The following is a 57,671-nucleotide window of genomic DNA, read 5'->3' as shown; positions in this document are numbered from 1 at the left end:
CCGAGCGAGATTCCAGCCAGCCTTATATCAGACTGGCGTTGGCTACGTGGGCCGGAGCTGTAGCCAGTCTCATATCGGATAACGGCTTTCCCGGTATGCGCGGCTATCTGATCTGGATGATGATCGGAATAGGACTGTGGGCGAAAGATGTCATCGCGGAAAGAAGGTAAAGGCTGTGCAAAACTTACAAACATTATCCGCACCTGTCCGGACACTATGGTCCACGGTGGTTCGCTTTGCCAAAAGCAAGGATAGCAGCTCGGCAGCAGTCAAAACGATGATATTCAGCATGCTGATTCTCGTCGTGAACATGCTGACTGGCGTGCTGACGGCCCGATTCCTGGGTCCTACCGGACGCGGGGAACAGACCGCGATGGTGAACTGGTCCCAATTTCTCGCCTTCTGCATGAGCTTCGGTGTCCCGTCCGCGTTGATTTACAATGCGAAAAGGAACCCGGAGGAAACAGGCAAGCTGTACGGCCTCGCCTTGCTACTGGCGACGATGTTCGGGGGCTTGGCGACACTTATCGGCGTGTTCCTGATTCCTTATTGGCTGCGCTCCTTTTCTTCATCGGTCATCCTGTTCGCCCAATGCTCCATGATGATGTGTCCGCTTATCGCGATCTCACAGATCAATAATGCATTGCTTCAGGTCCGGTCGGAATACAAGCAGTACAATTTGTTTCGGTATCTGGTGCCGCTGAGCACGCTGCTGGGTCTGGCGATCCTGATCCTGACGGGTCAAATGAATCCGTACACCTCAGCCTTGGCCTATTTGCTGCCAGGTTTGCCGATTTATATCGGTGTCACGATTCGAATGGTTCGGCTGTACAAACCGAAGGTGAAGAACAGCTGGACGCAATTCAAAAATCTCTTTACCTACGGCATGGGCTCATACGGCAACGATCTCATGGGGCAGGTTTCTAGTTACATTGATCAGATCCTGATTGCGGGTCTGCTCAGACCGGCTGATCTCGGCTTATATGCGGTAGCGGTCAGCCTGGCCCGGATGGTGAATGTATTTTCAACCTCGATTATCGTCGTGCTCTTTCCCAAGGCCTCCGGGTTAAACAAGGAGGACGCGGTTGCAATAACATTCCGGGCATTTCGGGTGACTTCAACAGCAACGATTCTGGCTGCCATGATGCTGATGCTGATTGCTCCGTTCGTATTTACATTGCTATATGGTCAGGAGTTTAAACAAGCGCTTACGGTATTCCGGTTACTGGTGCTTGAGGTTGCCATCAGCGGAGGAACCATGGTGCTGGCACAGCAATTCATGGCGCTGGGTAAGCCCAAGCTGGTTACCATCCTACAGGGTGTCGGATTGGCGCTCGTCATACCATTGCTGTCTATACTCGTTCCGAGATACGGCTTGACGGGTGCAGGGATAGCAATGCTGTCTTCGGGGATTCTACGGTTCGGTTTCATTTTATGTAATGTTAAATTCGTTCTGAAAATGAAAATTCCGAGACTACTTATTTCCAAACAAGATATTCAATGGCTCCGATCAACGATGTCACACTACATCCGGAAAAAGCCAGTTAACGGTTAGATAAAGAAGGAGGCACCCCCTAATGAACCACATGTCTAGCGTTCCCGCGGACAACCGGATATCCGTAGTTATTATCGCTCAGGATGATGGCACTCGAGTCACAGCCGCCATTAAATCCTGCAAGCCCTTTGCGGACGATATCGTCGTCATTGACGGAGGGAGCAAGGACAATACGATTCAGGTAGCTGAATCATTGGGCTGTCGGGTGTTTTCCAACCCATGGCCCGGTTATGCGAAGCAGCGCATGTTTGGTGTTGAAAAAGCCGAATTTGATTGGATTTTCCTGATTGATACGGACGAGGTGGTAGATGCGGAGCTTCTTGGAGATTTGTTGAAGGTCAAGGAAACACTCCATGATCCGGCCAAAGCATACTCTGTGTTTCGAATTGGTGATTTTTTGGGCAAATGGATGAACAAAGGCGAGCATTTGGTTCGTCTGTACAATCGGCGTATTTACGGCATTACGAATAGTCTTGTTCATGAAATGCCGGATGTAGCCTCTTCCCAGATCATTAAACTGGAGGGTGTGTTATGGCACTACGGCTTCCGCAGTATCAGTGATCATATGACCCGTTTTAACAAGTATACGGACCTCGAAGCAGAGACGGCCTTTAACAAAGGCAGATCCTTTCGGATTTCCAGGCTGTTGTTGCGACCTCCAGCCCGCTTTGTGCAGAAGTATTTTGTCCAAGGCTTATACCGCAAGGGATTGGCAGGTTTTGCAGTAGCGGTCTTTTGGGTGATGTACGAATTTCTGGTCTGTTTCAAGCATTATGAGCTGACGAAGCGGCGAAAAAAAATAGAGATTGTGGAAGACGGACAGACCGAGCAGAAAGGAGAAACCAGCTATGTCGTACAATAACGGATTTCGCATTGCAGCAACAGGGCTTAGCTGGCCGTCCTTGCAGCCCGGCGGATTAAACACGTACTTCAAATCCATCTGTGAGCAACTGGCGGAGCAAAATACGCTGGATGCTTTAATCTGTAGCGATGAGAAGCCGCAAGTACCTGAAAATATCCGAATTCATTCGATTGGCAGCAAGCAGCAATCCATCTGGAAGCGTCGAGAGCTGATGCAAAAATATGCAGCAACGCTGTTCGACAAGCAGCCGATAGATGTGCTGTACTCCCATTTTGCCCCCTATGGTGTCGGCCCGGCGCTGGAGGCGAAAAAACGGGGAATTCCGGTAGTCACCACCTTCCACGGCCCATGGACGGAGGAAATGAAGATTGAAGGGCAAGGCCTCAAGCATCTGCTGAAAACAACGTTGGCCAAATCCATTGAAATGAAGGCTTATGGTCTGGCGGACAAATTTGTAGTGCTGAGCGAAACCTTTCGGGATATTCTGCATGAGCATTATAAGGTTCCACTCAGCAAAATCCATATCATTCCCGGTGCGGCGAATGTAGAGAGGTTCCATCCGGCAGAGGATCGGGGGAGGGTGCGGGAACGGCTGAATTTGCCACAGAATGCGACGATTGTGCTGACCGTCCGTCGTCTTGTTAACCGAATGGGACTGCTGCAGCTGCTGGAAGCATGGCGGCGGGTAACCGAGCGTCATCCTGATCATCTGCTGCTGATTGGGGGGAAGGGACCTCTGATGGAGGAATTGGCTTCCAAGGTGGCAGAATACAATCTTCATAATCATGTGAGATTGCTTGGATATGTATCGGATGAGGAACTCCCCCTGTATCATCAGGCATCGAATATGTTCGTTGTGCCGACACAGGCACTGGAGGGCTTCGGCCTGATTACGGTGGAAGCGATGGCCTCGGGGTTGCCGGTGATGGCGACTCCTGTAGGCGGCAACAGGGAAATTTTAAGTGGGTTCCGTCCGGAGCTGTTGTTCCGGGGAACGGACAGCGAAGCCATTGCGGAAGGACTGCTGCGTGTGCTGGATAACCGCGAAGCCCTTCCCAACGCACGGGAATGCAGGGACCATGTCCTGAGCAAATATACGTGGGGACATGTGGCGGAGCAGGTGGAAGATGTGTTCCGGCAGGTCCTTGACAGAAAGGCGGCTGCAAAATGCTGAGAATAGCTTATATTGACCACACGGCAAGATGGAGCGGTGGCGAAGTCGCGTTGTATAACATACTGACGAACATCGGGGAACATATCGACCCGCTCGTGATTTTGGCGGAGGAAGGCGATTTGGCCGATCGTCTTCGGCAGCGCAATATTGATGTGCGTATCGTTCCGCTGGATGATTCCATTCGCAATCGGGGACGGAATGCCGTCAATCTGGGTGCGCCTGCGGCAGCCTACCGACTGTTGGCTTATGGGAAAAAGCTTGCGCCTTTGCTGCGCGAGGAAAAGGTCGTGTGTGTTCACACGAACTCGCTCAAGTCGGCGTTCTACGGCGCAGTAGCCGCGAAGTCAGCGAAGGTGCCGTTGATCTGGCATATCCGTGACCATATCGGTCCGCCGTACCTGAAGCCGATTGTGGCCAAAGGCATTCGGCTGATGTCCCGCTTTTTGCCCAACGGCGTCATTGCCAATTCCAAGTCCACGCTGAGTGCGCTGGAGCTGCCCCCGGACAAAAAGACGCTCGTCGTCTACTCGGCATTTGCCAAAGCGATTACGGCCCGTGATGCGACTGCAAATTCACGTGACGATGACTCGTTTAACGTCGTGTTGGTCGGCAGACTGGCAGAGTGGAAGGGACAGCATATTTTATTGGAAGCGGCGCGCTCTTTTTTACCGGATAAGCGTGTGAAATTTTGGCTGGCTGGAGATGCGCTCTTCGGCGAAGAGGAATACAAACGCCGTCTGGAATCCACGATGCGCGAATACGGATTAGACAACGTCAATTTACTTGGACACGTCGATGACATTCAGGGCCTGATGCAGCGTTGTGATCTGCTGATTCACACCTCCATCACACCGGAGCCGTTCGGGCAGGTCATTATTGAAGGCATGGCCGCAGGGCTGCCGGTGATTGCTTCGAATGAGGGTGGACCTAGGGAAACCGTCGTACCGAACGAAACCGGGCTACTTATTGAACCGGGTGATCCGGCCAAGCTGGAAGAAGCCATCCGCTGGATGCTGGAGCATCCACAGGAACGTCAGCAAATGGGCGATAAAGGGATGGAACGGGTCAAGAAGCATTTTGTTATCGAGAACACGGTTAAGGATATAGTTCATTACTATAAGGGTTTGTTGGCAGGAGTCTGACCGACATTCGCGTTAAAGGATGATTCAGATGAAAATAGCGATAGCACACGATTACTTAATCCAAATGGGCGGAGCGGAAAGGGTGGTAGAGGTATTCCACGATATGTATCCGGAGGCTCCAATCTTCACAACGGTGTTCAGCGACGACCGCCTGTCGAACAACTTGAAGGATGCAGATATTAGAGCCACCTGGCTACAGAACATCCCGGGAGTGAAGGCCAATTTCAAAGGAGTGCTGCCGCTGTACCCCATCGCTATCCGTGATTTTGATTTTAGGGATTTCGACATTGTGTTAAGCTCCAGCAGCGCATTTATGAAAAGCATCCAGGTACCTAAACATACGTTTCACATTTGTTACTGTCACACACCGATGCGGTTTGCCTGGGATTACGATACATATATGGCCCGGCAGTCCAAATCCAACCTGCTCAAAAGCATGCTAAAGCTTTACATGAATCGGTTGAAAACATGGGATGCCAAAACTTCTCGCAACGTAAACCAATTTGTCGCCAACTCTTCGGTCGTCAAACGGAGAATCCTGCACTATTACCAACGGGAGTCGGATGTCATTTTCCCTCCTGTTAATACATCCCGTTTCCAACGTGCTACAAGCATCGGTGACTATTACCTGATCGTATCCCGATTAGTGTCCTACAAGCGCGTTGACCTGGCGATTGAGGCATTCAAGCGCAATGGTCTCAAGCTGCGCATTGTCGGTGAAGGACCGGATCGCAAAAGACTGGAAGGCATGGCCTCCCCGAACATTGAGTTTCTTGGCAGACTTGAAGACGAAGAGGTCAACAAGCTGATGGCAGAATGCCGTGCGCTCGTTTTTCCGGGGGAAGAGGACTTCGGTATCACGCCTTTGGAGGCGAATGCAGCTGGACGGCCTGTTATCGCTTATCAGGGCGGGGGAGCGTTGGATACCATTGTCCCTAATGTGAATGGTGTATTTTTCCGCAGACATCAGGTAGAGGATGTGCTGGAGGCGGTCGCCAAGGTCGAGCAGCATGCATGGGATGTGGACGGTATCATTAGCCATGCACGCAAATTTGATGAAGATACGTTCAAGGATCATTTCAAAAAGTATGTAGAGCAAGCCTATGTGAACTTTCTAAAAGGAGGATGAACGGAATGAAGCTGGCTGTAATCGGTACTGGATACGTTGGACTCGTCTCGGGCGTGTGTTTTGCACATAAAGGTAATGAGGTGATTTGTGTCGATCTGGAGCAGCACAAAATCGATATGCTGAACCGGGCGGAATCTCCTATTTATGAACCTGGCATTGAGGAATTGATCGCGTTAAATCTGGAAGCGGGTCGTTTGGAGTTTACTTCGGATTTGTCCGACGCGGTTCGCCGCTCGGATATCGTTATTTTGGCGGTAGGTACGCCGTCTCTGGCTAACGGTGAAGCTAATCTGTCCTACATTGAGCAGGCTGCTGCTGATGTCGGGAAGGCCATGAACGGGTATAAAATTATAATGACCAAGAGCACGGTGCCTGTCGGAACGAACGAAAAGATCAAGGACGTGCTGGCCCGTCATACGAGTTTGTCCTTCGATATTGTATCCGCTCCGGAATTTCTGAGAGAAGGCTCTGCTATCAATGATACACTCCATCCAGATCGCATCATTATCGGTTTGGACAACACGGGGCTGCGTGAAACGATGGTTTCGCTGCATCAGGTGTTCACGGATAAAATTTATGTAACGGATATCCGCAGTGCAGAGATGATCAAATACGCGTCCAACGCATTTCTGGCGACCAAAATCTCGTTTATCAACGAAATCGCCAATATTTGCGAAAAGGTAGGCGCGGATGTTACCTGTGTGGCTGACGGTATGGGGATGGACAAACGAATCGGGTCCTCTTTCCTTCAAGCTGGGATCGGGTACGGTGGTTCTTGCTTCCCGAAAGACACGAATGCGCTCATCCAAATTGCGGGTAATGTGGATTATGAATTTAAGCTGTTAAAATCGGTGGTCGAGGTTAACACTGACCAGCGTTTCATGATCGTATCCAAGCTGCGTGAATCGCTGGGTCAGCTGCACGGCGTGCCGATTGGCATTTGGGGCTTGGCCTTCAAGCCGAATACAGACGATATCCGCGAGGCTCCGGCACTGGAAATCGTTGAAACGCTGATTCAGGCAGGTGCTATTGTGAAGCTGTATGATCCGATTGCAATGGAAAAATTCAAGGAGCGCGTGGATCATCCGAATATTGTATGGTGCTCATCCCCGCAGCAAGCTGCCGAAGGAAGCGACGCGGTCTGCCTGCTGACCGATTGGGAAGAGTTTAAAAACGTCAATCTCGTACAATTGTCTTCCATTCTGCACAAGCCAGTCCTGATTGACGGTCGTAACGTATTTACGGAGGAGCAGATTCAAGGCTCCGGGTTGGAATACTATTCCGTGGGTCGTCCGCGGATGAGTGGGTGGAACAGAGACAAGGTGGAAGCTTAAAAAGTGACTGTGGTGGTGTTGGAGACGCTACGCGTTCCATTTGATCTTACGATCGCTGTTGCCGTGGGATTCTTGGATGATATAAAACATTCCAAGGTAAGAATCCCACTGCAAAGGCGAACGCTGGCGCTTCTCCAGATTCAAATGGACCGCTTCGCTGCTTTTACCGCATGGAGCCACAATTTTTAACCTCCACCTTATGGGGGGAGGTAGGAAGGGCAGATCCGCAGGAGCGGCTCAGTGAAGCCGCTCCTGCGGATCAAAGCGCCATGCGGCTGCGCCGCACCGCTCCTTCGGAGCAAGGGCGTGGCAGGGCAGACTGATACTTTAAGCCTGCAAGCACGGCAGGCAAGCGTCGAGTGCTCGCGCATCTTTACAGGCTGACCGGACATGAATCGTCCGGTCGTGCCTTTTGCAATACACGGTATGATCGGCATGATGCATATTTGAGTAGCGCAGGGATGGATTTGAATCTGGAGAAGCGAAGCGCTCGCCTTTGGAACGGAATTCAAACCTTTACACGATTTTATACAATCGAGTGAATCCCGGTCCAACAGCGATCGTAAGATCAAATCCATCCCGTAGCGGGCTACTCGACCTTGCCCATCCGATCACCTACCCAAATTAGAGAGGAAGTGGAGAGTTATGAAGCTCGTACTTTTGTCTGGTGGTTCCGGTAAGAGATTATGGCCTTTGTCCAACGATTCCCGTTCCAAACAATTTTTGAAGGTGCTGGAGAGTCCGGAGGGGAATTCGGAATCTATGGTGCAGCGGGTGTGGAGACAACTGGGGGATAACGGCTTGTCCGAATCCTCGTTTATTGCAACAGGGAGAGCGCAGGTTGAAATGATTCAGAGTCAGGTTGGGCAGGATACGCGCATCATTGTTGAGCCGGAACGAAGAGATACTTTTCCCGCGATTGCGTTAACAGCCACTTATCTATATTCCATCGTGGGTGTTTCGCCCGATGAAATCGTTGCTATATTGCCGGTAGATCCCTATGTAGAGGATGCTTTCTTTGCTACAGTCGCCCAGTTGGAACATACCCTTCAGGAGAGTGAAGGCAAGCTTGCGTTAATCGGGGTTGTCCCTTCCTATCCTTCTGAGAAATATGGTTACATTATACCGAAAAATGATGCCACACAAGGTAGCACAGGCTACCGCGAAGTGAGCCATTTTCAAGAGAAACCCGACCGGGAGCAGGCGGAGCGTCTGATTGAACGCAATGCTCTATGGAACTGCGGGGTTTTTGCATTCAAATTAGGATATTTGCTTGATATCTTGGCATCCAAAGGATTGCCGCTGAACTATGAAGAAATGCAAAAGAAATACGATTCCCTGGAAAAAATCAGCTTTGACTACGAGGTAGTCGAGAAGGAGAAGGATATCGTTGTTCTTCCATATGATGGATTCTGGAAGGATTTGGGTACCTGGAACACCTTAACAGAAGAAATGTCCCATCAGCAAGTGGGCAGAGGCGTAGTCACGGAGGATTGCGTCAATACGAGCCTCATCAACGAACTGGATATCCCGGTGGCAATCATTGGAACGAATGATCTGATCGTAGCTGTCAGCCCGGATGGCATCCTTGTGACCAATAAGGCGGAAAGTCCGCGCATCAAGGAGGTGCTCAAGGCTCATAATCAGCGTCCAATGTACGAAGAGCGCCGTTGGGGTCATTATCGGGTAGTGGATTATGTGAAGTATGACGAGGGCAACGAGGTATTGACCAAGCGAATCCGTGTGCTGCAAGGCAAAAATATCAGCTACCAACTTCATTTCAAACGGAGTGAAATTTGGACCATTATTAGCGGTGAAGCGGAAATTATTTTGAATGAAAAGCTGCATAAGGTGAAGGCTGGTGATGTGGTTCGCATTCCAGAAGGGACGAAGCATAGCATTTTAGCCGTGACCGATGTGGAATTGATCGAGGTACAGACAGGTTCTGAGTTGATCGAAGAGGATATTGTCCGTTTTTGCATGGATTGGGATGAAATTTCCCGTCACCAGTTCATTTCATAAATGAGCATCTTGCAACAATCCTGAAAGATAAAAAATGACTCATCTATGAAGTATTTTAGGCCGAACTGTCGAAAATACGCGAGAATCTGTAAATTCATGAACATGACCTATTAAATTTTGGTAAAAAAAAGTCGATACTTAGGGTAAGAAGGAATCCAAACTCCTTCCACGATAAACGCAGCCCTGTTGAAAGGCAGGTACGCAAAGCTAAAGGGCCTTCCGTGAGGATGGCAGCCTGGCTACCGAAAGGAAGAGCGAGAGTGAGCCCCTATTTTACCCCTGTGTATCGATGGATACGCAGTGTACTCCCCGTTGTTATGCTTTTTTCTTTGTTGCCCGCCGGTTTTGGTGAATCTCTGTCCGTGGCGAATGCTGCCACATTACAGCCTGTTAATTCGGACGCTTCTGCTGAGGCCCGTGAACTATACAACTATTTGATCAGCATCTCGGGAAAAAAGATGGTCACAGGTCAACATGATTATTTGGAAAGTCCGGATGAATTAAGCAACAAGGTCCAAAAAATCAGTAAGGCGTATGTTGGTGTACATGGCTACGAGATGGGAGCCATCTCCGGCCAGTCCGCCACTACGGAGGCAGCACAACGTAAAAATGTCGTCGATAGCGCCATACGTTGGAGTAGAGCTGGCGGCATGGTTACGATGACTTATCATGAACCGCTGCCGGGTAAACCCCTGACTTGGGCCAATGTGCAGGCCAAAGTAAGCCAGGCGGAGTTCAATAAATATGTGACGCCGGGTACTGCGCAGTATAATCTTCTCATTGCCGATCTGGATAAGGTCGCTGTATCGTTAAAGCAGCTTCGTGATGCAGGAGTTCCAGTATTATGGAGACCTTATCACGAAATGAACGGCGACTGGTTCTGGTGGGGAAACAAAAACAATTTCAATCAGCTATGGAATATCATGTATGACCGTTTTGTAAACACGCACCAACTGAACAATCTGTTGTGGGTATGGAGTCCGAATGCGCCTAATTCGTACACTGTCCCATATACCCCGAAATATCCGGGGGATGACAAAGTGGATATTTTGGCTGTAGACATTTACAACAATGATTTTAAGCAAAGCCATTACGAAGGATTGCTCGGACTGGCACGGAATAAGCCGATTGCCATTGGGGAACACGGTGAGGTGCCTAGTCCCGAGGTGATGAAGGCTCAGCCTAAATGGGTGTATTCCATGACCTGGGGCAAGATGTTGACCGAAAATAACACGACGGATCAGATTCAGGATTATATGAATGATTCGACAAGCTTGACGCGGGATGACGTGAAAAAAGGGTTGGCTGCGATGAAACAACCTGACACGGAGCTACCAACCGTACCGGACACGGGACAAAATGGCTCGACTCCGGCTCCGCCAGTGGTAATCGTTCCTCCGCCCCCAGCCCCGCCTTCCGTTCCGGATATGGTCTACGCGAACGGGCTGCGGGGTGAATATTTTAACAGCATGGATCTGGACGGCACGGCTGTTTTGGTTCGCACAGACAGTAAGCTGGATTATAACTGGCGTGCCGCCTCGCCTGATCCAGAGGTGGAGGCTGATCAGTTCTCGGTCCGCTGGACGGGCAAAATCAAGCCGCAATATAGTGAGACCTATACGTTTACCACGATATCCGATGATGGCATTCGTGTATGGGTAGATGGCAAGCTGATTATTGATAGCTGGTTCAAACAAAGCTGGACAGAACGCAAGGGCAGCATCTCCTTGCAAGCAGGCAAAATGGCAGATTTGAAGGTTGAATATTATGATGAAAAAGGCGACGCAATGGCACGTCTGATGTGGGAAAGTCAGCATGAAGCGAAAGCGGTAATTCCCGGCAACGCTTTGTTTCTTCCTTGATATATACTCTTTCCCCGCCAAAAATTTTGAGGAGAGAGGGTGGAGCACAATGATGAAAAAATGGTTGACCCAAAGGTATATAGTAGTATTGGCCGGGTTACTGGGGGTCGCAGCTATAGCGATGATCGCCTGGTTTATTCATACGCCTCCAAAGAGTGAAGAACTTCAGACGGATAAAGTAGCGGCGGCCAGTCCGATATGGAAGCTCGGTCAGCGGGATGACTCTTCAGCAGAATTTAAAGGTGTGGTCGGTAAGGACAATGTCAATATTTCGGTGGCCTCCACCGAGTCGTCTGCTAAAGGAGCTTCATCAGCGATGTCCATAGCAGGAAGTACAACGGCTCCGGTATTGTTCAGCAGTGGAGATATTCCTCCCGGTCTAAATGCGTCCACGAATCCTGAGCTGTCACTTCAGTACAAGCTGGATCAGGTTCCTCCGAACGGGATGATATTCCGTGTACGGATTTTGGATGCGGGCAAAGCCGTTCCTCAAATGGCTGTATTTTCAAATCATCAGCTGTCCGGTATCATTCAGATTGCCGGGGTTGCCGGTACAGGCAGTGCATATAATTTCAAAAGCAATTACGAGCTATATATACCTAAAGAGCAATTGCAAAGCGGTGTTAACGTACTCAAGCTAAAGACAGCGCGCTGCCTATACTGCTCCTCTGCTGAAGATAAAAATGTGTGGTGGACTTGGGATGACTTGAGCTTGGAGACGTTAGCCTCACCTGCGACCGAGCCGATACACGGTAAATATATACTGACCGGAACGAATGTCAATAATAAAGAATTTTATTATGATGAGGGTGCAGTTAAACATCTACCATATGTTCTCAAATGGCTGGGAATTGCGTATAGCGGCAATGTCATGAGAGTCACTTGTGCCAGTAATGTAAACAAGGCCTGCACAGACGTGGGAGATTACTACCAAACGTTGAAGCAGTATAATATGCAATCGTCAGCTTTGTATTTATATACAGGCGATATCAAGCTGCAAAAAGACGGCTCCCTGCCGGAGACGGCCAAGCAGAAATTGCGTGATTATGTAAAAAAATATGGTTCATACCTGCAATATTATGAAGTGGATAATGAACCGGGATTGTTTAACCGCTCGAAAGCGGTCAATCTGGCCGTGGCCAAGTGGCTGAATACGGAAGGTAAGCAATTGGCGCCACATCTCAAAACGGTAGCGCCGGGCTGGGCCTACTGGCCGACGTATTCAACCAAGGCATGCAAAAACCAAACCGGAGGTACGCTCAAATGCGGCGATCCGGATGGATGGGAGCGGGACCCGGCACAACGTAAGCAACTGGAGGATGTCACTGACCTGACCAATGGACATGCCTATGGCGAATCGTATAACGAAGAGGGCGGAGGCAGCTTTGTTCAAAATCTGAAAACGTTCGGCGGTTCAAGTAACGGGCTGGAAAAGAAGATGCTGAATACGGAGTTTGGTACGAACGATACGCATCGGGACAACCCTGAGTACGGGGCCAGTCAGCCACAAGCAGCTGCGTTCGACCGGATTATGCGTTCGCAGATCGGTTTTGCCGATATGTTTATCCAGCATGCTGCTTTTTATAAGGACTACACGCTGTTTAAAACCGGCTTTGACCTGCAAAATCACAATCCGGCGAATACGGAAATTTATCCGTTCGGACAAGGGCAGGACAGCCGTGTAAACATCATGAGACGCTTGAGTCTGGCTTATGCCACACACGGGAAACCATTGACTTATATGGTACTGAATCCGGAGGAAACAAAGGATAAGATGGTCTATGTCCGTGCAGTGGATACCTCCAAACTGAAACCGCTGGCTGGCAGTAGCGCCACCTCGGACAAATTGCTGGTGAATCTGGTGAACTTCGAATCCACAGCACAGACGATCCGCGTACGGGTGACGATGCCGAAGGCAGGTTTGTACACGGGTGAGCGCTTCGGAGCCGGGTCTACCTACAGCCAGGCACGGCGTTCCCTATCAGGACTTAATGCTTCGCCTAATCTCGATTTTGAAGAAAAGCTGGGACCTGGCGAGTCGGTGCAATACATTCTGGAATTGAAAAGTACAGATCAGACTGCAGCTTCGGCCCCTACAGAGGTGAAGGCCGCCTCTGTTCAGGAAGGCGCGGTAAAGATCAATTGGCTTCAGGCAGAAGGTGTATCCGCCTATGATGTACTGCGTGCGGACGGGACAAACGGGGCGTATCAGGTGATTGCCTCGGAAGTAGTGGGAAGCACGTATACGGACCACACGGTGAAAGCCGGAAGTCACTACGCTTACAAAGTCCGAGCGACTGGGGGCACCCAAGTGTCCCCAGCGGCCGAGGTCGCTTAATCAGGACAGATACAGAGTAGGACCAGCGTCGAAGAATACCTTACATGCAACCGAAAATAGAATGCCAAAGAACCTATCAGGAGAAAGTAGGACCTGACAGGTTCTTTTTTATCTGTAAAAGGTTCTGATTTGGAAGTTCATTGCGTATATTTCAGAAGAAAATCCGAAAATCCTTTAATTTTCTCGCCATAAGACGACAACATTACAGGTATGTATTCATATATAATAGTTTTGCTCATAACTATACATACATGGTTTGTGGGGATTCTCTTTCCGGTGACCAAGAATGATAAAGTGAGGTAAGTGCCGAATGAACAAGGAGACTGAATCAGGGATGGACAACCCTCTTCTACGAAACAACGAACGGAAAGTAGACAAACCTGTCGTCCACTTGGACATCCGGGATATTTTGCTTCAATGCGGCATCAGGATGCCGCATTGTCTACAGAGCGAAGCTGACGGAACCAAGGACCGAAAGGATAAGAGCTTGTAAAATACCGGTTGCCGGCACTGCTTAAAATTAGGAGTGAACCGGCTCCCACCCTTCTTTATTCCATCATTCGTTCCATGCGGACAAACGCGATAAAACGCTTGGCTTCTTCCTCAGACAAAGTTCGTCCATCAATGGTCAAATTAAAACGTTGCAGGATATCTTCATCGGACAGCTCCAACTGGTCCACAAATTCCCTCACAGCTGAATCCAAAATTGCTGCTGGATGGCTAGTGCGTCCTACCAAGTAATCAATGGATACCCCGAAAATGTCTGCAAGCTTGGTCAGTATCTCAAAATCTGGCTTGCGCCGGTTTTTTTCATAGTGAGAAAGAGCCGCCCGCGTAATTCCGAGGGATTGCGCTAGTTCCTCTTGTTTTAATCCCTTATATTCCCGTAATTCAGCGATGCGGGTGCCATAATTCATCTGATATTCCTCCTGAATGCAAGGTTGAGAAAGAAAAAAAAGCAATTTTACGCTTGACAAGATACGTTTTGTATCATAAATTAGTTATGTAAGATACATAACGTATCTATATTTTATAGTTTTAACCATATGTTATCGTTCATATACCCTGGGAGGCCACCGATGGTTTAGCACTTGTGCTTATTCGCTGGCTAGACCCTCTATGCGCTATTATACAACATTTTACTATAGATTATATGGTCATGCTATGCAGAGGATCAGTACAAGCGTCATTGCATCGAAAACAAGTCAATCAGAGAGGACTGGTCTTGTGCAGCTGAAAGAGTACATTCGTATGATCCGAAAAAGAATATGGTTGATTAGCGGTATCGTATTGTTGGTATGTGCTGTGGTGGGCGTGAAAAATGTATATTTTACCCCTCAGATTTATGAAGCGACAGCGAAGCTTATTATCAACCAGACGCCAAGGCCGGATCGTGCGGGTGTCGTCGATTACAGTGTCGTTCAAACGAATATAGCCTTAACGAACTCCTATAAGCAAATTATGATGTCCTCGGCAATTATGGACCAGGTGGTCGCCAGCTTCCCCGATCTCAAGGTCACTCCGTCAGTTCTGACGCAAAAATTAAGAGTAAACACCGCAGGTGATTCACAGGTCATGGATTTAACAATCCGTGATTTATCGTATACGAAGGCTGTCAAAACCGTAAATGCGATAGCCAAAGTATTCAAACGACAAATTCCCTCTATCATGAAAATGGACAACGTCACGATTCTAAGCGAAGCCAGTCTGACTGAACCGGCTGTTCCTGTGAACAGTAATCCCGCTATACAGATGCTTATTGCTTTTTCCGCCTCCTTGTTGCTGGGTATAGGCTTGGCGTTTTTGCTGGAAGTGCTGGACGATACCTTTAAAAATGAAGAGGACGTTGAAAAAGAACTCAGCCTGCCTACCCTGTCCCTGATTACGAAAATGAAAAAAGAAGACAAACGCTCCGACGGTTCAGCTACAACTCCCAAACAGGTAGGTGAAGGACAATATGCCGCGACTAATCAATAACCAGCTCGTCACATCCCTGCATGCCCAATCTCCTGTTTCGGAGGAGTACCGTATGCTTCGCACGAACATCCAGTTTTCTTCTATAGATGAGCCGATTGAGGTTATGATGGTCGCATCAGCTCAGGCGGGTGAAGGCAGGACGGTCACGATTAGCAATTTGGCTGTAACGTATGCGCAAGAGGGGAAAAAGGTGCTGGTTATGGACATGGATTTGCGCTGCTCTTCCTTGCACCACATGTTCGGCTTGCGTAATCATACGGGTCTGACGCGGGTCCTGGCCAACCAGCAGCCATGGCAGGAAGTGGTTCAGGAAACCGGGATCGATCATCTGTATGCCATTACAGCCGGACCGACTCCGCCGAATCCGTCCGAAATGCTCAGCTCTCGCAGAATGAACGCTCTATTGGCTGAGCTGAAGGAGCATTATGATGTGATTTTAATGGATACGCCGCCATTGCTGTCCTTTCCGGATGGCTTCATTATAAGCGCTATGTGTGACGGAGTGATTTTGGTGGTGCAGGCAGGAAAGGTCAAAAAGGATCTCGTTAAGAAAGCAAAGGCAAATTTGGAAAGAGTAAAGGCACGTATTTTGGGCGTGGTGCTCAACAACGTGAAACGATCAAATACTCGTGCCGAACGCGGCATGGAGGAACGCAACCTGACATGAACAGAAAGGAAGGAAATGAGAGTTAATAAAATTCTTTTAACAATGAATAAATAATACTTATCAATCGGAAACTGAGGTGATGAGCAGTGTCTTCTTCCCACTCGAACGAGGCCGAAGCTTTGAGTACATCAGTGGAAGTGTATTCGGCCGCTCATGGGCTTGAACGCCGGCAAGGATTGAGCGTATATCCGTTCGTGAAGCGAAGTATGGACATCGTGCTGTCGTTCATTGGATTAATCGTGCTGTGCCCGGTATTTCTGCTCGTGATTTTGCTGATTAAGCTGGAGGACCCGAGAGGAAGCGCGTTATTTTATCAAGTTCGTATTGGTAAAAATGAACGGCCGTTTCGCATGATTAAATTTCGTTCCATGGTGTCCGATGCCGAGGACAGATTGTCCACGCTGCTGCTGGAAAATGAAATCGAAGGTGCAATGTTCAAAATGCGGGATGATCCACGCATCACCCGAATTGGGCGCTTTCTCCGCAGAACGAGTATTGACGAGCTACCGCAACTGCTGAATGTACTGCGTGGGCAGATGAGTCTGGTAGGGCCCAGACCCCCGCTACCCAGAGAAGTCGATGATTATACGGTAAGGGATAAGCTGCGTCTGACGGTTACGCCAGGCTGTACCGGCCTATGGCAGGTCAGCGGTCGTAATCATCTGAGCTTTAACCAGATGGTAGAGCTGGATCTGGAATACATATCCAGACGCAGTTTACGCACGGATATTATCATCATGCTGAAAACGTTCCGGGTGCTATTGGGCTCCAACGATGCATTTTAAATTCACTCCAACAGGAAGGGTAGGGGAAAGCATGGATCTTCATTCCAACATATATGTAGCAGGGCACAACGGACTGGTGGGTTCCGCCATTGTTCGGGCATTGAGCAAAGCAGGCTACCGTAACCTGGTCACCCGCACAAGCAGCGAGCTGGATCTGCGCAACAAGGAGGCTGTAGACCGCTTTTTCGAAACTGAGTCGGTGGACTATGTATTTTTGGCAGCAGCCAAGGTTGGTGGGATTCTGGCGAACAACGATTACCCGGCCGATTTTATCCGTGACAATCTGCTCATCCAGACGAATGTGATAGATGCGGCATACCGGACGAATATAAGCAAGCTGCTATTCCTTGGGTCCACCTGTATTTATCCCAAATTTGCCCCGCAGCCGTTGCGGGAGGAATATCTGCTCACAGGTGAGCTGGAGCCTACGAATGAAGCCTATGCTATCGCTAAAATCGCCGGGATTAAAATGTGCCAGTCCTACAACCGTCAATATGGAACCCGTTTTATTTCGGTGATGCCTACGAATTTGTACGGTCCGGGCGACAATTTTGATCTTCAGACCTCTCATGTGCTGCCTGCGCTCATCCGCAAGTTTCACGAAGCCAAGCTGAATCAGTCCCCGACAGTCGAAGTATGGGGCTCCGGCACACCACGCCGTGAATTTCTTCATTCGGATGATTTGGCGGAAGCCTGTCTGTTCCTGATGAATAGCTATGAGGGAAATGAGATTGTGAACATCGGCGTTGGGGAGGATATTTCCATCCGGGAGCTGGCTGAACGGGTGAAGGAAGTCGTCGGTTATGAGGGGGAAATTACCTTTAACACGTCCGCTCCCGATGGCACACCGCGCAAGCTGGTGGATGTGTCCCGAATTTCCGGGCTGGGCTGGTCGGCGCGCATTTCACTGGAAGAGGGATTAAGGTCTGTGTATCAGGCATTTCAAGGTCTGGATATGGTTGAACAATAAAAAACGGTGGAGGAATAGGAATGAAAAAAGCGCTGATCACAGGGATTACCGGACAGGACGGATCTTATCTGGCCGAGTTGCTGCTGTCCAAAGATTATGAGGTGTACGGGGTACGCAGACGCACCAGTACGCCGAACTTTGAAAATGTGGCACATATCCAGAATGACATTCATTGGCTTTCCGGCGATATGACCGATCTGGCTTCGCTCATCGAAGCCGTGCGTCAGTCTGACCCGGATGAGGTCTATAACCTGGCTGCCCAATCCTTCGTCGCGGCCTCATGGCCGCAGCCCTTAGCTACCGGGCAGATTACAGCGCTATCCGTCACCAATATGCTGGAGGCGGTACGGATTGCCAAGCCGGACACGCGCTTTTATCAGGCGTCGAGCAGTGAGATGTTCGGCAAAGTGTTGGAGACGCCGCAGACAGAAACGACCCCATTTTACCCGCGCAGCCCTTACGGTGTCGCCAAAGTGTACGGTCATTGGATCACGGTGAACTACCGCGAGAGCTTTGATATGTTTGCATGCTCCGGCATTTTGTTCAATCATGAATCGCCCCGCCGTGGGCTGGAGTTTGTAACACGCAAAGTGACGGACGCTGTAGCCCGTATCAAGCTGGGTTTGCAGCAGGAGCTGCGCATGGGGAATCTGGATTCGCTGCGGGACTGGGGTTTTGCGGGGGATTACGTTAAGGCAATGTGGATGATGCTCCAGCAGGATCAACCGGATGATTACGTCATTTCTACGGGAGAAATGCATTCCGTCCGCGAACTGCTGCAAATCGCCTTTTCCCATGTAGGTCTGGACTATGAGGATTATGTCGTCATTGATCCTCAGTTCGTCCGTCCGGCAGAGGTGGATCTACTGCTCGGCGATTGCGCCAAAGCAAAGGAAAAGCTGGGCTGGCGAGTGGAAGTAGGCTTCGAACAGCTCATTCATATGATGGTGGATACAGACTTGGAGCGGGTAAAAAGGCAGGCTGCGGTCGAAGCTTCCGTCGTCGTGTAAGACATGGAGGGACCGCCCGCCTGGCCGGGAGGTCTCTTCGCTGTACATTATTGTAGTCGCATCGGCAGAACAGCATGCTATGGAGCCGTGCGAAAGGTCATTTTTCAAGATGGAGTAGAGCTTATGACATTAGTCAAAAATCGCGCCAAATCGCGCAGAAGTCTGCTGGCGAATACGTCTTGGCTGTTCGGCGACAAAATGATCCGCATGGTGTTTGGGCTGGCGGTCAGCATTATCATGGCGAGAGTGCTCGGACCGGAGGAACTGGGGAAATGGAATTATGCGGAATCTTTTTTCGGGATGTTCCTGATCTTCACGACGCTTGGTTTTGATTCTATATTGGTGCGCGATCTCGTCAAGGACCCCAAGGATGAGCAGGAGTTATTGGGTACGGCGATTCTGCTGAAGCTGGCGGGTACTTTGGTAGCCATTGTCTTGTCATGCTCCTTCATTTCGCTGCTCAGACCGGAGGATAGTTCCGTACGGTTGATCAATCTGATTCTGGCGACGGCCTCGGTGTTTCAGTTGTTCGATATCATCGACTACTGGTTTCGGGCGCAGATGTTGTCCAAATACACGGTCATTGCCAAGAACACAGCCTTTGTCCTCAGCTCCACCGTTAAAATCATTTTATTGTTGTCCGGTGTCCCCATCTGGGTGGTGGCGCTGTGCGCTCATGGCGAGTTTCTGCTCGGAAGTCTGATTCTGCTGTATTTCTTCCGTAAGGAAGGACGGCGTATGCACAAGTGGACGTTCAGCCTAACCACAGCACGACGAATTATGAATCACAGTTGGCCGCTTATTTTGTCATCCTCCGCTGTATATGTACAGGCACGGATCGATCAGGTCATTATCGGCGAGATGCTGGGAGATGCGGCGGTGGGGCAATATTCTGTTGCGCTCCGTCTTATTGAAGTGCTGGGCTTCATTCCGGTCGTTCTTACCACAGCATATGCCCCGGTGGTGACCCGTTCCAAGATGAAAGGGAGCGACGAATACAGACAAACGTTGTCCAACGTGTACCGACTGATGTTTATTTGCTTTCTGGTGACCTCGATACCGTTATTTTTTCTGTCCCAATGGGTGGTGGTCGTGCTGTATGGGCGGGAATTTACCGAGGCTGGTTCGTTGCTGTCGCTGTTTGCGATTCGTCTGTTTTTTACCAATTTCAGTGTTGCCAAAAGCTTGTTTATCACGAATGAAAATTTGTTCAAATATACGCTGCTGACCTCGATCGTGGGTGCGGTCACGAATGTGGCTTTAAATTATGCGCTTATCCCGTTGCTTGGTGTTCGAGGCTCGCTGGTGGCGACCATCTTGTCTTTTACGATATCTGTATTTCTATTAGATTTGCTGTTTAAGGAAGTCAAAGCCAATTTGGGCTGGATGATGAAGTCGATCCTGACCTTCTGGCGTGTTCACATTACAGTACCGAAAGTTGGAGAGAACAATCATGATACCCATTAAACCGTTTGTTCAGCATGAGGGACAATGTCCGCATTGTGGAGGTAAGGTAAGGGGCGGAGAGGTGCTGTGGCAGGGAATTCATGTATGTGTCAGCACTTGGTGTGAGGGCTGTGGACGTGAATATATCGAGGATATGCGGGTCGGGCATGCGACGTATTCACCCTATCGGGTAGAAATGCCTAACTATACACTAACCGGAGATGCGAAATCGAGAAAATGGCTCGGAGAGCCCTTGCGGCAATCGTTGCTGAGTCCTTCCTATGATTTGGCGGTCGGCATGACCGTGCATACAATGAAACCCTTTAAGCGCGTCATCATCGTCAATACGATTGATTATTTGTATGGTCACGCCTTGCTCAAGCTGCTGAATGTACAACGAGAATATGAACAATCGCCGGAACTGGGCATCGTCGTTATTGTGCAAAAATCGCTGGAGTGGATGGTTCCCGCATGTGTGGCTGAAATCTGGACAGTCGATGTGCCGTTCAGCAAGGCCCGCAACTTTTATCCGGTGCTGCATCATCGGATGATAGAGGAACTGGTACGTTTTGATGAGGTCTATGTCAGTCCGGCGTATTCACACCCTAGTCAGTTCGATATTGAGCAGTTTACGGGCATCCCCCGTTATGAGGAGGGGCGTGAGTCGGAGCCGCGCATTACCTTCGTATGGAGGGAAGACCGCTTGTGGAGCGGCAGCCATCATATCGCACGGGCAGTGCAGAAATTTCCGCAGCTCAAACGTTGGCTTAAACCGCTGATTTATCATCAGCGCCGCAAAATCATCCGGTTGTTCCGCAGGATGCAGGAATCCTTTCCGGATTACCGTTTTACGGTTGCTGGATTGGGTCGCACCGGGAGCTTCCCGGCATGGATTACGGACGAACGTGTCGCACGCTTCGACCGGGAAAGTGAGCTGCGGGTATGCGAGGTGTATGCAGCCAGCCGATTAGTGATCGGCATTCACGGCTCCAATATGCTGCTGCCCTCCGCACATGCCGGCATGACGATTGACTTAATGCCAAAGGATCGTTGGGGCAACTACGCGCAGGATATTTTATTTCATGAAACGGACCATCGGCTTACGGCTTATAAATACCGTTTTGTCCCGATGGAGTCGAGTGTGACATTGGTGGCGGATATGGCGGCTGCCCAGCTTAAAGGAGCAGACCATTTTAATATGCAGATGACGGAAGAAAAGCAGAGGCAGAGGGAAATTTCAGTTTGGAGGGGGGAGGCCGCTTCGGGACGGATTTGATCTTCCGATCGCTGTTGACGTGGGATTCCTTGATTAAATAAGCCCTGTAAGAGGGCGGAATCCCTCGTCAAAGGCGAACGCTGCCGCTTCTCCAGATTCAAATCCTACCCTCCGCTTGCTACCCGCCGCCAAAAAGAATTTCCCCTGCCATAGGGTGGGGGAAGGTAAAACTGCATGGCAATAGCTGCGCCCTATCGCCGCGAACTTCACGCCGGGCACGCATTCCAGCGATAACTACCCGTGGGCTAGGGCGCGATGGCGGAGTACTGTGTTGGCTTTGATGCTGGAGTGCTGTGCTGCCAGCATTAACTCAGACTGGCAACGGCTTGCCGTAATCAAGTCAGGCAGGTAACAGTCATCATAGCACTCGCCCAGCAGTTCCTATCCTTCAAAGCCGTCAAGCTGTTCTTATCGGCAAATAACGTATTCAAGTAGCTCTTATCTCCATATCGTGCTGGGCGTGCATCCGACCGCGTAACCCGCGTAGCGGGGCACTTCATGCCCTGAGTTCCCTTTTTTTAAATTAGGGTGACTTTATGGACACGGTGGTCAGCAGCGAAGCGGTCCATTTGAATCTGAAGAAGCGCTAGCGTTCGCCTTTGCAGTGGGATTCTTACCTTGGAATGTTTTATATCATCCAAGAATCCCACTGCAACAGCGATCGGAAGATCAAATGGAGTGCGTAGCGGTCTCTAAACCCTCCGCGCCCCATAACTCACCCAATATGAAATGGCAGGAGCCTAATGATGATTCAAAAAATATTGTATCTTCGCAATTTTGCCAGCAAGGTGAACGGGGCCTCATACAATTTGCAGGAAGTCGGCTTGGGTAAAGCACTCGTTCGGAAAGGCTTCGATTGCGACATTGTCTACTACAACGACCACAAGGAAACCCATCTGGAGCAGGTATACCGTCACGAAGGCTGCACATTGCGCATCATCTGGCTCCACGGGTTTAAGTTCCTGAGCAACAGCATCTACAGGGATGTCCTCAATCATTCGTTTTTGGCTGCTTATGATTGGGTCATTTCCACAGAATACAACCAGATCATGACTTATCTGCTTTCCCGCAAATGTCCCGAAAAGCTGGTGCTGTATCATGGCCCGTACCGCGATAACACATATGCGCTGATCCGAAGATTGTACGATACCCTGCTACTGCCGAAGGTGACAAAGTCTTTACGCTGTACCTTTGTCAAATCTGATCTTGCCAAGCGCTATCTGGAGGATAAAGGCTTTCACAACGTCGTCACCCTTGGGGTTGGACTGGACCGCAGCAAAGTGGAGGGAAAGTTCAACAATGACAACAATGACAACAGCGGCAACGACAAAAGCGAAGGCCGGGAGAAAAATCCTGAGGTCGCGGATGAGCTGAGGCGGCTCGGGGATCGTCCGGTGCTACTGTATGTCGGCGTGCTGGAGGAGCGGAGAAATATACGTTTTATGCTAGGCGTGTTCAAAAAGGTACTTCAAAAGCATCCCAGTTGCCTTTTGTTAATGGTCGGGGATGGACGTAAAGCGGATACGGATCGCTATTGGGCCTATGCCCATGAGCTTGGGCTGACGGACAGTATTTTGCATTTTCCAAAAGTGGAGCAGCGGCATCTGTGGCAGATTTATGGAGCGGCGGATGTGATGCTGTTCCCGACTCATTACGATATTTTCGGTATGGTGCTGCTGGAAAGTATGCTGTTTCGCGTCCCGATTATCTCTTCGGTAAATGGCGGTTCGGTTACCTTGATCGAGGACGGGGTGAGCGGAGTGATCCTGAGAAGCTTTTCAGAGGAGGAATGGGTGAGTCGAGTCTCTGAATTGTTGGACAATGCTGAGCTGCGACAAAGTATGGCGGAGCAGGCGTTTCTTACAGTCGAGCGTATGTCGTGGGATCGTATTGCAGAGGAAATGCTAAGCCACTCACGGATACAACCGATGCAGCCTATGCACCATCCTATGCAATCCGGGCAGGAAAGAGGGACAGCCACGTGAGCAAACAAATCAGCATACAGACGAGGTCCCCAGTGCGCGAACAAGCTTCAAGTCTGATCCATCCTCATATTCAGGGAGAGGCACCTCAGCCTGAAAACTCATCACCAGTGGATACTGCCAACCCTGTCCAGCGACGTGAATATAACCAAAAAACGGTGGGCAAGGTGCTGGTCATCCACAACTTTTATCAGCAAAGCGGGGGAGAAGACAAGGTTGTTGAGCAGGAATTGGCTATGCTGCGCTCCAGGGGGATAGAGACAGAGCACTATTATGTGCATAACGACAGCATCCAAAGCAAAGGGCTGATTAACATGGCAAAGCTGGCAGTGGAGGCGGCATGGTCCCTGCCAGAGTTTAAAAGAATCAAAAAGCTGCTTCTGCGGGTGAAGCCGGATGTGGTGCATGTGCATAACTTTTTTCCGGTTATTTCGCCTTCCGTCTATCATGCCTGTGAACGATTAGGGATTCCGGTCGTCCAGACGCTGCATAATTACAGGCTGATTTGTCCGGCGGCGACCTTTATGCGAGGGAATGAGGTTTGTGAAAAATGCCTGCACGGCACCTTGCTGCATTCCATCCGCCACGGGTGCTACCGGGACTCACAGCTACAGACGATTCCGGTGGCGGCGATGATCAAGTTCAACGATCTGATCGGCACATGGCAGCACAAAGTAAGTCGATATATTGCGCTAACCGAGTTTGCGCGGGAGAAATTTGCTGAAAGTGGCATTCCACCGGATCGTATCGCGGTGAAGCCAAATTTCATCCAACGTAAAGAGGTGGAAGCCGTGTATGACCCGGATGATCGTTACTTGTTGTTTGTGGGGCGGATCTCTGCTGAAAAAGGGGTGCGTAATCTGCTGCAAGCCTGGATACAGGTGGAAGATCGGGGCGACTTGAGACTGGTCATCATCGGGGATGGCCCGGAAAAGGCTGAACTGGCTGCCGCATATCCGCAGGAGGACATCCGTTTTCTCGGCAAGCAGGATGGAGACACGGTGCTGGATTGCATGAGCCGGGCCATGTATGTCATGGTTCCTTCCATTTGGTATGAAGGTTTTCCCATGACCATCGTAGAGTCCTATTCCGTGGGAACCCCGGTGTTGTGCAGCCGGATCGGGGCGCTGGAGGAAGTGGTGGAGGATGGAGTAACCGGGTTCCATTTTCAACATGATGATATGGAACATATAAGTGCCGTAATCCGTCGTGCGACAGCCTATGAAAACTATCCAGCCATGAGACAGAAGGTATCGGAAATATATGCTGCACGCTACACGGAAGAAGTGAATTACGAGCAACTGATGGCCATATACAACGAGGCGATAGAGGAGCGTGCTTATGAAGCAACTGCCCCAGTATAGAGTCGGAAGGATTGCGGACGCAGATATTGCGGCGCTTACGTTTCAGGAAACAGTACACACGGTGGAGCAGTGGGCCGTCGGGCGCAAGGACAGCTATGTATGTATCTGCAACACACATTCCATTGTTACAGCCGGAAATCAATCCGAGTTCCATGAAGCACTTGCGCGTGCAGATTTGTGTACCCCGGATGGTATGCCGCTGGTATGGGCGCTCAAGCTGTACGGATTTGAGTGTCAGGACCGGGTGGACGGCCCCAGTCTGATGCTCAAGCTGTGCGAACGCGCGCCGCAGACAGGATTAAGTATCTATTTTTACGGCAGCACGCCGGATACGCTGGACAGCTTGAAGGAAAGGGTGGAGCAGGACTACCCAGGAATCCGCATCGTGGGTGGCTTTTCACCGCCATTTCGGGAGCTTCGGCCGGATGAGGAGGAGCAGATTATTCATGACATTAATGCGTCAGGCGCGCATATCATCTTCGTCAGCTTGGGCTGTCCGAAGCAGGAAATATGGATGTATCGTAACAAAGACCGCATCCGTGGCGTGATGATTGGTGTAGGAGCGGCCTTTGACTATATCACCGGAAAGGTTCGCAGACCGCCGCTAATGATACAAAGGCTGGGGCTGGAGTGGCTGTACCGCCTGATCAGCGAGCCAAAACGGTTATGGAAGAGATACGCCTATAACAATCCGGTGTATGTATACCGATTTCTCAAATCCTATCGGCGGAACAAACGGCTTACGCTCCATCATAATCGGCATGCAGGGAGAGGCGTAGAGAAGTGAAGCTGGTGTAAGCGTAATGTAGCGAGACAGCATGTAAAAGGGGGAGCTACTTTGAAGCTATGTGTAATTGGTGCGGGGTATGTCGGACTGGTATCGGGAGTCTGTTTTGCCGCGCTCGGGAATACGGTCGTCTGTGTCGACCAGAATGAGGACAAAATTAGTCAGCTTCATGAAGGGAAAGTACCGATTTATGAGCCGGGCTTAAAAGGCTTGATCCAGGATAATGTCGAGCAGGGACGCCTGACCTTTACAACAGATACCGCATCTGCGGTAGAGGGAGCGGAGATTGTTATTTTGGCAGTGGGTACACCTTCGTTGCCGGGCGGGGAAGCGAACCTGTCCTATATTGAAGGAGCCGCACGCGAGGTGGCAGACGCCATGAATGGCTACAAAGTGATTGTCACCAAAAGCACGGTGCCTGTCGGAACCAATGATCGTATTCACAGCCTGATCGCGAGCCGCACGAGCTACTCTTTTGGTGTGGCTTCGGTTCCTGAATTTTTACGCGAAGGCTCGGCGGTAGCAGATACGCTCCAGCCGGACCGCATCGTGATCGGGGCATCCGACCCTCATGTCGCCGCTGTGCTGTGTACGCTGCATGAGCCGCTGACGACAAATATATTGACCACAGATATCCGTTCGGCAGAGATGATCAAGTACGCGTCGAACGCTTTTTTGGCGACTAAAATTTCGTTTATTAATGAGATTGCGAATATTTGTGAAAAAGTGGGCGCAGACGTTACGCGTGTGGCACACGGCATGGGGCTGGATCAGCGGATCGGTTCCTCTTTTTTGTCCGCAGGCATCGGCTATGGCGGCTCTTGTTTCCCCAAGGATACACAGGCATTGATCCAAATTGCGGGCAATGTGGATTATGAATTCAAGCTGCTGAAATCGGTGGTGGAAGTGAATCAGGGGCAGCGCTTTAATGTGTTACGCAAGCTGGAAGAAGCGCTGGGTGATCTGGAAGGAGCCACGATTGGCATATGGGGGCTGGCGTTCAAGCCGAATACAGATGATGTAAGAGATGCTCCAGCGCTGGATATTATGCAGTCGCTTCTGGAAGCGGGGGCGCAAATACGTGCATATGACCCGGTCGCCACCGCCAACTTCCGCAGATTGCTGGACAGCTCGGAAGTGACATGGGCCGATAGCGCACGAGAAGCGGCAGAAGGATGCGACGCGCTGTGTCTGCTGACGGAGTGGGAGGAATTTGGTGAGGTGGGGCTGGGTGAGCTAAACGAGCTTATGAAGTATCCCATTATGATCGACGGACGCAATGTGTACAGTGAGGAGCAGATCAGACAGTCCGCTTTTGCATACTATTCTGTCGGCAGGCCGCAGATGAACAATATGGATATGGTTCGTCAACGGTCTGTAATGAACCCGTAAAGGGGAGACTCTGTATGAAACGATGGCTGAAAATGACATTAGGGGCCGCTGCATTATTGATAGTAGGTGCTGGTGCTTACACCGCTTATGTATATCATTCGGTTCAAACGGCGGCAAATGCCATGTACCATCCGCGGAGTATCGTGCAGCCCGCTGTGATTTCTACCCTTGCAGCAGGCGGAGGGGGACGCCCGGCAGTAACAAGCAACGAATCGGGTACACCCAATCCGGCGGCCATATCCCAATTCAAGCCGTTCACCGTACTTGTGTTGGGGGTGGACCAGCGTCCCCATGATCGGGGGCGCTCGGATACGATGATCGTCCTGTCCGTTAATCCCGCCGAAGGCACTGTATTGATGTTCAACATCCCGCGCGATACGCGAACAGAACTGATCGGCAGAGGACGTGAGGACAAAATCAATCATGCCTTTGCCTTCGGCGGCGTGGACATGTCGATCCGTACGGTAGAGCATTTCTTGAATCATCCGATGGATTACTATGTGCAAATGAACATGGAAGGGTTTGCGAAAATGGTTGACCTTTTGGGGGGAGTCGCGGTTAACAATCCGCTCGATTTTCAATATGAGGGCCATCATTTTGCGCAGGGCAGCTTGAAGCTGAACGGGACTGAGGCGTTGTCCTATGCGCGGATGCGTTTTGATGATCCGCGTGGGGACCTCGGGAGAAATGCCCGCCAGCGGGAGCTGCTCAAGCAAATTGTCGCACAGGCGATCAGCAAGGAAGGACTGCTAAAGGTAAAACCGATATTGCAGGCAGCGGGGGAGCAGATCCGCACGGATATTACCTTTGATGATATGACGACCTTCCTGACCCGGATCGGCCCGTCTCTACGGCAGACGGATATGGTTGAGTTGAAGGGCCATGGAACCAAAATCAACGGAGTGTATTATTACATCGTGGATGATCAGGAACGCCAGCGTATCCGTGGACTGATGGAGAAGCATTTGCTTACCACAGCGATATCACCTTAGGCTTGTCTAATGCAATCGGGTGGCTTGTAAGGAGGTCACCCCACCCGTTATTCTCTTCTAAACCAGGCTTGTCCCACATACATCTGTAGTATCCAGTAGAATGTGCAACTGAGGGGAGGAGCGATTTGTGCTGTTCAAAAGAAGGGCGGCTTCCGCGTTTGTCCGCAAGCTGCTGTATTTTGCATTGATATGTGGACTGTTATGGCTACTGTGGCTGGGTCTGGGCGGGGTGATGTCTACGGGTGAGGGCGATCAGGCGTTAGAAGCGCTGAATGAGTTCTATATGATGGAGCAAGCAGGTAATTTCGGAGACTCCTGGGAACTTTTTCATTCACAAATGAAGAAGAGATTTGAAAAATCCACGTATGTACAGCAGCGTGCGCATGTGTTTATGCAGGATATGGGGACAGATACGTTCACGTTCGAGCTGAGCGAGCCGCAGGCTGAATATGATATTCGCACAGAGCAGAGTGGAGACGAGTTGGGAAAGGCGTATCGCATTACGGTTACCCAGCATTACAAGACTCGGTTCGGCACTTTTGATATCGTACAGCCTTGTTATGTGACGCAGGAAGGTGAAGAGTGGCGGGTGCTCTGGATATATAAGCATAAGGAATAGATAGGACGCGGTGTTTCTAACAGGTTAAATATGGTACAATACTTCCAAAACCGGAAATGAACAGCAAAATAGAATAGAGCTTCACTCCGGATGGAAGGAGTTTCATAGCATGCAGAAAGCGACAGGACAGCTTCCCGTCATACGTATGGAGGGTGTGAGTAAAATCATTTCCTCAAAAGCGATTGTGGACGATCTGACGCTGGAGGTTCCAGCGGGGCAGGTATTTGGTTTCCTCGGACCGAACGGTGCGGGAAAAACAACCACCATTCGTATGATGGTTGGCCTGATTTCGATCAGCAAGGGCGATATCCATATTTGTGGAGACAGCATCAAAACCGATTTTGAAAAGGCGGTTTCCCACGTCGGTGCGATTGTTGAGAACCCGGAAATGTACAAGTTTCTGACCGGCTATCAAAATTTGCAGCATTTTGCGAGAATGTCACCAGGGGTTACCAAGGAGCGCATAGATGAGGCGATCCGTTTGGTAGGACTCGGAAACCGGATTCACGATAAAGTCAAAACCTACTCGCTCGGAATGCGGCAGAGACTCGGGGTAGCACAGGCGATCTTGCATCGGCCGAAGCTGCTCGTGCTGGACGAGCCGACCAACGGATTAGACCCGCAGGGTATCCGCGAACTGCGGGATTATTTGCGACAGTTGAGCCGGAGCGAGGGAATTACAGTATTTGTATCGAGTCATTTGTTGTCCGAAATGGAACTGATGTGCGACCGTGTCGCCATTATCCAAAGCGGACGGCTGATTGACATCAAGCAACTGAAGAGCACAGGTGAAGAAGCCCAGACGGCGGAAATTGCTTTTGAAGTGAATGATCCCCAGCAAGCCTATGCGCTTGCCGGAGCAGGGCGCGTCGAAGGCAACCAACTGCTGCTGCATCTGGAGCGGGAGCAGATAGCAGACATGAACAGCCTTCTGGCTGCAAATGGAGTCAAGGTATATGCGATTCGTCCGGTGGCCCGTACGTTGGAAGATCAATTCTTGGAAGTGACGGGAGGCGGGTCCATTGGCTGACTTCTTCAAGCTGGTACATAACGAAAATCTTAAAATTTACTTGCGTGTACGGACGTGGATTATGCTAGGGCTGCTGGCGGTCATCACGGCTGTGATTCCGATGCTGATTGCCCTGGTTTCCGATCAGGTCAGCGTGTGGGATGGTATCGTGTTGACGGCGATGTTTACATTTTTCCTCAATACGACGTTTACGGTCATTATAGCGGCTGATTCGGTGGCGGGTGAATTTACATGGGGAACCATCAAGCTGCTGCTTATCCGCCCTTGGACCCGCAGTAAAATTCTTTTGTCCAAATATATATCGGTCATCCTGTTCAGTTTGCTTGGAACGTTCATTTTAATAGCGATGGTTACGCTGTCCTCTTGGCTGATGTTATCCAAAGATACGCCAGCCGGTTCGATTCCGCCGTTCAGTGATCCGATTTCTTATGTAACACTGAACTTCTTGTACAGCTATATCGCTCTATTCGTGACCATCGCCTTTGCTTTTATGCTGTCCGCTGTTTTTCGTTCCAGCGCCTTGGCGATTGGCCTGTCTTTGTTCATGATGTTCACCAAAACAATCTATAATTCAATCGGTTTGTTTAGTACAGATCGTTATGAATGGACCAAATACGTGCTGTTTACGCATATGGACCTGAAAAAATATCTCGAAATGCCGCCGGGCACGGTAAGTTCTGGTTTGGCCTTCTCGCTCACCGTGCTGGCCACCTATTATGTAGTTTTTATCGCAATTGCCTGGGTAGTTTTTGTAAAACGGGATGTTTCAACCTAAACCCGATCCTCTGGTTCGATCTGATTTTTATAACACGAGGATTTTACAATATTCTGAAAGCAGCAAAAAAGGACGTGTTAAATGGCTATCCATCCATTTGCACGTCCTTTTTGCGCTGTTTTGGAGCTGTATCTATACAATTACCACTACAGATTCTGCGTGCCGGGGTATATTGCAACTTATTTTCAGCAAGAATCAATCAATAGGGTCGTTTTGCGTTTAAAGAGGTAGAGAGAAACAGATCAGAAGGGGGTGCTGCATGATATGCTGCCCAATAATCGTTTTTTTCGCCTGACTACAGGTATTGTCATGCTCTTGCTCATCATTTACTTGGGCACCAAAGTAAGTTTTATATTCAGCCCCATCGTATCTCTGGTCAGCTTGCTGGTTGTACCGTTGATGCTGTCCTTTTTTTTCTACTATTTATTGAGGCCAGTGGTAGATTTGATGGAACGAAGAAAAATCAAGCGTCCCGTCTCCATTTTGCTGATTTATCTGGTCATTGCCGCGCTGCTGTTTATTTTCTCATGGGGTGTATGGCCTACATTGCGTGATCAGGTAACGAATTTATTTGAAAATGCGCCGAAGCTCATTAGCAGTCTTGTTGATCAATTGAGCCAATGGCGGCATAATCAATCCTTGAGACAAGTGTTGCCTCCGGGGGAAGATCCGCTGTCACGACTGTCGGATACGTTGAATGAGGCTTTTTCAGCTCTGTCCGATTATTCGGTTAAGCTGGTATCGTTCGTATCCTACTTTTTTATCGTCTTGGCTACCTTTCCGATTTTGCTCTATTACATGCTGAAGGAGGGGAGCAAGTTTGGTCCCAAAATGCTAAACTTCTTTCCTAAAAAATATCACAAGGACGCGCTGGAGGTCATGGAGGATATCGACAGTGCGCTCAGCAGCTTTATCGTGAGTCGGGTGCTGATAAATGTCGCGCTGGGTATTATGATGTTCCTTGGCTTTCTAATTATCGGTCTGCCTTACGCCTTGCTGCTCGCGGTCATTTCGGTTTTTCTTAATTTTATCCCCTACGTGGGGGCTGTGGCGGCTTCCATACCCGTCGTCATTATCGGGTTTCTTGAATCACCTTCCATGGCGATCTGGTCGCTGGTCGTCGTGATCGCTGCCCAGCAAATTCAGGACAATTGGTTGTCACCTGTTGTGTTTGGCAAGCAACTGGATATTCATCCGCTGACTGTCGTCATACTGTTATTGGTCGGTGGTGACTTGCTCGGCATTTTGGGTATCGTTTTGGTTATTCCGCTTTACATGTGCGCTAAAATAGTGATACGCAAGGTGTATCATTTATTTTTGGAACACAGGGTAGAGGATATGATGGAATGAATGAAGGATAGGATGGAGTAAATGGAATTATCCCGTCTCTGATTGCAGGGTCGCTTGACTGGTATCTCTGTCTTTGCGAGTACCGGATTGTGTTTCAAGATCAGAATCGTCAGTTGAAGCAGACGGTTCTGCGTCTTTCGTGCGGATCATCTGACTCGTACCGTCCAGTACGCCGCCTTCGGAGATGACCAGCGCGGCGACGGCTACCTTTCCGTACAGTTCGCCCGTAGGCGTGATCGTCAGCCGTCCCTCTGTGGTGATGCTGCCGAATACCTTGCCGGCCAGGATGACGTCTCGTGCGATGATATCCGAACGCACGACAGCAGATTCCCCGATTACAACGGTGCGAGTGCTGCGGATATCGCCCTGAAAATGGCCATCAATCCGAATATTGGCCTCAGCCTCAATCGTACCTTCAAAGCTGGTGCCGTTAGCCAACAGCGTATCGGTCGCAGGAGCGGAAAGCTTTTTTTTGGAGTCCTTGAACATGTTGTTTTCCTCCAATCCTTTATTGTACATACAGTAACGGATCGACAGGCTGACTATGCTTGACGATCTGAAAATGAAGATGAGGCCCCGTGCTTCTTCCCGTACTTCCCAGAAGGCCGATGGTCTGCCCTTTACGGACTCGTTCCCCCGGAGTCACCTGCATACCGCTCAGGTGCATATACCAGGACTGGAATCCGTCAGGATGCTGGATGATAATGCACTTGCCCCGTGCCCCGCTGGAGGCTGCCTCCAGCACGGTGCCCGCTCCTGCGGCATAGACGGGATCCCCCGTTTGTCCGGCAATATCCATGCCCGAATGGAAAGCCGATTTGCCCGTAAACGGATCGCTGCGATAGCCGAAGCTGGAGGTCATCTGGCGTGAACTGACAGGCCAGGCCGAAGGCTTGCCTTGTTCGGCAAGCGCCAGTCTGCGGGTCTGGAGCAACTGTGCGGCTTGCTTCTGCTCAAGGTTCTGCTGTACGGCGTTCGCCTGCTGAATAGAGCGGGGAACCGTGCGCTCTACCGTGTCCAGCAGGGATTCGATTTCCTGAAAATCATCCATGGCTTGACGAGTAAGCATGGCTGTATTTTCATGTACTGTAATCAATTCGCCCCCGGTATAGCCGGAGGCATCCCAGGAGAGTGGGGTCATGGCTGCTTTGCTGCTACTGGTGGCAGAGGATTTTCCGTATTTACGGATAAATTGCTGCATTTGCTGCTCCAGTTCCGTTACACGCTGGAGGCGTTCGCGAATACTGGTGGCCTGATTCGTCAGCTCCATCACTTCGCGGCGCAGTCGCCCGATTGCCGCATCCTTGTCCGCTACCGTAACCTCCATCTGCAAGCTCTGGACAGCAAGATTCGTTTCCATTTGGGAGATAATATGGGAAGAACGGATTTGCAGCCCGATCACGAGTGTAGAGATGGACGCGATCACAAGGGTTGGGACGAGAATGACAGCGGCTGTAGAGCATTGTAGCTGCTTGGGCGGTTGCTGTGCATCTCGAATGACGAGCAAGGTCATCCGGCGATTTAGGCTTCCTTTTTTCATAATCGCTCCTTTCCGGACATCGCTCCTATACTATAGTGCTTGGTTACTATCTATTCAGCTTAAGGGGCAAACATGTCAAAAAAATTGGAGCTTGGTATAAAACGTAGATGTATAAGGAGGCTTAGACATGCTGTGGTTGCTGTTGGTTTTAATTGTTTTTATTTTTCAGACCGGGACGATCCTGCTCTTTGAATTTCGCAAGCCGTCCAAGGCGGTAGCCTGGCTATTTATTTTGTTCTGCTTCCCGCTTATCGGCTTTGTCGTGTACTACTTTGTTGCACAGGATTATAAGAAGCGCAAAATGGTGCGAAAAGGGGGATCACAGCTGTTTCGTGAATTCCGCGAGCGCCTATGGTCGCAATCGAGGGTGATTGAGAATGTGGAACAAATGCATAATCCTCATTTCAAGCAACAAGAGCGTCTCTTTAACCAGCTCATCCGTATGTCGGAAAATCCGTTGACCGGCTGCAATCGCACACGTGTGCTAACGAATGGGGAGGAAACCTTCGAGGCGATGCTGACGGCGCTGGAACGGGCGCAGCATCATATCCATGTAGAGTTTTACATATTCCGGGCGGACGACATCGGTACCCGGTTTCAGGAGGTCATGATCCGCAAGGCGCGCGAGGGTGTGAAGGTTCGATTCGTGGTGGACGGCGTGGGGAGCTACAATCTGCCCTATTCTTTTATTCGTGCCTGTAGTGAGGCAGGTGTAGAGTTTCATTATTTTCTGCCCCCGTTTTTCGCAACGCTGGATCGCCGGATTAACTACCGTAACCACCGTAAAATCGTAGTGGTGGACGGACTGATCGGGTTTGTTGGAGGAATCAATGTGGGCGACGATTATCTCGGCCAATACCCCAAGGTGGGATTTTGGCGGGATACGCATTTGCAGATTGAGGGAGATAGCGTCTATTTTCTGCAAAATGCTTTTTTGAGCGACTGGAAGCTGGCCTCCGGGGAACGGCTGATGGATGAGAATTTATTTCCGCCGCATACTTGTGAAGGAGATGAGGAAGTACAGATTTTGAGCAGCGGTCCCGATCAGGTATGGGATACGATTCAGGAAATGTGCTTTGGTGCGCTGGCGGTTGCCAAGAAGCGGATTTGGATTACCACGCCGTATTTTATTCCCGATCTGGGGATTTATGAAGCGCTTAAGCTGGCGGCGGTCAGCGGCGTAGATGTGCGAATTATTATTCCATACAAATCGGACTCAAAGCTGGTGCATCTGGCGTCCCTGTCCTATGTGCAAGAGCTGCTGGAGGCGGGTGTGGAGTTCTATCAATACCGTAAAGGATTTATTCACGCTAAAATCATCATTGTGGATGATTTGCTCGGCTCGGTCGGGACTGCCAATATGGACATGCGCAGCTTTTTCTATAATTTTGAGTTGACCGCTGTACTCTTTGCCCGGTCAGCGCTGGAACACCTTTCGGCCGATTTTGAAGAGGACCTGTCCAACTCCTCGCACATTGATTTAAAGGTGTTCCGCAGACGGCCACGATTACAGAAAACAGCTGAAATTCTGGCTCGCATGCTCTCTCCGCTCCTTTAAAGGCGGTTTTCGCCGTTTTTATCAATATAATCCCGCTTTATTGAGATTTATGTGCTTTTTGCTAACTTTTTTGCGCAAAATCACTGTTTTATGGTATAGTATTCATATAACACAAGCGCGGTAAAGGAGAAGGGACTGCGGATCGCAGCCCCTTTTTCGGTCCAATAATACCATACTGTAACGGGGGGATTTATATATGAGTGTAGTGAGCAAGGAAGTCCACAATCTGTCTGAGATCACAGATGTGACCGGAGAGTTGACCAAGATCAGCAAAATTCCAGCCAATCCTAAAAACAAAGCAAAACGCCTGTTTCAGCGTGCAGCCATGATTATTTTCGGTGCAGCGCTCATGGCAGTGGGCCTCGAAATCTTCCTGGTTCCTAACGGCGTTATCGACGGTGGGGTCACAGGTATTTCCATTATGGCCTCCAAGATTACTGGCTACCCACTCGGCATTTTCCTGACCCTGTTGAACCTTCCCTTTTTGGTTATCGGCTACAAGCAAATCGGTAAAACCTTCGCTTTATCCACATTATTCGGCATTATCGTGATGTCCATCGGAACCACGTTACTTCACAGTGTAAATGCGTTAACCCCTGGCGAACCGCTGTTGGGCGCTATTTTTGGTGGTGTCATTCTCGGCGTTGGGGTAGGTCTCGTCATCCGGTCCGGCGGCTCGCTGGATGGAACAGAGATCGTAGCTATTCTCGTCAGTGAAAAAACTCCTTTTTCGGTCGGTGAGATCGTACTTTTCGTTAACATCTTCATTCTGGGCAGCGCAGGCTTTGTATTCGGTTGGCCGAATGCCCTGTATTCCATGATTGCTTATTATATTGCGATGAAAATGATTGATATTACCATCGAAGGTCTGGATCAGTCCAAATCGGTCTGGATTATTAGTGAAAAATACCGTGACATCGGGGATGCCCTGACGGACCGTCTTGGACGGGGCGTAACCTATCTGGAAGGTGAGGGCGGCTTTACAGGTGAAAGCAAGAAAGTCATTTTCGTCGTCATCACCCGTCTGGAAGAAGCGAAGCTGAAGAACATCGTTGAAGATTGGGACCCGCATGCCTTTGTGGCAATTGGTAACATTCATGATGTGAAGGGCGGACGCTTTAAGAAAAAAGGAATACACTAGCGCAAGGGGACGATTCCTCGGTCGATTTTACGGCTGTGGAGTTCGTCCCCTTTTTTATTTGGTGCGCATATGCTTGAGAACATCCTCGATGGGCTGGGGAGGGATCTTGGCGATCAAGTCGCCCACCTGATTTAGCCGTTCCTCAATATTCAGCAAATGATAGTCAAGTGGCGATACGTCTTGTCGCACCTCGTCCCATGTCAGTGGGGTGGACACCGTAGCGCCAGGGCGTGCCCGCGGGGTATAGGGAGCGGCCAGGGTTTTTCCTTGATAATGCTGCAAATAATCAAAATAGATAGCGGTTCCCCGATCCTTTTTTAACCGTTCCAGTGTGAACAGGTGCGGGTGTTTTTCGGTCACGAACTGTCCCACCAGCAGACCGATGCTGCGAAGTTCGTCGAAGGTGATGCCTGTGCGGATTGGGACGATAATTTGTACACCCGTGGCCCCGGACGTTTTGGGTACAGATTGCAAACCAAGCGAAGCCAGCACCTCCCCGACGATGGACGCCGCTTCCATAATGCGTGGCTCCACTTCTCTGGACGGATCAAGGTCAATCATCCATTCACACGGCAGCGTGCTGCCCGCTTGATGCAGGGATGGGTGAAACTCCAGCGCCGCCTGATTGCCGAGCCATAGCAGTTGCGGTAGCGTACCAAGCACCATATATTCAATGCCGTCATGCAGGAAAGTCTCGATATAGCCCGGACGGGGCTGCGGGGCATTTTTCTGGTAAAAAAAATCCCCGTGAATGCCGTGCGGCCAACGGATGACGGTTAGCAAACGGTTGTGGCTATATTTGAGCAGAAAAGGGGCCAGCACCGCAAGCTTGCGAAGATACAGCGCTTTGGTGATACCAGCTTCGGGCCACAGCGGTTTATCCGGATTGGTGATAGGAATTTCCAGACCTTCGATGGTAATGATGCCTTTAACAGCTTGTCCCATAGTGCTACGCTCCTTCTTTTAACCTCTTATAAGCTGAACTCGAAAAAATGTACATGGAAACGGAGTAGACGGAATGATGCACCTGTAGATGTAGTTATGGATTAACATGAGCGTCATGTACAGAAATTATCCGTCAAAGGGATTGACAAGATACAATATGTATCATAAATTTATAATAAAATACGTAATGTATCTGTTAAATGTCTTGAGCAGAGGTAGAGGAGGAGTTTCCTTGATTGATAAGCAAGGCGAGGGACTGGTTTTCCTGCTTAGTGTCCCCCGAAGTGGAAGCTCGCTAGTGACTACCATTTTGCAAAACCACTCCCGCCTGTTTGCCACGCAGGAAATGTGGTTCCTGCTCAGCCTGCATGATCTTCCCCAGTCGCAAACACGTCCCTATGGGGGGACTGGAATTATCCGGCAATTTTTTAACGGTATGGTTCCTCCGCACGTATTGGAGCAGGCTTCCCGGTCGTATGCACTTGAGATCTATAACGGTCTGCTTGAAGGGACTAACGCAAATATGGTTATCGACAAATCCCCGCGTTACTATACGGTGCTGGAATTTATAGACCGTCTTTTCCCGGCAGCCCGCAGGGTATGGCTTATCCGTAATCCTTTATCTATCGCGGCTTCATTCAAAAAAGTTAATCAGATGCGCGGCGAACGCTTTCATCTGCTGGAGGAGCTGGAAAGCCCGAATTTTAATATGAAAATGACGGATATTACGGTCGGTTTGTTCCGTTATGCACATTATTTTGCCACGCCTCATCCGCTTGCATACCCGCTTGTGTATGAGCAACTTGTAGCCAATCCGGCGGTGGAGATCGGGAGGCTGTGCGATTTTCTGGGTGTCGATTATGAACCAGGTATAGAAAAGTATGGGGATTTTGCGGATACGCCTAAATCCAGTCTGTTTTACAGCATGGGAGCGGGTGATCCGTTCGTGGGGGAGCATGAACAGACGCATCAGGACTCGGTACATAGCTGGCAACATCTGTTGAACAAAAAGGAAATCGAGCTGTATTGCAGAAGCATCGGAGCTCGTATGTTTACACAGCTTGGCTACGGGGAAGCACTGGAGCAGGCCGAGCATATCACCGGGGTAAGGTTTGAAGAGGAAGCCGATGTGGAGCTACTAAGTCGGCGTACGAGCCAGTTTCTCCAGCAAAGCGGCTTTGAGTGGAAGAACGCTTATCGGATGCTGGAAGAGAAGGATGCGGATAACAGGGAATTCATAATAAAAGCAGGGCAGAAACCAGCACTTCATGATTCTCTAGAGCAGGACGTTGTACAGGTTGTAAATGATAGACGGCTCCAATCGCTGGAAAACAGGCTGGCACATAGCTATGAGGAGCGGAATCGTCTTATCGCACAGCTCCAAACCTACCAACGCAGAAATCAACGGCTCCGATCTCGTATTCCCTTTGCCCGTCAGCTGGGTCGCTGGGCATCCGTAGCGTTATCGGGTATGGAAAAAGAAAAAGGGGGGAAAACGTGAGTGCGATTGCTGGAATATACAGCTTTGGACATGAGCCCGTATGCACCGAAGAAGGCGGTAAAATGATGCAAGTTCTGCGAAAATATCCCGCCGACCGCGTTTGTGCCTGGTGTGAGGGTTCCATTTTCTTGGGCTGCCACGCGCAGCATGTGACACCGGAATCCGTCCATGAGCGTCTCCCTTTCTATGACGAGGAACGGAATTTGGCAATCACGGCGGATGCGATTATTGACAATCGTTCCGAGCTGTTTGAACGGCTGGGGGTGGGACAGGAACGGCGGCAAGATATCACGGACAGTGAGTTGATTTTGCTGACATACGACAAATGGGCGCTCGACGCGGCCCGCTATCTGATAGGCGATTTTGCCTTTGTCATTTGGGATGCCGGGCGGCACAGATTATATGGCGCTCGTGATATGGCAGGAAGCCGCACGCTGTATACATACCAACATGACCGAGGGTTTGCATTCAGTACAGTAGTAGCCCCTCTTCTGACGCTGTCTTCCCTGCGAAAAGAATTGCATGAGCCGTGGCTGGCGGAATTTCTGTCGATCCGCGCCATGCAGGAATCCATCGATATTGGGACTACTGGCTACAAGCATATAAACCAGCTCCCGCCCGCCCATTGGTTCACCATGGAGGAGGGAAAGTCAACCATCCAAAAATATGCTTCTTTGGATAATGTGGAGCCGCTGCGGCTCAAAACCGGCGGCGATTACGTGGAGGCTTTTCGCGAGGTATTCTCACAGGCGGTGAATGCCAGATTGCGCACGCATCGTGGCGTGGGAGCGGCCTTGAGTGGCGGTCTAGATTCCGGTGCGGTTGCCAGCTTTGCCGCGCCGTCGCTGCGATTGCAGCAAAAGCCTCTTCATGCGTACAGCTATGTGCCCGTACAGGATTTTACGGATTGGACACCATCGACACTGCTGGCGAATGAACGGGCTTATATCCAATCCACGGCTCGATATGTGGGCAACATTCACGAAAATTACCTGGATTTTGAGGGGAAAAGCCCATTTTCAGAAATTGATATCTGGCTGGAATTGATGGAAGCTCCTTATAAATATTTTGAAAATTCGTTCTGGATCAGAGGCTTTTATGAAAAAGCACAGGAACAAAATGTGGGTGTGCTGCTAACCGGAGCGCGAGGAAATTTTACCATTTCGTGGGGGCCTGCGCTGGACTATTATGCCCGTCAGCTTCTTCGTTTGCACTGGCTGCAATCTTTTCAGGGATTGTGGCAGTACAGCAAGCTGACCGGAAGGCGAGTATCGCATTTATTACCCGTGATGCTGAAAAAAGCGATCTCGCTCGATTCTCGTTCCTGGTTACGCGGCGGTAATCGGAGTCCGCTTCCTTCGCTCATTCACCCGGAGTTTGCCAAGCGGATGAATGTGGAGGACATTCCGACTTTGAGCGGAACCGGGTGGATGAAGAATGCAGATCAGGCGAGAAAAGAGAAGTTCACGAATTTGGCGATTGCGAACAAAAATGGTGTGGTTGCGACCAAACTGTCGCTGCGTTACGGACTGTGGGAACGTGATCCGACCGGAGACAGCCGGGTGATCCGCTTTTGCCTGTCGGTGCCCTTTGAGCAATACGTGCAAAACGGCCGGGATCGCGCACTTATTCGCGGAGCCATGCGGGATTATTTGCCCGATGATGTCCGGTTAAACCAGCGTGTACGCGGTGTCCAGCCTGCGGATTGGCTGCACCGTATGCTCCCCTGCTGGGAGACGTTTATGGGGGAACTTCAACTGCTGTGCCATGATTTACATGCCGCCGAATTTCTCAATATCGATGTCATTAAAACGGCTATGGCGAAGTTTCGTCAACCGCGACCGGAGCAGGCGTCCGATCCCAACATACGGCTGCTGATGCACAGTCTGATTGTGTACCGTTTTATACGCGGATTTAACTGATCCAGTCTATCCGGTCAGACAGATACGTCGTTCGTTGGAGGGGAGGTGATGACATGAGTAAAAAAGAATGGCAAGAGCCAACCATAGAGGTGCTGGATATTAACCAGACGATGGCGGGTAAGGGCTGGAAACAGATTGACTGGGTATCTGACCACGATGCCGATTTGTATAACCCAAGCTAGAGAGTGGCAATTATTCAATACACAGCCGTCTTTATTTCTTGGGGGTTGGAGGCTTTGCTCGAAGAAATAAAGGCGGGATTTTTAAAGGGCAGAGGGAGTGAGTCCTATCGTGCATGACAGGAGTACCCATGTTAACCTGACGATGTATACAGCCTTTGGACTCAAACTTGCCAGCGAGCTGTACCTGCCTGAATTGATACCCGCAGCGCCGGGAGCGGTGGAGGATGTGGTCATTCGTCAGGCTGATTTGACAGCATGGAGCGATCAGCTGGAGCAGGCTAATTTTGTGATGCAGGGTGAGCACTTTATGTTCCATATACCGGACACAGCCATTTACGCCGTCAGGGGGGGCAGGGAAATTGAAGTATGTTCTTACTCTGGCGCTGATCCGGATACGGTGCGGTTGTTTATGCTGGGCACATGTATGGGTGTCCTTCTGATGCAAAGACGGATACTGCCTATTCACGGGAGTGCAGTAGTGATCGGAGGCAGGGCCTATGCTTTCGTGGGCGAATCTGGAGCAGGAAAATCAACGCTGGCTGCTGCTTTTACACAGGCAGGGTATCGGATGGTCAGTGATGATGTTATTGCTATGCAAGCTACGGCTTCCGAAACCATAGTCTATCCGGCTTACCCGCAGCAAAAGTTGGGTCTGGAAAGCTTGCTCCATCTGAAGGCTTTACAGGGAAACAAGCATGCACGCAAAAGTAATCACGGGCTTGCTTTAATGGACGGAAATCCTGCGATGCTCAAAAATGGACATTTGCGTAAGCTTACAGGTGAGCTGAATAAATATGCCGTGCCGAGAGTGGACTACTTCCACAACAAACCGCTTCCCTTGGGAGGTGTATTCGAGCTGGTGGCAGAGTCTCCCAACCGTGAGTTCCAACGTGAAGGGGAGTTGGCGGCGGTTACGGAACAACCCTTGAACATGCTGGAGTTCTTGCATACGTTATTGCTTCATACATATCGCAGGGTGATCATTCCGCGAATGAGTCTGGGTGAATGGCATTTTGGAACGGCAGCCCGGATGGCCCGGCAGGTGGAGGGCTGGCGACTACTGAGGGATAGCTCTGCTTTTACCGCGTCCGAGGTTGTAGATCGGGTACTTGATATCATTCGTAAGGAGGAAAACAGCTATGGCAGCTACTCATTCGATGAAGGATCATGACCGTGTTATTCACGGTGAGGAAGTCTATGTCAGTGACATGGACGGGGAAAAGGTCATGATGAGCATCAACACAGGAAAATATTATAATCTCGGCTTCACGGGAGGACGAATCTGGGAACTGGCTGAATCCTGCCCTTCACTCGGGGAGATCGTAGCTGCTCTGACGGAAGAATATGAAGTGGACGAGGAACGGTGCAGACAGCAGGTACATACCTTTGTGACTGAACTGGAGCGGGAAGGACTGCTAAAGCTTCTGCGGGAGACGGTTTAAAATGTGGGTTCAACGCCTTCGCCGTCTATCCCCGGAGGTCAGGAGACTGCTGCCGGAAGCCTGGCTGCAACTGGGATGGGCGCGTCTTCACCAGCATCGTCCGTTTGAAGATTATGCACGCGGCTGGGGAATACGGATGGAAGAAACCTCTTGGGAGTGTGATGCCCGGCAGAAGCAAGCCGTTCGGCATATTTCACATGCGGTGGAGTTGGCAAGCCGTTATACCCCTTGGCGCAGTAGCTGTCTTGTGCAGGCTGCTGCCGCAATGACGTTGCTTGGTCGCAGAAAGCTGGACTGCACACTGTATCTTGGCACAGCCAAGAATGATGCGGGACGTTTGGCGGCACATGCCTGGGTGCGGAGTGGACCGATTTATGTTACGGGCGAACGGGAGATGGGGGCGTTTACCATAGTGGGCACCTTCGGCAGGCGTGCTGTGACGGACCCAAATACGAAGATTGCTGAAAGCATGTCCACCCATACTGCTCTGAAACCTGACCGCTGGAATGAGGATCAGGAATTAACACTGCTGCTCTTTTTACTGCGAAAAGACGCCACTCCAAGGCTGGATACAGTCGATGCTGCTGCTCTGTATGGATTGGATTGGGCCCGCTTGCTGCGGCTGGCAGAACACCATCGGGTGGTACCTGCAGTATATCTCCAGCTGAAAAGAATAAATCATCCGGCCATCCCCGCTGAATTGCTGCGCAACCTTCAGGCGCAATATCACCGGAACACCCTGCGTATGTTGCACCTGCAAGCGGAAGCTGGGCGGGTGACCGGGCTGCTCATGAATCATGGCATCCGTGTACTTATGCTCAAGGGTCCTGCCTTGGCGCAGCAATTGTACGGGGATGTTTCCCTGCGTACCTCCAAGGACGTAGATTTACTCATTGCCCCGGACGACATGGATCAGGCTGAGCATTGGATGCAGGAAGCCGGGTATGTACCCAAAAGCGGAGAAGCGCGTGTCCTGGGCAGTTGGAAATGGAAGGACCATCATGCATCCTTTCTTCATCCGCATAAGCGGGTAGAGATAGAGCTGCATTGGCGGCTCCACCCGGATGCAGGCGGAGAACCTTCTTTTGAGGACCTGTGGAAACACAGGCAAATCGGTGAAGTCACAGCCACAGGAGTACCCTGTGTGTACACGCTTGGCAGCGAGCACCAGTTTCTGTACCTCAGCGCACACGGGGCACGTCACGGCTGGTTCAGGCTGCGCTGGCTGGTGGACATCGACAGGCTTGCGGTACGCGCCGTCGATTGGGAGGCGCTTCTGCCGATGATGCGCCGATATGGGGGCCTGCCTGCGGGCGGGCAGGCTTGGGCGCTCGCCGCCGCGCTGCTGGGCACCTCGATACCGGAGCCGCTGCGTCAGGTAGCGGCTACACGGCTGGCGCACAGGCTCGCGCTGAGCGCGCTGGACTTCATTCAGGCCAGCGTACCCGCGGCGTACCCGGTAGCCGAACCAGCTACCCACCAGCCAACCAGTCGATCCTATTTGCTCTCCCTAAAGGGGCCGAGCCACCGATTGATGTACCTGATAAGCCGTTTGCTTCCTTCTACGGGCGATCCGGCGGTTTTACCGCTGCCTCGCCAGCTGCATTTTCTGTACATCCCTCTACGTCCATTTCTCTGGCTAAAACGGCGACTCTCAAAGCACTGACCTGATAAGGAGCGTGCATTATGTACCACCTGCGATTATACATGACTAAGCTGTATGCCGTGAACGGCGGTGCGTTATTTCTCAATATTGGTTGTATGATCATCGTCAGCTTGCTGGAGGGACTGGGTATTTACATGCTTGTTCCCATGCTGGCGGCTATCGGCATATTTGGCGGTCATGGAGGGATACCCTTCCTGTCAGGCGGATTTGATCTTTTCTTGTCAAACATCCCTAAAAGCTGGCTGTTGCCGGGAATGCTGCTGCTTTTTGCGTTGCTGCTCATAGGGCAGGCTCTGCTTCAGCGTTACCAGTCCATTCTGAATTCGCGGATTCAGCAACGATTCATGCGTTCCCTTCGAATAGATGTATATACCTCCTTTATGAAGGCTCAATGGACTTTTTATTTGCGTCAGCGGAAGTCTGATTTCAGCCATGTGATGACAACCGAGCTGGCGCGTGTCAGTCAGGGAACCAATCTGCTCCTTCAGCTCGCCACAGCCGTTATTTTTACGCTGATCCAGATTGCACTGGCTTTTTGGCTGTCTCCTTCTTTAACCGGACTGGTGTTTCTATGCGGATTGGGGCTGTTTGTCGTGTTTCGCAGGTCCATTCAAAACGCTAAACAACTGGGCGACCGTACCACCGAGCTATCGCAGATTTATTTTGCCGGAATTACCGACCATATGAACGGGATGAAGGATATTAAAAGCAATCTGCTGGAAGCCGCGAATATAGACTGGTTTCGCTCTTTGACCCAACGTATGGAGGACAATACAACCCAGTTTGTCCGGCAAAATGCCACTACACAATTTTTCCATCGCACAGCGGCTGCCGTATTTGTTGCTTGCATCATGTTTGTGTCACTGCAATGGCTACATGTCTCTCCTGAAAAATTGATTGTGCTCATTCTTATATTTTCCCGCTTATGGCCAAGGTTTGCCCTTATTCAAGCGAGTCTGGAATATATCATGTCCATGCTGTCTGCCTTTGAAAGTGTGACCAAGGTACAGCAGGAATGCGAAGCTTTCTCAGATCCATCGCTGAACGCACTTACAACCTTTGAGACTCGCGTTTCAAGCGATTTATCGGCAACCCATGAATCTGCATCTACAACTGCATCTGCACGCCAGCCCTTGTATCTCCGCACGGGCATTGAATGCAGTGGTCTGGATTATCGGTATGAGGGTACAGCAGAGCTTGCATTACACCAAATAAATCTGTTCATCCCCGCTCGGGGAATGACGGCCATTGTGGGGAAATCGGGCGCAGGCAAAAGTACAATGGTTGACGTCCTGATGGGATTTTTACGCCCAACCCAGGGCCAGATTAAAATGGACGGACATGTGCTGGACGACGAGCTTTTGCCACAGTGGCGGCAATCATTTGGCTATGTGTCGCAGGACCCTTTTTTATTCCATGCCACCGTCCGTGAAAATTTGAAGCTGGCGGATGCAGATGCGAGCGAGCAGCAGTTATGGGAAGCGTTACATTTTGCAGCCGCAGACGGGTTTGTTGCCAAATTGCCCGAAGGGCTGGATACGGTAATCGGGGATCGCGGCATTCGTCTGTCAGGAGGGGAACGTCAGCGGCTTGTGTTGGCAAGGGCTGTCCTGCATCGTCCTCCGGTACTCATTCTGGATGAGGCGACAAGTGCGCTGGATGGAGAGCATGAAGCCGATATCCAGGCGGCGCTGGAGCGGATGAAAGGTCAAATGACGCTGATCGTCATTGCTCATCGTCTGTCGACCATTCGTCATGCCGATCAAATTGTCGTTCTGGAACAGGGCGAGATTATACAGCAGGGGAATTACCGCCAATTGGTGCAGGAGGAGCGGGGGGCGTTCAGCCAACTGCTGTCATACCAAAGCAGTGTCATCGCCACCCCTTAGCTGCCTGTTCTGTTGACAAGCTTAACTCCCCACTGGATTTAAATGGGCTTGTCTTCCGTAAGCATATGCTAAACCTGAGTCGCCGCAGTCTCAGGTTTCCTTGCATTTGGCCGTGCTTCTTTTCTTTTTGATCGGAGTCGGGGAAATGGAATCTCCTGCCACAGCTTGTTGTGTTGTTGTGGCTGCTGTTTTACGCGCAGGGCGTTTTTTCACAGCAGTGCCGGGATCGGTAACAACAGGCTTCACTGCCTCGATGCTGGCCTGGAGTGCAGCCATCAGGTCCACGACATTGGTCTGCGGCTGGGACGGGGCGATTCGGATCTCTTCTCCAGCCACTTTATGCTGAATGAGATCCAGCAGCCGCTCGCGGTACTGGTCCGTATATTTTGCTGCATCAAAAGGTGTAGATAGCTGCTCAATGAGCATTTTTGCCATGGTCAGCTCCTTCTCTTTAACTTCCTCCTGCCCCGGCAGATTAGGAACCTGGGACACCGGTCGGATTTCATCCGGGTAAAACATCGTCTCCACCGCCAAACATTCATCCAGCACACGAATAGCCGCCAGACTGCTTTTGGATCGGATCGAGATTTGGGCAATGCCAATTTTCCCGGTATCCTTCATCGCATTCATAAGAAGCTTGTAAGCATTAGAGCCTGCCTGATCCGGGGACAAATAATACGTTTTTTGAAAATAAATCGGATCAATCTCCTGCAAGTCCACAAAATCCAAAATAACGATATTTTTATCCGCTTGTCCGCTGATTTGCTCCAGTTCCTCCTTATCGAACATGACAAACTTCCCTTTTTCGTATTCATAGCCTTTTCCAATTTCCTCCCATTCGACCTCCTTGTCACAAACGGGACACTTGCGTACATAACTGAGCGGACTTCCGCATTCCTTGTGAATATAACGCATGGAAATATCCTTATCCTCTGTAGCCGAAAACATCTTAACGGGCACATGAACCAGCCCAAAGCTGATCGCGCCTTTCCAGACCGTATGCATACCGCCAGTCCTCCGTTTCTTTAATCCGCATTTTGTATCCTTCGATTCCAACGCTCGGCCGTGAGCTATGCATTTTCACTTAGTATGCTTCGGAGAAAGGAATGTATGAGGTGTAAAGAAAAGAGCAAGCCAATTAATCTGCCTTCTGAGGTATGACTACATCGCATAGCACCATGATTTGAAGTTGTTAAGTTACATTTGTTATATTAAAATAAGGGATAATAAATAATCTTGCCATTTTATAAGAAAGGAGTGTTCATGTCATGAAGAAAAGATCATTAAACTTTATATCTTTTGGATATGGATACTCTACTGCTGTTTTTTTCTAAAATCATTTTTATGGGTGGAGTCTGCCTAAAAATGGTTAGAAGAAACGGTAGAAAAATTTTAAAATGACGAGGTTGATTAAATGAAGAATGAAAAAATTATTAGAAAAAACCCGGCAGGTATGCCGAAACCAGTAGGGAATTACACACATATAACTAAAATTCCCAGAAATTCAGAGCTATTCGTGACTTCAGGTCAAATTGGAGTAGATCAGAATGGCCAATTCCCAGAAAGCTTTAACCTGCAAATCAGTAATACTTTTAATAACATTAAATCAGTTTTGGACGCTGAACAATTAACCGCTGACAATATTATTAAAGTAAATGTATGGGCAACTGAGCAGATAGATTGGGATTACATGTATTCCCAATGGGAAAAGTTATTTGGGAATGATTATCCTGCAATGACTATCGGCTACCTTACTGCTCTAGGATTGCCTGAAATAAAAATTGAAATTGAAATTTGGGCAGCTAAAGCATAAAAATAATAACTCATTTATGGTGATGGAATCATAGATAGCCCCGGTCTTCGTGAGAAGCTGGGGCTGTTTGATGTTTAAGCTCACGAGTATGAGGTGTAAATGAAGGCTACTAATTGCTCCCGCTTGCGCATGGTTACAGCTTTTTTGGTGCATAGTAAGGTATATCCGATTCAAAAGGAGGTACAATTTATGCCCGGAAAATCCTATCCTCGGCAAATCAGACATCGTGTGGGTCAAAGCCATATCGCCTTTCGGGGACCCGCCGGAGGCGAACAGGATGCATTGCCGCCCGAGTTTGCCCTTTCCCATGGAACCCAGCCGCCTTTTCCTGTAGCTGTGGGTCATGTGGATTTGGAGGCTGTGGTTTCAACTTCGCCTTCTCATAGCATCCCTTCATTGGACATTGAACGGATTATAGATGAGGACTAGGTGAACCTGTATTTCTGAAATAAATGGATACAAAACAAATCATCAGGAGGAGATCAGCATGAACGTGGAACGAGCAAAAGCGATTTACAATTCATCCGAAAACATTGCCGTGCAATTAGAGGGTAAACCAATCTGGATCGAGCATGTGGATGAAGCAAACGGTATGGCTACCGTACAGGTGGGCAGCAATCCCGGCAATACTCAAACCGTCCGTGTGGATCGTCTGGAAGAGCGATAGGAGATGGGAACCAAACATCTGGTCATTATCCATGGCCGTGACAAAAAGCCCAGATGCGACGAAATGCTTCGTCTCATTAAAAAAGCGCTGATCGCAGGATTGCGTCGAGTGAACGAGGAAGCGGCACAAAAGCTGGAGCAAGAGCAGATTTTACTGACATTTAGTTATTATGGTGACATCAACAATCGGCTCTTATTAGAGAGTCGGCCTCGGTACAGAAAACTTTTTGAAGAAGACGATGGAGATTTCTACGTTCCAGACCATTATTACGACGAAAGTATGGAACAATTAATTAATCGACCAACGGATCATATGACCCCGGAGGAATACGAGCGTCTGATAGCCAATGAACCCACTATACACTTCTATGATGATGCTGCAAAAATACTCAGCCCTTACCTCTCTTTGTTTGGTATGAGTACCCGTGCGATCAAAAGGATTCTCCCTGATCTGGGAGCCTATTTAACCAGTCGTGTAATAGGCTCCCAAATTCGCGAAAGGCTACAGTCCCCTCTAGCCGAGGCTTTAAGTAGTGGAGAGGATGTCATGCTGCTTTCCCATAGTATGGGATGCATGGTGGCTTACGATGTTTTATGGAAATTTTCACGTATGAGCGAATACAAACATCTATGGGAATACAAAGTTAACGAATGGCTAACATTGGGTAATCCGCTAGGCGAGCCAGCCGTAAAGCGCAGCTTGTATGATTCCAATGAGCCTGACGACGGTATGTATTCCGCAAATATCAGACATTGGACCAATATTAACGCCGAGGATGACTACATTGCGCATGATGCAACGGTTGAAGATGATTTCCATCTGATGCTGAATCGAAATTTAATAGAAAGTATTGATGATCAGCCTCTTATTCAGACATTCTGGAAAGATAGTCACACTGGGCGTTCCAATCCCCACAACTTCTTTGCTTATCTTAACCATACGAAGGTGGCTGAGCATGTAGCGGATTGGATTTTACGCCCATAAAAGGAGCATTTTATTTGCACAGCTGTAGACTTTCATCGCATGAATGCTGCTTGAATGGTCCCACTCCAACAAAAAAAGGCTCGCAATTGCTCATTGAGCAATTAGCGAACCCTACTTGTAAAAATGAATGCGGTCGAGAGAACTCAAGCCTTCACGGGGGATTAGCCCACACGGACCTGAAACTTCTTCGGAGTCAGTACCCATCTCCCCTTAAGGGCTTGTTCCGTTCTCATGACCTTTACACTGCAATGGCCTTCAAATGTGGTGAAACCATCAGTTCAGCCTCTGTCGCCATTTGAACATCTTCTACCGACAAACCCGGAGCAATTTCCTTTAGCATCAGCCCTCTACCCGGAATAACATCGATGACAGCCTTTTCGGTTACTATGGTCTTTACAACATTTACAGCGGTCAGGGGCAGCTTGCATTGTTTGAGTATTTTCGGCGCCCCATTTTTGTTCACATGCTCCATGGCTATAATCACTCTCTTGGCTCCGACCACCAAATCCATGGCTCCCCCCATACCGGGTACCTTTTTCCCCGGGATCATCCAGCTTGCAAGGTTGCCTTTCTCATCGACCTCCAGGGCGCCCAAAACGGTGATATCCACATGTCCTCCGCGGATGATGGAAAATGAAAGCGCACTGTCAAAAAAGCAAGCTCCTTCCACAGATGTAACGTAGTTTCCGCCTGAATCGATACAATCGAGTCTTTCTTTTCCCTGAGCCGCTTTGGGACCTACACCGAGGATTCCGTTCTCCGCCTGCAGCATAATATGAATGTTTTCGGGGATATAGTCCACTACCATTGTAGGCATTCCAACACCAAGATTGACAACTTCGCCATCTTTGAATTCCTGGGCTATTCTTCGAGCAATAAATTCTCTGTTATTCATGCGTTTCCACCCACCTTTACAATTGCGTCGACAAATATTCCGGGAACGTTGACATGATTGGGGTCAATTTCTCCCGTCTTTACGTATTCGTCTATCTGAGCCACTACATACTCTGCCGCTGTAGCCATAACCAAATTGAAGTTGCGTGAAGAGCCGTTAATGACAAGATTCCCCTCTTCATCAGCCTTGTGGGCTCTGATTAGCGCCACATCCGCTTTGAGCGGCAGTTCGAGCAAATATTCCCTTTCGTCAATTTCTATTTTCTTTTTTCCTTCCTCTACCATGGTGCCTACACCTACAGGTGTTAAAACACCGCCCAAACCGGCTCCCCCTGCGCGTATTTTTTCAGCGAGCGTGCCTTGCGGGAAGAGCTGAACCTCTGCTTCTTTCGTCATAAGGAGCCTTCCCGTTTCCGGATTGGAGCCGATATAGGATGCAAAAATCCGTTTTACTCTGCCGCTTTTTACAAGGTTATAGATAGATAATTCCGGCGTGCCTGTGTCATTGGAAATAATTGTTAGATTGCTGGCGGAATTTGTGTCGACAAGCGCACGTACCAGATCCTCCGGGAAACCTCCTGCCAGAAAACCTCCAACCATCACCGTGTCTCCGTCTTTGACCTTCTTAACTGCTTCTTCAGCGGAGATTACTTTGTTATTCATGGTTCCTTCTCCTTATATATATATATTTTTAGGAAAGCAAACTTTATTGGAGATAATCGTAGAGGACTCTTCCATATGGAAGCGTTAAATCGGCAATAAAATGTTTTCCGCCAACATAAGCTTGAACCGGCAAATCTGCCACAGGAGCATTGACATGGGGGATCAGGCTTAATCTGGCAGGCCCTGACCAGGCGCCTTTTACAGTAATGTTGTCGAGATTATACGCTACTAACTGAGCAATTTTAGGAGTACCGTCAACATCAGGAATTAATTTTAAATTAACTTGCGTTTTTGCGATCGCTTTAGCCGTTTCCTGTTCATCGAGAATGTTATATTTGAAAGGCATGGTTCCCGTGGCCACGAGAACGTGATTATAATGCAATGTACCTGTCAGCGTCTCCGTATCCTCAACGATCAGATGAGGCTTCGCCCATTTTTTCGGAAATCCCCAGATTTCACGTCCCCCAAGAATGGCAGGCGCGTTATCCAAATACATTTGGGCAACAAAATTACAGGGTTCTCCTTGAAAGGTACACGGAATGACAATACCGCTTTCCTCATAGCTTCCTAAACCGGATGAATCGGGCATCTTGATCCATTCATAGGAAACGGTATTGCTTCCATCCGGCTGAAGAGGTTCCGGGACCGCTTGTCTAATCGCAGTGGGGTCGGATTCATAGGTAATGATAAAAAATTCCCGGTTGATGAAGCGGCATGGTGGGCGCCCATAACTGGCACTGGCCGCAGGCATGGATTGGAGTGAAAGTACATCTTTTTGATTCATAGCGATCTCCCTTCCTTTTAAGAGGTAGCTCCAAAAGTCATCTTTTGAACACGTACTTTAAATGAGTGCATTTTCAACCAGCATCGCTATTCCCATTCCCGTTCCGATACATAACGAGGCTATGCCGTAACGTGAAGATCTTCGCACCATTTCATGAACCAACGTAACCAATACCCTAGCACCGCTTGCACCGACAGGATGCCCGATCGCGATCGCGCCGCCATTGACATTCACCTTCTCCGGACTGACCCCAAGCTCTTTTAATACCGCTAATGCTTGTGAGGCGAACGCTTCATTAATTTCAAAAAGATCAATGGCATCGATGGATATTCCCTGTTGCTTAAGAAGTGACGAAATGGCTTTCACCGGTCCCATTCCCATATATGCAGGGTCAACGCCAACAAGTGAATAACCCTTGATATATGCCAACGGCTTTAACGCATGTTCCTTACATTTGTCTTCCGACACTACAAGCATAGCTGCCGCGCCATCATTGATCCCCGAAGAATTTCCGGCGGTAACCGTTCCGTTCTCCTTAAACGCAGTTTTTAAATGAGAAAGTTTTTCTTTCGTTGTATTTCCTCTTATGTGTTCATCCTCCGTGAAATAAATAGTTTCTTTTTTGGTTTTGATCATGACCGGAACAATCTGCTCTTCAAAAACCTTGTTGTTTTTTGCTTCTAAAGCCTTTAATTGGCTTTCATAGGCGAATTCATCCTGCTCAAGTCTTGAAATTCCATATTTCTCGGCAACATTTTCTGCGGTAATTCCCATATGGTAATTGTTGATCGGGCACGTTAGGCCGTCGGCCACCAGGGAGTCTACCAATTCACCGTTGCCAAGCTTGTAGCCGTTTCTTGCATTCCTTAGCAGATAAGGGGCGTTCGACATGCTCTCCATGCCTCCAGCCAAGACGATGTTGCTTTGTTCCGCCAATATTGAATCGTAGGCTAAACCGACGGCATGAAGTCCTGACCCGCAAACCGTGTTTATCGTTGATTCGGGTACATCAATGGGGATACCGGCTTTTAGTGCCGCCTGTCTAGCAGGATTTTGGCCATTGCCCGCCTGAAGAACATTTCCCAAATAAATTTGATCAATCAAAGCAGGCTCTAATTTACTTTGCTGAAGGCATGCTGTCATCACAATTGCTCCCAGTTCAGGAGCGCTTAGGGGCGCAAGGGTTTTGTTAAAAGAGCCGACCGCTGTTCTCAACGGGCTTACTAAAGCTACTTTTTTCATTAAAAATTCACATTCCTTTCGCTGTGTTCAAGACACAATTCATCCATGATTGCAATTCAATTCGTAATTTCCGCGCTTAACTTACGAAACGCAGCGACTGCAAGATACATTTACATGCGGGCATATCATGGTGCCTAAGACGGTGAGTGTGACGGTTCGATCGCCTTCCTTCTTCCATTGGAAATTAAAACCAGTTTCATCATAGTCCCAATGCAGATTTTGCTCAATGTTCAAATATTTACATATATTTGTATACAGATGTTTATAAAGCCATATACTCCAAAATAGATAGGCCATTCTAATGTTTTCTGTTAATTTCTCGATTTTTCTGAAAATCATGATCATAAAATGAATTTTATGTTAAAAATGAAATTTCTAATCAGCACGTGAAAAAACGAGGCTAATCGTTGAATTTGCACACTTTCCTCTTAATCACGCCCCTCCTTTTCTTTGCAAATAACACCTAACTCATCGCTGGGAAAAAAAGCCCTTCAGAATTTTCTGAAGACGGCTTTGCCATTAAATATTCATGATCTTCGTCATAATTGTGCCAGCTTGCTTCTTGTTAACGGTGTCACCCCAACTACACAAAAAGTCCTGAATCTCCACAGAAGGAAATTCAAGAGCTCTTTCATTGCTAAGTTGATGTGGCCTGAATAAGTGCCCGAAAAGGCGCTTTTTATATTGTTTAATCCAGGAAACAGGGTGTATAGTATGGTTAATCTTTGAGGGAGGTAAGACATATGGACTTTAACATATGCTTGTTCGATGATTTTGAAACACTGGATGTATTCGGACCCGTTGAGATTTTTGGCCGCCTGCCAGAAGAGTATGACTTAAAATATTTCTCTATGAACGGGGGAATTATTGAGAGTCGGCAAAAAACCAAGATTGTTACAGAACCTATTGCACAAGCAAAGCCCGATGGCATATTCATGATCCCGGGCGGACAGGGGACAAGAAGTTTAATCCATGATGATCAATTTATGAAACAGGTCAAAGAATTTGCGGAACAGTCCTGTTTTTGTATAACCGTCTGTACAGGTTCTGCGCTGCTTGCCAAAACAGGCTTGTTAAAAAACAGGCGCGCCACATCCAATAAATTAGCCTTTGATTGGGTGAAATCCATCGACACAGAGGTTGAGTGGATTCCAAAGGCAAGATGGGTAGTAGATGGAAAGTTCTATACTTCATCGGGTGTATCCGCTGGAATAGATATGTCCTTAGGCTTTGTTTCCGACCACTTAGGTCTTGAAAAAGCTCAACAGATGGCTAATCAAATTGAATACATCTGGAATTCCGATAAAAATGATGACCCCTTTGCGAGATAAGTATATTGCAAGAGATAAGGAGGTTCGATGATGACATCTTTCGCACATCTTGTGTTGCTCGATGCTTTTCTGCCGGACGATGGTGAGTTCGTTTATATTGGTCATCTAAGCGTGCTTATTTATTGTTTCTTACGAAATTTAATTTGATATCTCCACGATTCTCTAGCCACAGCAGCTCGTTGAGTAAAAATGTCATGCTATCCATAGTATGTAGTCTTTCAATAGTATCCGATACAACTGTCATAAGATCACACTGAATGTTTTCTGCAAGTTGTAGTCCACCACTGTCACCGTCGACGAATAAGTGTGTATGTTCAGGATGGTCTATCTTAAGTACATGACGGAGCCACAAGCAACCATGCTCAATGTGAAAGAAGTAGTGTTCACCGTAAATGATTCCCTCAAATATCTCATACATATGTGCTTGATCATAGGGTCCAAATACCATCGCTGCCCGTTCTAGTGCGAGTGAATTAGTTTCTGGTGCTATAAACATATAATTGTGCCTCCTATTGGATAGTTGAAAAATGCTTTGGAACTTTAACATATTGCTAATAACGAATGGTTTTGCTACGATGGTTGTACGTGAATATTAGTTAACATTTCAATATGTCAACATTTTGGTCATGATTGAATAATACCTAAATATTTTCCGTATGTCAACATGTAGTGCTTATTTTTTTGGAGGGATTTCTATGGAACCTTTGAGTATACGTTGTCGCCTTGGAGAAATGATGAGAGAACGTGGATTACAAAACAAAGATGTAGTGGAGTTAACAGGCGTGAGTCGAAACACAATTACCTCGCTTGCTGGCAATGCCACCAAACGTATAGATTACGATACGCTCGGTGCATTGTGTCGCGGATTAGGTGTTACTCCCGGTGATCTTCTGGAGTACATACCGAATGCCAAAGAAAGTACTGAATAATTGACATGGACCGTTACTATTAACGGTCTTTTTGCATAATATGTTGGGCTGAGTAAACATATAAGGAATGTTCCGATGAGGAAAATTCTTTTGTTACACAGTCCTGATCTAATGGAATGGAGAAAAAGAAACAATGCTATCATAACTGAGTTTACGAATGGCCGTTTCTTTTTGACTCAGTATACAACAGATAGAAAAGATGCTCCCCTATCTACTTGGTATTCAAATGGGTACAAGGTTTATGCATGGAAAATGAGTACTGCAAAAAGAAGCCCAAATGACTGAGGTATTTTATGCGCTTGATTTGTTTAGTATTATTAATAATCCTTGCATCATGCTCAAATGTAACAGACAGTTCGACCAAGGAGGCTAGTACTGAATATGAAAATGTTCAGGAACTTAACAATTTACCTGTTCCCAGCACTGCCACTGAAGTCGATGGAAAATCTTCTAGAGATTTGAAGAACTATAAAATTCATCAGTCCTTTGAAAATTTTAATGCTTCATATCAAGAAAAACTCAAAGGTGAGGGATGGGGAATAATTGAAGTCGAGAGCAACAAGGTAATATCAGTAGAGAAAAACAATATTAAATACTTACTGATTATCACTAAAAGCTCTGACACTCAAACAACCAATGTTACAGTTTGGTTCACTATTTCGCTTCGTACTCAAGAGTGATCTGGAGCTTTTCTTCTATCACTTGCTGGAAAGGGGGATTTACATCTGGGAAGGGCGGAACTGCTTCTTGTCGACCGCTCATACGGAGGAGGATATTGCGCGGATCATACAAGCTGTCAAGGACAGTGTAGATGAGCTGCGTAAAGGGGACTTCTTACCTGATCTGACCCCGAACGGCCAGGTAAGCAAAGAGTGTCTATAGCCGACCCTTCAGAAGTATCGACAGTGGACGTGGATGAAATGGTCATCCCACTAACCCCGGATCAAAGGCATTTCTGGTTCGCTTAATGTCAAGAAACGAAGTGACTTACATCTTGACACGCGAACGTATATTAATGTGAGACGTTAAGTGAACTGTCCAATCCCGTATTGATTTTGCCGAAGAATTGAGTAAAGTGCACTTCGGCGTCTTTACGCTCCAAATTTGATAAAATGTCAGGTTCTATTCTTAGGACTTGGCATTTTTAGTAGTGTGGGCATCAGTTATGAAAAAGCCATTCGGAGAGGAAGAAAATCGTAATTGGGCCGTGAGGCTGCGCTGAATCGACAGGAGTCAACAAAGGTCATATTTTGCAGGTGGTTGTAATCGTTTGCAAAGTGTAGAGCAACTAAATTAAAGCTTACCAGAGTAGACATAACTTTATTCGTCATCGTGAATTCTTACAATACGTATAGCTTCATCGAGTTCAATTGTTCATAATTGACGCATGTCAGCGAGTAAAAGAAAAGATTTGAGTTTTTAAGAATCAATACTGGAAAAAAACTATATCCTGCATAATAAGTTGAATAAAAGAATTTAGCCATTAATGGTTTAATAAAACAAATTAGATCCTCGTTTTACCAGATGGATAATTATATTTTATTAGTATGAGGATGGTTTCCTTATACAGTGGACCGTTCATATTTACCTTCCTATGAAAACTTTATCTTGTATCCCTAGCTAGGTTATATCGCACTTTTTAGGCTAGCGTCACAGCTGGAAAGGATAAAATTAATTCCTTGAATACCCCATAGTAAAGGAGTCTGAAAAGATGGTGAATGAGTATTTCTCGACGGAATCTGCTTCCAATCCGCATAAATCTACTATTGCTAATAAACTGTCAAAAATAATCGGAAGTGTATCCCAACTCAGTCCAGACGAATTAGAGCCGCAAAAACATTTTTTAGAACTGGGTTTAGACTCTATTCTTCTGTCTCAGGTTAGACACAGCATTAAAAGTATGTTTGGCTTGGATATCCCGATGAACGAGTTTTTTGAATCACTGACTACGCTGGAGTTGCTGACAAACTATATTGCTGATAGGGTAGCCTCGACCTCTGAAGAATTGGCCCGGAATTCGGAGGAGCATCAGTTGGCTGCATCGTCCAGTGTCACTTCTTCGGTGCCTTCCGTCTTGCCGGGCCGGAGTCAAAAATCCGCTATCCCTGTAGAAGATCCTGCACCACAAGAAAGCAAGCTATCAAATAAGGATGTATTTGCGGAGAGAGAACAAATTTTAGAAATGCAACTTCAACTCATGTTGCAGCAGATGGAAATACTGCGTCAGTCTCGGCTTGCACCAGTGGCAATGTCTGAATCGCATTCACTACAAACTGCTGTCGAGCCTCAGACATCCGCGATGCAGGAGGTAGCTGCCACAGTTACTTCTGTTTCCCCCGTCCAGGCTTCCGTCTCAGCTGTTTTGCCAGACAGAAAAGAATCTAAAGCATTTGTTCCCTATCAAAAAATAAATGTGCAAGCCCATAATTCGCTTTCACTTAGGCAGGAAATGCATATGCAAAAGCTGATTGAGCATTACACGATGCGCACACGAAAGACCAAAGAGTATACTCAGCAATACAGGTCTGTATACGCCAATAACCGGAATGTGGCCGGATTTAGGCTTGCTCACAAGGAAATGGTGTATCAGATTATATCCCAGCGTGCAGAGGGTTCTAAAATTTGGGATTTGGATGATAATGAATATATTGATTTGACGATGGGGTTTGGGGTCAATTTGTTTGGTCACAACCCATCCTTTATCCGTGAATCGATAGAGAAGGAAATACATAACGGGA

57 protein-coding genes, 2 pseudogenes and 1 riboswitch (1 of these 60 running past the window's edge) are annotated in these 57,671 nt (G+C 48.8%); of the genes and pseudogenes, 49 read left to right on the top strand and 10 right to left on the bottom strand.

Annotated features, from left to right (window positions below):
- The 14 genes from QD47_RS05805 to QD47_RS05755 form a co-directional block, all read left to right on the top strand.
- Positions 1–170: the 3' portion of an O-antigen ligase family protein gene (locus QD47_RS05805; protein WP_044645223.1), read on the top strand. The gene continues 1,273 nt to the left of window position 1, outside the view; 170 of the gene's 1,443 nt are visible here — the last part of the coding sequence; its start codon lies off the left edge, out of view; it ends in the stop codon at positions 168–170.
- A 5-nt stretch (positions 171–175) separates the two neighbouring features.
- On the top strand, positions 176–1,555 hold the full coding sequence (locus QD47_RS05800) for a lipopolysaccharide biosynthesis protein (protein WP_044645222.1): 1,380 nt from the start codon (positions 176–178) through the stop codon (positions 1,553–1,555).
- Positions 1,556–1,577: 22 nt separating this feature from the next.
- Positions 1,578–2,417, top strand: a complete 840-nt coding sequence (locus QD47_RS05795; RefSeq protein WP_044645221.1) for a glycosyltransferase family 2 protein — start codon at positions 1,578–1,580, stop codon at positions 2,415–2,417.
- Entirely contained in the window at positions 2,404–3,591 is a 1,188-nt protein-coding gene (locus tag QD47_RS05790; protein WP_044645220.1) for a glycosyltransferase family 4 protein, read from the top strand. Before QD47_RS05795 ends, QD47_RS05790 begins: the two co-directional genes overlap by 14 nt.
- Positions 3,585–4,733: a glycosyltransferase family 4 protein gene (locus tag QD47_RS05785; protein WP_044645219.1), complete on the top strand. Its 1,149-nt coding sequence runs from the start codon at positions 3,585–3,587 to the stop codon at positions 4,731–4,733. The genes QD47_RS05790 and QD47_RS05785 overlap by 7 nt, the downstream gene beginning before the upstream one ends.
- Before the next feature lie 28 nt (positions 4,734–4,761).
- Positions 4,762–5,862: a glycosyltransferase gene (locus QD47_RS05780; protein WP_044645218.1), complete on the top strand. Its 1,101-nt coding sequence runs from the start codon at positions 4,762–4,764 to the stop codon at positions 5,860–5,862.
- A 5-nt stretch (positions 5,863–5,867) separates the two neighbouring features.
- Positions 5,868–7,196, top strand: a complete 1,329-nt coding sequence (locus tag QD47_RS05775; RefSeq protein ID WP_044645217.1) for a UDP-glucose dehydrogenase family protein — start codon at positions 5,868–5,870, stop codon at positions 7,194–7,196.
- A 3-nt stretch (positions 7,197–7,199) separates the two neighbouring features.
- Positions 7,200–7,385 carry a hypothetical protein gene (locus QD47_RS31465; RefSeq protein ID WP_152643771.1) on the top strand — a complete coding sequence of 62 codons (186 nt, stop codon included), beginning with the start codon at positions 7,200–7,202 and terminating at the stop codon, positions 7,383–7,385.
- Entirely contained in the window at positions 7,367–7,519 is a 153-nt protein-coding gene (locus tag QD47_RS32070) for a hypothetical protein (RefSeq protein WP_161797154.1), read from the top strand. Before QD47_RS31465 ends, QD47_RS32070 begins: the two co-directional genes overlap by 19 nt.
- Before the next feature lie 36 nt (positions 7,520–7,555).
- Complete coding sequence (locus tag QD47_RS31460) at positions 7,556–7,738, top strand: hypothetical protein (RefSeq protein WP_152643770.1); 183 nt, start codon at positions 7,556–7,558, stop codon at positions 7,736–7,738.
- A gap of 103 nt (positions 7,739–7,841) precedes the next feature.
- Positions 7,842–9,218 (top strand): sugar phosphate nucleotidyltransferase, encoded by a 1,377-nt coding sequence (locus QD47_RS05770; protein ID WP_044645216.1) that lies wholly within the window; start codon positions 7,842–7,844, stop codon positions 9,216–9,218.
- A 166-nt stretch (positions 9,219–9,384) separates the two neighbouring features.
- Positions 9,385–9,465, top strand: a riboswitch (cyclic di-GMP riboswitch).
- Entirely contained in the window at positions 9,446–11,080 is a 1,635-nt protein-coding gene (locus QD47_RS05765) for a glycosyl hydrolase (RefSeq protein WP_412177959.1), read from the top strand. It overlaps the preceding riboswitch by 20 nt.
- A 49-nt stretch (positions 11,081–11,129) precedes the next feature.
- Positions 11,130–13,418 carry a PD-(D/E)XK nuclease family protein gene (locus QD47_RS05760; RefSeq protein ID WP_044645215.1) on the top strand — a complete coding sequence of 763 codons (2,289 nt, stop codon included), beginning with the start codon at positions 11,130–11,132 and terminating at the stop codon, positions 13,416–13,418.
- A 310-nt stretch (positions 13,419–13,728) separates the two neighbouring features.
- The gene (locus QD47_RS05755) at positions 13,729–13,911 is read left to right on the top strand and encodes a hypothetical protein (RefSeq protein WP_044645214.1); all 183 of its coding nucleotides are present in this window, start codon (positions 13,729–13,731) and stop codon (positions 13,909–13,911) included.
- Positions 13,912–13,966: 55 nt separating this feature from the next.
- Here QD47_RS05755 and QD47_RS05750 read toward each other — a convergent pair whose 3' ends face one another.
- Positions 13,967–14,335 (bottom strand): helix-turn-helix domain-containing protein, encoded by a 369-nt coding sequence (locus tag QD47_RS05750; RefSeq protein ID WP_044645213.1) that lies wholly within the window; start codon positions 14,333–14,335, stop codon positions 13,967–13,969.
- Positions 14,336–14,645: 310 nt separating this feature from the next.
- Between QD47_RS05750 and QD47_RS05745 the strand changes: the two genes are divergently transcribed.
- From QD47_RS05745 to QD47_RS05670, 16 genes are all read left to right on the top strand, one after another.
- Entirely contained in the window at positions 14,646–15,395 is a 750-nt protein-coding gene (locus QD47_RS05745) for a YveK family protein (protein ID WP_044645212.1), read from the top strand.
- Complete coding sequence (locus QD47_RS05740) at positions 15,376–16,062, top strand: CpsD/CapB family tyrosine-protein kinase (RefSeq protein ID WP_044645211.1); 687 nt, start codon at positions 15,376–15,378, stop codon at positions 16,060–16,062. Before QD47_RS05745 ends, QD47_RS05740 begins: the two co-directional genes overlap by 20 nt.
- Positions 16,063–16,148: 86 nt before the next feature.
- Positions 16,149–16,847 (top strand): sugar transferase, encoded by a 699-nt coding sequence (locus QD47_RS05735; RefSeq protein ID WP_044645210.1) that lies wholly within the window; start codon positions 16,149–16,151, stop codon positions 16,845–16,847.
- A 31-nt stretch (positions 16,848–16,878) separates the two neighbouring features.
- The gene (fcl, locus tag QD47_RS05730) at positions 16,879–17,817 is read left to right on the top strand and encodes a GDP-L-fucose synthase (protein ID WP_044645209.1); all 939 of its coding nucleotides are present in this window, start codon (positions 16,879–16,881) and stop codon (positions 17,815–17,817) included.
- Between the two features lie 20 nt (positions 17,818–17,837).
- Positions 17,838–18,827 (top strand): GDP-mannose 4,6-dehydratase, encoded by a 990-nt coding sequence (gene gmd, locus QD47_RS05725; protein ID WP_044645208.1) that lies wholly within the window; start codon positions 17,838–17,840, stop codon positions 18,825–18,827.
- A gap of 123 nt (positions 18,828–18,950) precedes the next feature.
- The gene (locus tag QD47_RS05720) at positions 18,951–20,294 is read left to right on the top strand and encodes a flippase (RefSeq protein WP_044645207.1); all 1,344 of its coding nucleotides are present in this window, start codon (positions 18,951–18,953) and stop codon (positions 20,292–20,294) included.
- Entirely contained in the window at positions 20,281–21,549 is a 1,269-nt protein-coding gene (locus QD47_RS05715) for a hypothetical protein (protein ID WP_044645206.1), read from the top strand. The genes QD47_RS05720 and QD47_RS05715 overlap by 14 nt, the downstream gene beginning before the upstream one ends.
- 746 nt (positions 21,550–22,295) lie before the next feature.
- Positions 22,296–23,534, top strand: coding sequence for a glycosyltransferase family 4 protein (locus tag QD47_RS05710; RefSeq protein ID WP_044645205.1), 1,239 nt, complete (start codon positions 22,296–22,298; stop codon positions 23,532–23,534).
- Between the two features lie 155 nt (positions 23,535–23,689).
- Positions 23,690–24,895, top strand: a complete 1,206-nt coding sequence (locus QD47_RS05705) for a glycosyltransferase family 4 protein (RefSeq protein ID WP_152643772.1) — start codon at positions 23,690–23,692, stop codon at positions 24,893–24,895.
- Positions 24,873–25,682 carry a WecB/TagA/CpsF family glycosyltransferase gene (locus tag QD47_RS05700; RefSeq protein WP_044645204.1) on the top strand — a complete coding sequence of 270 codons (810 nt, stop codon included), beginning with the start codon at positions 24,873–24,875 and terminating at the stop codon, positions 25,680–25,682. The genes QD47_RS05705 and QD47_RS05700 overlap by 23 nt, the downstream gene beginning before the upstream one ends.
- Positions 25,683–25,733: 51 nt before the next feature.
- Complete coding sequence (locus QD47_RS05695; protein WP_044645203.1) at positions 25,734–27,074, top strand: UDP-glucose dehydrogenase family protein; 1,341 nt, start codon at positions 25,734–25,736, stop codon at positions 27,072–27,074.
- Positions 27,075–27,088: 14 nt separating this feature from the next.
- The gene (locus QD47_RS05690) at positions 27,089–28,066 is read left to right on the top strand and encodes an LCP family glycopolymer transferase (RefSeq protein ID WP_044645202.1); all 978 of its coding nucleotides are present in this window, start codon (positions 27,089–27,091) and stop codon (positions 28,064–28,066) included.
- Positions 28,067–28,193: 127 nt separating this feature from the next.
- Positions 28,194–28,685 (top strand): hypothetical protein, encoded by a 492-nt coding sequence (locus QD47_RS05685; protein WP_044645201.1) that lies wholly within the window; start codon positions 28,194–28,196, stop codon positions 28,683–28,685.
- 109 nt (positions 28,686–28,794) lie between these two features.
- A complete protein-coding gene (locus QD47_RS05680) occupies positions 28,795–29,715 on the top strand; it encodes an ABC transporter ATP-binding protein (RefSeq protein ID WP_044645200.1) in 921 nt (306 codons plus the stop codon).
- The gene (locus QD47_RS05675; protein WP_044645199.1) at positions 29,708–30,490 is read left to right on the top strand and encodes an ABC transporter permease; all 783 of its coding nucleotides are present in this window, start codon (positions 29,708–29,710) and stop codon (positions 30,488–30,490) included. The genes QD47_RS05680 and QD47_RS05675 overlap by 8 nt, the downstream gene beginning before the upstream one ends.
- A gap of 264 nt (positions 30,491–30,754) precedes the next feature.
- Positions 30,755–31,840, top strand: coding sequence for an AI-2E family transporter (locus QD47_RS05670; protein ID WP_044645198.1), 1,086 nt, complete (start codon positions 30,755–30,757; stop codon positions 31,838–31,840).
- Between the two features lie 27 nt (positions 31,841–31,867).
- Here QD47_RS05670 and QD47_RS05665 read toward each other — a convergent pair whose 3' ends face one another.
- Positions 31,868–32,329, bottom strand: coding sequence for a bactofilin family protein (locus tag QD47_RS05665; RefSeq protein ID WP_044645197.1), 462 nt, complete (start codon positions 32,327–32,329; stop codon positions 31,868–31,870).
- Positions 32,330–32,348: 19 nt separating this feature from the next.
- Complete coding sequence (locus tag QD47_RS05660; protein WP_044645196.1) at positions 32,349–33,380, bottom strand: M23 family metallopeptidase; 1,032 nt, start codon at positions 33,378–33,380, stop codon at positions 32,349–32,351.
- Between the two features lie 127 nt (positions 33,381–33,507).
- Between QD47_RS05660 and cls the strand changes: the two genes are divergently transcribed.
- Positions 33,508–34,938, top strand: a complete 1,431-nt coding sequence (cls, locus tag QD47_RS05655) for a cardiolipin synthase (RefSeq protein ID WP_044645195.1) — start codon at positions 33,508–33,510, stop codon at positions 34,936–34,938.
- Between the two features lie 196 nt (positions 34,939–35,134).
- Positions 35,135–36,079: a YitT family protein gene (locus QD47_RS05650; RefSeq protein WP_082067108.1), complete on the top strand. Its 945-nt coding sequence runs from the start codon at positions 35,135–35,137 to the stop codon at positions 36,077–36,079.
- A 54-nt stretch (positions 36,080–36,133) separates the two neighbouring features.
- On the opposite strand, the gene ligD is transcribed toward QD47_RS05650, so the two are convergent.
- On the bottom strand, positions 36,134–37,024 hold the full coding sequence (ligD, locus tag QD47_RS05645; protein ID WP_044645194.1) for a non-homologous end-joining DNA ligase: 891 nt from the start codon (positions 37,022–37,024) through the stop codon (positions 36,134–36,136).
- Positions 37,025–37,256: 232 nt separating this feature from the next.
- On the opposite strand from ligD, the gene QD47_RS05640 reads away from it, so the two are divergent.
- From QD47_RS05640 to QD47_RS05615, 8 genes and pseudogenes are all read left to right on the top strand, one after another.
- Positions 37,257–38,525 (top strand): sulfotransferase family protein, encoded by a 1,269-nt coding sequence (locus tag QD47_RS05640; protein ID WP_044645193.1) that lies wholly within the window; start codon positions 37,257–37,259, stop codon positions 38,523–38,525.
- Positions 38,522–40,447, top strand: a complete 1,926-nt coding sequence (locus tag QD47_RS05635; RefSeq protein ID WP_044645192.1) for an asparagine synthase-related protein — start codon at positions 38,522–38,524, stop codon at positions 40,445–40,447. The genes QD47_RS05640 and QD47_RS05635 overlap by 4 nt, the downstream gene beginning before the upstream one ends.
- 53 nt (positions 40,448–40,500) lie before the next feature.
- Positions 40,501–40,629, top strand: a complete 129-nt coding sequence (locus tag QD47_RS31455) for a paeninodin family lasso peptide (RefSeq protein ID WP_013369856.1) — start codon at positions 40,501–40,503, stop codon at positions 40,627–40,629.
- A gap of 109 nt (positions 40,630–40,738) precedes the next feature.
- Positions 40,739–41,800 (top strand): phosphoenolpyruvate carboxykinase (ATP), encoded by a 1,062-nt coding sequence (locus QD47_RS05630; protein WP_044645191.1) that lies wholly within the window; start codon positions 40,739–40,741, stop codon positions 41,798–41,800.
- On the top strand, positions 41,769–42,071 hold the full coding sequence (locus QD47_RS05625) for a lasso peptide biosynthesis PqqD family chaperone (RefSeq protein WP_044645190.1): 303 nt from the start codon (positions 41,769–41,771) through the stop codon (positions 42,069–42,071). Before QD47_RS05630 ends, QD47_RS05625 begins: the two co-directional genes overlap by 32 nt.
- A 1-nt stretch (position 42,072) precedes the next feature.
- Positions 42,073–42,534, top strand: a pseudogene (locus tag QD47_RS33870) (lasso peptide biosynthesis B2 protein); the annotation flags it as partial.
- Positions 42,535–42,540: 6 nt separating this feature from the next.
- Positions 42,541–43,737: a nucleotidyltransferase domain-containing protein gene (locus QD47_RS05620; RefSeq protein ID WP_044645287.1), complete on the top strand. Its 1,197-nt coding sequence runs from the start codon at positions 42,541–42,543 to the stop codon at positions 43,735–43,737.
- A 20-nt stretch (positions 43,738–43,757) separates the two neighbouring features.
- Positions 43,758–45,626, top strand: coding sequence for an ABC transporter ATP-binding protein (locus QD47_RS05615; protein ID WP_044645189.1), 1,869 nt, complete (start codon positions 43,758–43,760; stop codon positions 45,624–45,626).
- 90 nt (positions 45,627–45,716) lie between these two features.
- Here the strand turns inward: QD47_RS05615 and ku are convergent, their stop codons facing one another.
- Positions 45,717–46,631 (bottom strand): non-homologous end joining protein Ku, encoded by a 915-nt coding sequence (ku, locus tag QD47_RS05610; RefSeq protein WP_044645188.1) that lies wholly within the window; start codon positions 46,629–46,631, stop codon positions 45,717–45,719.
- 409 nt (positions 46,632–47,040) lie between these two features.
- Between ku and QD47_RS05605 the strand changes: the two genes are divergently transcribed.
- The 4 genes from QD47_RS05605 (at position 47,041) to QD47_RS05590 (ending at position 49,090) form a co-directional block, all read left to right on the top strand.
- Positions 47,041–47,439, top strand: coding sequence for a RidA family protein (locus QD47_RS05605; protein ID WP_044645187.1), 399 nt, complete (start codon positions 47,041–47,043; stop codon positions 47,437–47,439).
- 189 nt (positions 47,440–47,628) lie between these two features.
- Positions 47,629–47,868 carry a hypothetical protein gene (locus QD47_RS05600; RefSeq protein WP_044645286.1) on the top strand — a complete coding sequence of 80 codons (240 nt, stop codon included), beginning with the start codon at positions 47,629–47,631 and terminating at the stop codon, positions 47,866–47,868.
- 58 nt (positions 47,869–47,926) lie between these two features.
- Entirely contained in the window at positions 47,927–48,106 is a 180-nt protein-coding gene (locus QD47_RS05595) for an H-type small acid-soluble spore protein (protein WP_044645186.1), read from the top strand.
- A 3-nt stretch (positions 48,107–48,109) separates the two neighbouring features.
- Positions 48,110–49,090, top strand: a complete 981-nt coding sequence (locus QD47_RS05590) for a hypothetical protein (protein ID WP_044645185.1) — start codon at positions 48,110–48,112, stop codon at positions 49,088–49,090.
- A gap of 238 nt (positions 49,091–49,328) precedes the next feature.
- Here the strand turns inward: QD47_RS05590 and QD47_RS05585 are convergent, their stop codons facing one another.
- The 4 genes from QD47_RS05585 to QD47_RS05570 are packed head-to-tail and all read right to left on the bottom strand — an operon-like array spanning position 49,329 to position 52,673.
- The gene (locus QD47_RS05585; RefSeq protein ID WP_044645184.1) at positions 49,329–49,985 is read right to left on the bottom strand and encodes a 3-oxoacid CoA-transferase subunit B; all 657 of its coding nucleotides are present in this window, start codon (positions 49,983–49,985) and stop codon (positions 49,329–49,331) included.
- Positions 49,982–50,647, bottom strand: coding sequence for a CoA transferase subunit A (locus QD47_RS05580; protein WP_044645183.1), 666 nt, complete (start codon positions 50,645–50,647; stop codon positions 49,982–49,984). The genes QD47_RS05585 and QD47_RS05580 overlap by 4 nt, the downstream gene beginning before the upstream one ends.
- 43 nt (positions 50,648–50,690) lie before the next feature.
- Entirely contained in the window at positions 50,691–51,431 is a 741-nt protein-coding gene (locus tag QD47_RS05575) for an acetoacetate decarboxylase (protein WP_044645182.1), read from the bottom strand.
- 57 nt (positions 51,432–51,488) lie between these two features.
- Positions 51,489–52,673, bottom strand: coding sequence for an acetyl-CoA C-acetyltransferase (locus QD47_RS05570; RefSeq protein WP_044645181.1), 1,185 nt, complete (start codon positions 52,671–52,673; stop codon positions 51,489–51,491).
- A 743-nt stretch (positions 52,674–53,416) separates the two neighbouring features.
- Here QD47_RS05570 and QD47_RS05565 point away from each other — a divergent pair.
- Complete coding sequence (locus QD47_RS05565) at positions 53,417–54,004, top strand: DJ-1/PfpI family protein (protein ID WP_044645180.1); 588 nt, start codon at positions 53,417–53,419, stop codon at positions 54,002–54,004.
- A 115-nt stretch (positions 54,005–54,119) separates the two neighbouring features.
- Here QD47_RS05565 and QD47_RS05560 read toward each other — a convergent pair whose 3' ends face one another.
- Positions 54,120–54,500 carry a hypothetical protein gene (locus tag QD47_RS05560; protein WP_044645179.1) on the bottom strand — a complete coding sequence of 127 codons (381 nt, stop codon included), beginning with the start codon at positions 54,498–54,500 and terminating at the stop codon, positions 54,120–54,122.
- Positions 54,501–54,660: 160 nt separating this feature from the next.
- Here QD47_RS05560 and QD47_RS05555 point away from each other — a divergent pair, with 160 nt between their 5' ends.
- From QD47_RS05555 to QD47_RS05540, 4 genes and pseudogenes are all read left to right on the top strand, one after another.
- The gene (locus tag QD47_RS05555; RefSeq protein ID WP_327204660.1) at positions 54,661–54,933 is read left to right on the top strand and encodes a helix-turn-helix domain-containing protein; all 273 of its coding nucleotides are present in this window, start codon (positions 54,661–54,663) and stop codon (positions 54,931–54,933) included.
- Positions 54,934–55,226: 293 nt separating this feature from the next.
- A complete protein-coding gene (locus QD47_RS05545) occupies positions 55,227–55,613 on the top strand; it encodes a hypothetical protein (RefSeq protein WP_044645176.1) in 387 nt (128 codons plus the stop codon).
- A pseudogene (locus tag QD47_RS34365) lies at positions 55,570–55,788 on the top strand (hypothetical protein); the annotation flags it as partial. The gene QD47_RS05545 and the pseudogene QD47_RS34365, both read left to right, overlap by 44 nt.
- Positions 55,789–56,644: 856 nt before the next feature.
- A partial coding sequence (locus QD47_RS05540) for an acyl carrier protein (protein WP_044645175.1) occupies positions 56,645–57,671 on the top strand: 1,027 nt, incomplete at its 3' end.

It is taken from the genome of Paenibacillus terrae (genome assembly GCF_000943545.1).
Classification (GTDB): Bacteria; Bacillota; Bacilli; order Paenibacillales; family Paenibacillaceae; genus Paenibacillus; species Paenibacillus terrae_A.
The sequence above is the reverse complement of the archived record's forward strand: the minus strand, read 5'-3'. Positions and strand labels throughout refer to the sequence as shown.

Coding starts and splice junctions, on each gene's coding strand:
- QD47_RS05795 (WP_044645221.1), top strand. CDS start 1,578: ATGAACCACATGTCTAGCGTTCCCGCGGACAACCGGATATCCGTAGTT.
- QD47_RS05790 (WP_044645220.1), top strand. CDS start 2,404: ATGTCGTACAATAACGGATTTCGCATTGCAGCAACAGGGCTTAGCTGG.
- QD47_RS05785 (WP_044645219.1), top strand. CDS start 3,585: ATGCTGAGAATAGCTTATATTGACCACACGGCAAGATGGAGCGGTGGC.
- QD47_RS05780 (WP_044645218.1), top strand. CDS start 4,762: ATGAAAATAGCGATAGCACACGATTACTTAATCCAAATGGGCGGAGCG.
- QD47_RS05775 (WP_044645217.1), top strand. CDS start 5,868: ATGAAGCTGGCTGTAATCGGTACTGGATACGTTGGACTCGTCTCGGGC.
- QD47_RS32070 (WP_161797154.1), top strand. CDS start 7,367: ATGGAGCCACAATTTTTAACCTCCACCTTATGGGGGGAGGTAGGAAGG.
- QD47_RS05770 (WP_044645216.1), top strand. CDS start 7,842: ATGAAGCTCGTACTTTTGTCTGGTGGTTCCGGTAAGAGATTATGGCCT.
- QD47_RS05765 (WP_412177959.1), top strand. CDS start 9,446: ATGGCAGCCTGGCTACCGAAAGGAAGAGCGAGAGTGAGCCCCTATTTT.
- QD47_RS05760 (WP_044645215.1), top strand. CDS start 11,130: ATGATGAAAAAATGGTTGACCCAAAGGTATATAGTAGTATTGGCCGGG.
- QD47_RS05755 (WP_044645214.1), top strand. CDS start 13,729: ATGAACAAGGAGACTGAATCAGGGATGGACAACCCTCTTCTACGAAAC.
- QD47_RS05750 (WP_044645213.1), bottom strand. CDS start 14,335: ATGAATTATGGCACCCGCATCGCTGAATTACGGGAATATAAGGGATTA.
- QD47_RS05740 (WP_044645211.1), top strand. CDS start 15,376: ATGCCGCGACTAATCAATAACCAGCTCGTCACATCCCTGCATGCCCAA.
- fcl (WP_044645209.1), top strand. CDS start 16,879: ATGGATCTTCATTCCAACATATATGTAGCAGGGCACAACGGACTGGTG.
- gmd (WP_044645208.1), top strand. CDS start 17,838: ATGAAAAAAGCGCTGATCACAGGGATTACCGGACAGGACGGATCTTAT.
- QD47_RS05720 (WP_044645207.1), top strand. CDS start 18,951: ATGACATTAGTCAAAAATCGCGCCAAATCGCGCAGAAGTCTGCTGGCG.
- QD47_RS05715 (WP_044645206.1), top strand. CDS start 20,281: ATGATACCCATTAAACCGTTTGTTCAGCATGAGGGACAATGTCCGCAT.
- QD47_RS05710 (WP_044645205.1), top strand. CDS start 22,296: ATGATTCAAAAAATATTGTATCTTCGCAATTTTGCCAGCAAGGTGAAC.
- QD47_RS05700 (WP_044645204.1), top strand. CDS start 24,873: ATGAAGCAACTGCCCCAGTATAGAGTCGGAAGGATTGCGGACGCAGAT.
- QD47_RS05690 (WP_044645202.1), top strand. CDS start 27,089: ATGAAACGATGGCTGAAAATGACATTAGGGGCCGCTGCATTATTGATA.
- QD47_RS05680 (WP_044645200.1), top strand. CDS start 28,795: ATGCAGAAAGCGACAGGACAGCTTCCCGTCATACGTATGGAGGGTGTG.
- QD47_RS05670 (WP_044645198.1), top strand. CDS start 30,755: ATGCTGCCCAATAATCGTTTTTTTCGCCTGACTACAGGTATTGTCATG.
- QD47_RS05665 (WP_044645197.1), bottom strand. CDS start 32,329: ATGTTCAAGGACTCCAAAAAAAAGCTTTCCGCTCCTGCGACCGATACG.
- QD47_RS05660 (WP_044645196.1), bottom strand. CDS start 33,380: ATGAAAAAAGGAAGCCTAAATCGCCGGATGACCTTGCTCGTCATTCGA.
- cls (WP_044645195.1), top strand. CDS start 33,508: ATGCTGTGGTTGCTGTTGGTTTTAATTGTTTTTATTTTTCAGACCGGG.
- QD47_RS05650 (WP_082067108.1), top strand. CDS start 35,135: ATGAGTGTAGTGAGCAAGGAAGTCCACAATCTGTCTGAGATCACAGAT.
- ligD (WP_044645194.1), bottom strand. CDS start 37,024: ATGGGACAAGCTGTTAAAGGCATCATTACCATCGAAGGTCTGGAAATT.
- QD47_RS31455 (WP_013369856.1), top strand. CDS start 40,501: ATGAGTAAAAAAGAATGGCAAGAGCCAACCATAGAGGTGCTGGATATT.
- QD47_RS05625 (WP_044645190.1), top strand. CDS start 41,769: ATGGCAGCTACTCATTCGATGAAGGATCATGACCGTGTTATTCACGGT.
- QD47_RS05620 (WP_044645287.1), top strand. CDS start 42,541: ATGTCCACCCATACTGCTCTGAAACCTGACCGCTGGAATGAGGATCAG.
- QD47_RS05615 (WP_044645189.1), top strand. CDS start 43,758: ATGTACCACCTGCGATTATACATGACTAAGCTGTATGCCGTGAACGGC.
- ku (WP_044645188.1), bottom strand. CDS start 46,631: ATGCATACGGTCTGGAAAGGCGCGATCAGCTTTGGGCTGGTTCATGTG.
- QD47_RS05605 (WP_044645187.1), top strand. CDS start 47,041: ATGAAGAATGAAAAAATTATTAGAAAAAACCCGGCAGGTATGCCGAAA.
- QD47_RS05600 (WP_044645286.1), top strand. CDS start 47,629: ATGCCCGGAAAATCCTATCCTCGGCAAATCAGACATCGTGTGGGTCAA.
- QD47_RS05595 (WP_044645186.1), top strand. CDS start 47,927: ATGAACGTGGAACGAGCAAAAGCGATTTACAATTCATCCGAAAACATT.
- QD47_RS05590 (WP_044645185.1), top strand. CDS start 48,110: ATGGGAACCAAACATCTGGTCATTATCCATGGCCGTGACAAAAAGCCC.
- QD47_RS05585 (WP_044645184.1), bottom strand. CDS start 49,985: ATGAATAACAGAGAATTTATTGCTCGAAGAATAGCCCAGGAATTCAAA.
- QD47_RS05580 (WP_044645183.1), bottom strand. CDS start 50,647: ATGAATAACAAAGTAATCTCCGCTGAAGAAGCAGTTAAGAAGGTCAAA.
- QD47_RS05575 (WP_044645182.1), bottom strand. CDS start 51,431: ATGAATCAAAAAGATGTACTTTCACTCCAATCCATGCCTGCGGCCAGT.
- QD47_RS05570 (WP_044645181.1), bottom strand. CDS start 52,673: ATGAAAAAAGTAGCTTTAGTAAGCCCGTTGAGAACAGCGGTCGGCTCT.
- QD47_RS05565 (WP_044645180.1), top strand. CDS start 53,417: ATGGACTTTAACATATGCTTGTTCGATGATTTTGAAACACTGGATGTA.
- QD47_RS05560 (WP_044645179.1), bottom strand. CDS start 54,500: ATGTTTATAGCACCAGAAACTAATTCACTCGCACTAGAACGGGCAGCG.
- QD47_RS05555 (WP_327204660.1), top strand. CDS start 54,661: ATGTCAACATGTAGTGCTTATTTTTTTGGAGGGATTTCTATGGAACCT.
- QD47_RS05545 (WP_044645176.1), top strand. CDS start 55,227: ATGCGCTTGATTTGTTTAGTATTATTAATAATCCTTGCATCATGCTCA.